The organism is Mycobacterium gordonae, from assembly GCF_002101675.1.
Taxonomy (GTDB): Bacteria; Actinomycetota; Actinomycetes; order Mycobacteriales; family Mycobacteriaceae; genus Mycobacterium; species Mycobacterium gordonae.
This window is the reverse complement of sequence record NZ_LQOY01000069.1, coordinates 1-55,590: the sequence shown is the minus strand read 5'-3', so window position 1 is coordinate 55,590 and position 55,590 is coordinate 1. Positions and strand designations below refer to the sequence as shown.

The 55,590-nt window shown below is 65.9% G+C and carries 59 protein-coding genes and 1 pseudogene; 45 read left to right on the top strand and 15 right to left on the bottom strand.

The annotated features are described in order from the left end of the window. The first annotated feature begins 45 nt into the window (after positions 1–45). Positions 46–1,086: a hypothetical protein gene (locus tag AWC08_RS10970; protein WP_142283514.1), complete on the top strand. Its 1,041-nt coding sequence runs from the start codon at positions 46–48 to the stop codon at positions 1,084–1,086. Here the strand turns inward: AWC08_RS10970 and AWC08_RS38115 are convergent. The 4 genes and pseudogenes from AWC08_RS38115 to AWC08_RS10950 all read right to left on the bottom strand — a co-directional run. Next, a pseudogene (locus tag AWC08_RS38115) lies at positions 1,083–1,250 on the bottom strand (tyrosine-type recombinase/integrase); the annotation flags it as partial. The gene AWC08_RS10970 and the pseudogene AWC08_RS38115 sit on opposite strands and share 4 nt — an antisense overlap. Before the next feature lie 113 nt (positions 1,251–1,363). Then, on the bottom strand, positions 1,364–1,684 hold the full coding sequence (locus AWC08_RS10965) for a DUF2283 domain-containing protein (protein ID WP_065136359.1): 321 nt from the start codon (positions 1,682–1,684) through the stop codon (positions 1,364–1,366). Positions 1,685–1,943: 259 nt separating this feature from the next. Next, a complete protein-coding gene (locus AWC08_RS10955) occupies positions 1,944–2,834 on the bottom strand; it encodes a DUF6941 family protein (RefSeq protein WP_142283513.1) in 891 nt (296 codons plus the stop codon). A 910-nt stretch (positions 2,835–3,744) separates the two neighbouring features. Continuing rightward, complete coding sequence (locus AWC08_RS10950; protein ID WP_232007900.1) at positions 3,745–4,560, bottom strand: TetR/AcrR family transcriptional regulator; 816 nt, start codon at positions 4,558–4,560, stop codon at positions 3,745–3,747. Positions 4,561–4,582: 22 nt separating this feature from the next. Between AWC08_RS10950 and AWC08_RS10945 the strand changes: the two genes are divergently transcribed. After that, positions 4,583–5,446 (top strand): lysophospholipid acyltransferase family protein, encoded by an 864-nt coding sequence (locus AWC08_RS10945; protein WP_065136361.1) that lies wholly within the window; start codon positions 4,583–4,585, stop codon positions 5,444–5,446. A gap of 12 nt (positions 5,447–5,458) precedes the next feature. Here the strand turns inward: AWC08_RS10945 and AWC08_RS10940 are convergent, their stop codons facing one another. Next, complete coding sequence (locus AWC08_RS10940; protein WP_083271178.1) at positions 5,459–6,736, bottom strand: PQQ-dependent sugar dehydrogenase; 1,278 nt, start codon at positions 6,734–6,736, stop codon at positions 5,459–5,461. A gap of 53 nt (positions 6,737–6,789) precedes the next feature. Between AWC08_RS10940 and AWC08_RS10935 the strand changes: the two genes are divergently transcribed. The 7 genes from AWC08_RS10935 to AWC08_RS10905 all read left to right on the top strand — a co-directional run bounded on the left by AWC08_RS10935 (position 6,790) and on the right by AWC08_RS10905 (position 12,171). Further along, entirely contained in the window at positions 6,790–7,149 is a 360-nt protein-coding gene (locus AWC08_RS10935) for a hypothetical protein (RefSeq protein ID WP_069433913.1), read from the top strand. A 91-nt stretch (positions 7,150–7,240) separates the two neighbouring features. After that, a complete protein-coding gene (locus tag AWC08_RS10930; protein WP_065136363.1) occupies positions 7,241–8,242 on the top strand; it encodes an AAA family ATPase in 1,002 nt (333 codons plus the stop codon). Between the two features lie 7 nt (positions 8,243–8,249). Continuing rightward, positions 8,250–9,116 carry a DUF58 domain-containing protein gene (locus tag AWC08_RS10925; RefSeq protein WP_069433914.1) on the top strand — a complete coding sequence of 289 codons (867 nt, stop codon included), beginning with the start codon at positions 8,250–8,252 and terminating at the stop codon, positions 9,114–9,116. After that, positions 9,106–9,579: a hypothetical protein gene (locus tag AWC08_RS10920; RefSeq protein ID WP_069433915.1), complete on the top strand. Its 474-nt coding sequence runs from the start codon at positions 9,106–9,108 to the stop codon at positions 9,577–9,579. Before AWC08_RS10925 ends, AWC08_RS10920 begins: the two co-directional genes overlap by 11 nt. Continuing rightward, the gene (locus tag AWC08_RS10915; protein ID WP_232007902.1) at positions 9,576–10,535 is read left to right on the top strand and encodes a hypothetical protein; all 960 of its coding nucleotides are present in this window, start codon (positions 9,576–9,578) and stop codon (positions 10,533–10,535) included. Before AWC08_RS10920 ends, AWC08_RS10915 begins: the two co-directional genes overlap by 4 nt. Continuing rightward, the gene (locus AWC08_RS10910) at positions 10,532–11,440 is read left to right on the top strand and encodes a vWA domain-containing protein (RefSeq protein WP_069433917.1); all 909 of its coding nucleotides are present in this window, start codon (positions 10,532–10,534) and stop codon (positions 11,438–11,440) included. The genes AWC08_RS10915 and AWC08_RS10910 overlap by 4 nt, the downstream gene beginning before the upstream one ends. After that, complete coding sequence (locus tag AWC08_RS10905) at positions 11,437–12,171, top strand: hypothetical protein (protein WP_069433918.1); 735 nt, start codon at positions 11,437–11,439, stop codon at positions 12,169–12,171. Before AWC08_RS10910 ends, AWC08_RS10905 begins: the two co-directional genes overlap by 4 nt. On the opposite strand, the gene AWC08_RS39600 is transcribed toward AWC08_RS10905, so the two are convergent. From AWC08_RS39600 to AWC08_RS10885, 4 genes are all read right to left on the bottom strand, one after another. Further along, positions 12,092–12,676: a pyridoxamine 5'-phosphate oxidase family protein gene (locus AWC08_RS39600; RefSeq protein WP_083271179.1), complete on the bottom strand. Its 585-nt coding sequence runs from the start codon at positions 12,674–12,676 to the stop codon at positions 12,092–12,094. The genes AWC08_RS10905 and AWC08_RS39600 overlap by 80 nt on opposite strands. Before the next feature lie 193 nt (positions 12,677–12,869). Continuing rightward, entirely contained in the window at positions 12,870–13,160 is a 291-nt protein-coding gene (gene ricR / locus AWC08_RS10895; RefSeq protein WP_065136401.1) for a copper-sensing transcriptional repressor RicR, read from the bottom strand. 118 nt (positions 13,161–13,278) lie between these two features. Next, positions 13,279–15,834, bottom strand: a complete 2,556-nt coding sequence (locus AWC08_RS10890; protein ID WP_069433919.1) for a heavy metal translocating P-type ATPase — start codon at positions 15,832–15,834, stop codon at positions 13,279–13,281. Next, complete coding sequence (locus tag AWC08_RS10885) at positions 15,834–16,154, bottom strand: hypothetical protein (RefSeq protein WP_069433920.1); 321 nt, start codon at positions 16,152–16,154, stop codon at positions 15,834–15,836. Before AWC08_RS10885 ends, AWC08_RS10890 begins: the two co-directional genes overlap by 1 nt. 168 nt (positions 16,155–16,322) lie before the next feature. Here AWC08_RS10885 and lpqS (AWC08_RS10880) point away from each other — a divergent pair, with 168 nt between their 5' ends. The 5 genes from lpqS (AWC08_RS10880) (at position 16,323) to AWC08_RS10860 (ending at position 21,209) form a co-directional block, all read left to right on the top strand. Further along, positions 16,323–16,769 carry a putative copper homeostasis (lipo)protein LpqS gene (gene lpqS / locus AWC08_RS10880; protein WP_142283512.1) on the top strand — a complete coding sequence of 149 codons (447 nt, stop codon included), beginning with the start codon at positions 16,323–16,325 and terminating at the stop codon, positions 16,767–16,769. A 195-nt stretch (positions 16,770–16,964) separates the two neighbouring features. Beyond that, positions 16,965–18,095, top strand: a complete 1,131-nt coding sequence (locus AWC08_RS10875) for a PPE family protein (protein ID WP_069433922.1) — start codon at positions 16,965–16,967, stop codon at positions 18,093–18,095. A gap of 82 nt (positions 18,096–18,177) precedes the next feature. Continuing rightward, complete coding sequence (gene lpqS / locus AWC08_RS38110; protein ID WP_232007903.1) at positions 18,178–18,645, top strand: putative copper homeostasis (lipo)protein LpqS; 468 nt, start codon at positions 18,178–18,180, stop codon at positions 18,643–18,645. A 100-nt stretch (positions 18,646–18,745) separates the two neighbouring features. Next, positions 18,746–19,930 (top strand): PLP-dependent cysteine synthase family protein, encoded by a 1,185-nt coding sequence (locus AWC08_RS10865; RefSeq protein WP_083271180.1) that lies wholly within the window; start codon positions 18,746–18,748, stop codon positions 19,928–19,930. Positions 19,931–19,982: 52 nt separating this feature from the next. Next, complete coding sequence (locus AWC08_RS10860; protein WP_069433932.1) at positions 19,983–21,209, top strand: MFS transporter; 1,227 nt, start codon at positions 19,983–19,985, stop codon at positions 21,207–21,209. Between the two features lie 15 nt (positions 21,210–21,224). Here AWC08_RS10860 and AWC08_RS10855 read toward each other — a convergent pair whose 3' ends face one another. Next, positions 21,225–21,848 (bottom strand): DUF305 domain-containing protein, encoded by a 624-nt coding sequence (locus tag AWC08_RS10855; protein WP_069433923.1) that lies wholly within the window; start codon positions 21,846–21,848, stop codon positions 21,225–21,227. A gap of 410 nt (positions 21,849–22,258) precedes the next feature. Between AWC08_RS10855 and AWC08_RS10850 the strand changes: the two genes are divergently transcribed. Then, positions 22,259–22,606, top strand: coding sequence for a hypothetical protein (locus AWC08_RS10850; RefSeq protein ID WP_069433924.1), 348 nt, complete (start codon positions 22,259–22,261; stop codon positions 22,604–22,606). Between the two features lie 103 nt (positions 22,607–22,709). Further along, positions 22,710–23,147, top strand: coding sequence for a DUF4189 domain-containing protein (locus tag AWC08_RS10845; protein WP_069433925.1), 438 nt, complete (start codon positions 22,710–22,712; stop codon positions 23,145–23,147). Between the two features lie 68 nt (positions 23,148–23,215). Here the strand turns inward: AWC08_RS10845 and AWC08_RS36405 are convergent, their stop codons facing one another. Beyond that, positions 23,216–23,533 carry a hypothetical protein gene (locus AWC08_RS36405; RefSeq protein ID WP_069433926.1) on the bottom strand — a complete coding sequence of 106 codons (318 nt, stop codon included), beginning with the start codon at positions 23,531–23,533 and terminating at the stop codon, positions 23,216–23,218. Positions 23,534–23,838: 305 nt separating this feature from the next. On the opposite strand from AWC08_RS36405, the gene AWC08_RS10835 reads away from it, so the two are divergent. The 13 genes from AWC08_RS10835 to AWC08_RS10775 all read left to right on the top strand — a co-directional run bounded on the left by AWC08_RS10835 (position 23,839) and on the right by AWC08_RS10775 (position 36,765). Further along, a complete protein-coding gene (locus tag AWC08_RS10835) occupies positions 23,839–24,156 on the top strand; it encodes a hypothetical protein (RefSeq protein WP_232007904.1) in 318 nt (105 codons plus the stop codon). A 179-nt stretch (positions 24,157–24,335) separates the two neighbouring features. Then, entirely contained in the window at positions 24,336–25,007 is a 672-nt protein-coding gene (locus tag AWC08_RS10830; protein WP_065136376.1) for a TetR/AcrR family transcriptional regulator, read from the top strand. Positions 25,008–25,477: 470 nt separating this feature from the next. Beyond that, positions 25,478–26,272, top strand: a complete 795-nt coding sequence (locus AWC08_RS10825) for an MlaE family ABC transporter permease (protein ID WP_065136377.1) — start codon at positions 25,478–25,480, stop codon at positions 26,270–26,272. 1 nt (position 26,273) lies between these two features. Continuing rightward, positions 26,274–27,134 (top strand): MlaE family ABC transporter permease, encoded by an 861-nt coding sequence (locus tag AWC08_RS10820; RefSeq protein ID WP_065136378.1) that lies wholly within the window; start codon positions 26,274–26,276, stop codon positions 27,132–27,134. A gap of 5 nt (positions 27,135–27,139) precedes the next feature. Beyond that, a complete protein-coding gene (locus AWC08_RS10815; protein ID WP_065136379.1) occupies positions 27,140–28,447 on the top strand; it encodes an MCE family protein in 1,308 nt (435 codons plus the stop codon). After that, entirely contained in the window at positions 28,444–29,484 is a 1,041-nt protein-coding gene (locus AWC08_RS10810) for a virulence factor Mce family protein (protein WP_065136380.1), read from the top strand. The genes AWC08_RS10815 and AWC08_RS10810 overlap by 4 nt, the downstream gene beginning before the upstream one ends. Then, the gene (locus AWC08_RS10805) at positions 29,481–30,902 is read left to right on the top strand and encodes a virulence factor Mce family protein (protein WP_082986657.1); all 1,422 of its coding nucleotides are present in this window, start codon (positions 29,481–29,483) and stop codon (positions 30,900–30,902) included. The genes AWC08_RS10810 and AWC08_RS10805 overlap by 4 nt, the downstream gene beginning before the upstream one ends. Positions 30,903–30,931: 29 nt before the next feature. Then, a complete protein-coding gene (locus tag AWC08_RS10800; protein ID WP_372511548.1) occupies positions 30,932–32,485 on the top strand; it encodes a virulence factor Mce family protein in 1,554 nt (517 codons plus the stop codon). After that, complete coding sequence (locus AWC08_RS10795) at positions 32,482–33,627, top strand: virulence factor Mce family protein (protein WP_065136382.1); 1,146 nt, start codon at positions 32,482–32,484, stop codon at positions 33,625–33,627. The genes AWC08_RS10800 and AWC08_RS10795 overlap by 4 nt, the downstream gene beginning before the upstream one ends. Further along, complete coding sequence (locus AWC08_RS10790; RefSeq protein WP_065136383.1) at positions 33,621–35,171, top strand: MCE family protein; 1,551 nt, start codon at positions 33,621–33,623, stop codon at positions 35,169–35,171. The genes AWC08_RS10795 and AWC08_RS10790 overlap by 7 nt, the downstream gene beginning before the upstream one ends. An 83-nt stretch (positions 35,172–35,254) precedes the next feature. Next, positions 35,255–35,725, top strand: a complete 471-nt coding sequence (locus AWC08_RS10785) for a type II toxin-antitoxin system prevent-host-death family antitoxin (protein ID WP_065136384.1) — start codon at positions 35,255–35,257, stop codon at positions 35,723–35,725. A gap of 149 nt (positions 35,726–35,874) precedes the next feature. Beyond that, positions 35,875–36,213 carry an MmpS family transport accessory protein gene (locus AWC08_RS10780; protein WP_065136385.1) on the top strand — a complete coding sequence of 113 codons (339 nt, stop codon included), beginning with the start codon at positions 35,875–35,877 and terminating at the stop codon, positions 36,211–36,213. A gap of 87 nt (positions 36,214–36,300) precedes the next feature. Further along, positions 36,301–36,765, top strand: a complete 465-nt coding sequence (locus tag AWC08_RS10775; protein ID WP_069434687.1) for a MarR family winged helix-turn-helix transcriptional regulator — start codon at positions 36,301–36,303, stop codon at positions 36,763–36,765. On the opposite strand, the gene AWC08_RS10770 is transcribed toward AWC08_RS10775, so the two are convergent. Next, a complete protein-coding gene (locus tag AWC08_RS10770; RefSeq protein WP_069434684.1) occupies positions 36,754–37,785 on the bottom strand; it encodes a TIGR03617 family F420-dependent LLM class oxidoreductase in 1,032 nt (343 codons plus the stop codon). The genes AWC08_RS10775 and AWC08_RS10770 overlap by 12 nt on opposite strands. A gap of 99 nt (positions 37,786–37,884) precedes the next feature. Between AWC08_RS10770 and AWC08_RS10765 the strand changes: the two genes are divergently transcribed. The 5 genes from AWC08_RS10765 (at position 37,885) to AWC08_RS10745 (ending at position 43,411) form a co-directional block, all read left to right on the top strand. Further along, the gene (locus AWC08_RS10765) at positions 37,885–39,036 is read left to right on the top strand and encodes a sulfotransferase family protein (protein ID WP_069434683.1); all 1,152 of its coding nucleotides are present in this window, start codon (positions 37,885–37,887) and stop codon (positions 39,034–39,036) included. After that, on the top strand, positions 39,026–40,366 hold the full coding sequence (locus AWC08_RS10760; RefSeq protein ID WP_069434682.1) for a hypothetical protein: 1,341 nt from the start codon (positions 39,026–39,028) through the stop codon (positions 40,364–40,366). The genes AWC08_RS10765 and AWC08_RS10760 overlap by 11 nt, the downstream gene beginning before the upstream one ends. An 81-nt stretch (positions 40,367–40,447) precedes the next feature. Then, positions 40,448–40,933, top strand: coding sequence for a hypothetical protein (locus AWC08_RS10755; protein ID WP_142283511.1), 486 nt, complete (start codon positions 40,448–40,450; stop codon positions 40,931–40,933). Between the two features lie 45 nt (positions 40,934–40,978). Then, positions 40,979–41,761, top strand: a complete 783-nt coding sequence (locus AWC08_RS10750; protein WP_065136390.1) for a hypothetical protein — start codon at positions 40,979–40,981, stop codon at positions 41,759–41,761. A 54-nt stretch (positions 41,762–41,815) separates the two neighbouring features. Beyond that, positions 41,816–43,411: an esterase-like activity of phytase family protein gene (locus AWC08_RS10745; RefSeq protein ID WP_232008043.1), complete on the top strand. Its 1,596-nt coding sequence runs from the start codon at positions 41,816–41,818 to the stop codon at positions 43,409–43,411. Between the two features lie 6 nt (positions 43,412–43,417). On the opposite strand, the gene AWC08_RS10740 is transcribed toward AWC08_RS10745, so the two are convergent. Then, on the bottom strand, positions 43,418–43,927 hold the full coding sequence (locus AWC08_RS10740) for a nitroreductase family deazaflavin-dependent oxidoreductase (RefSeq protein ID WP_232008042.1): 510 nt from the start codon (positions 43,925–43,927) through the stop codon (positions 43,418–43,420). Positions 43,928–43,966: 39 nt separating this feature from the next. On the opposite strand from AWC08_RS10740, the gene AWC08_RS10735 reads away from it, so the two are divergent. The 4 genes from AWC08_RS10735 to AWC08_RS10720 all read left to right on the top strand — a co-directional run bounded on the left by AWC08_RS10735 (position 43,967) and on the right by AWC08_RS10720 (position 46,149). Beyond that, positions 43,967–44,722, top strand: coding sequence for a dienelactone hydrolase family protein (locus AWC08_RS10735; protein ID WP_069434680.1), 756 nt, complete (start codon positions 43,967–43,969; stop codon positions 44,720–44,722). Between the two features lie 2 nt (positions 44,723–44,724). Then, positions 44,725–45,000 carry a DUF6295 family protein gene (locus AWC08_RS10730; RefSeq protein ID WP_065136393.1) on the top strand — a complete coding sequence of 92 codons (276 nt, stop codon included), beginning with the start codon at positions 44,725–44,727 and terminating at the stop codon, positions 44,998–45,000. Then, positions 44,997–45,767 (top strand): DUF427 domain-containing protein, encoded by a 771-nt coding sequence (locus tag AWC08_RS10725; RefSeq protein ID WP_065136394.1) that lies wholly within the window; start codon positions 44,997–44,999, stop codon positions 45,765–45,767. The genes AWC08_RS10730 and AWC08_RS10725 overlap by 4 nt, the downstream gene beginning before the upstream one ends. 106 nt (positions 45,768–45,873) lie before the next feature. Further along, on the top strand, positions 45,874–46,149 hold the full coding sequence (locus tag AWC08_RS10720) for a hypothetical protein (RefSeq protein ID WP_065136395.1): 276 nt from the start codon (positions 45,874–45,876) through the stop codon (positions 46,147–46,149). A 133-nt stretch (positions 46,150–46,282) separates the two neighbouring features. Here AWC08_RS10720 and AWC08_RS10715 read toward each other — a convergent pair whose 3' ends face one another. Further along, positions 46,283–48,235, bottom strand: coding sequence for a heavy metal translocating P-type ATPase (locus AWC08_RS10715; RefSeq protein ID WP_065136396.1), 1,953 nt, complete (start codon positions 48,233–48,235; stop codon positions 46,283–46,285). Between the two features lie 67 nt (positions 48,236–48,302). Here AWC08_RS10715 and AWC08_RS10710 point away from each other — a divergent pair, with 67 nt between their 5' ends. The 7 genes from AWC08_RS10710 to AWC08_RS10680 all read left to right on the top strand — a co-directional run bounded on the left by AWC08_RS10710 (position 48,303) and on the right by AWC08_RS10680 (position 55,327). Then, the gene (locus AWC08_RS10710) at positions 48,303–48,629 is read left to right on the top strand and encodes an ArsR/SmtB family transcription factor (RefSeq protein WP_065136409.1); all 327 of its coding nucleotides are present in this window, start codon (positions 48,303–48,305) and stop codon (positions 48,627–48,629) included. A 415-nt stretch (positions 48,630–49,044) separates the two neighbouring features. Continuing rightward, positions 49,045–50,214, top strand: coding sequence for a YncE family protein (locus AWC08_RS10705; RefSeq protein ID WP_232008116.1), 1,170 nt, complete (start codon positions 49,045–49,047; stop codon positions 50,212–50,214). A gap of 96 nt (positions 50,215–50,310) precedes the next feature. After that, positions 50,311–51,942 (top strand): fatty acid--CoA ligase, encoded by a 1,632-nt coding sequence (locus AWC08_RS10700; RefSeq protein ID WP_069435219.1) that lies wholly within the window; start codon positions 50,311–50,313, stop codon positions 51,940–51,942. 80 nt (positions 51,943–52,022) lie between these two features. Then, a complete protein-coding gene (locus tag AWC08_RS10695; protein ID WP_065133474.1) occupies positions 52,023–53,096 on the top strand; it encodes an NAD(P)H-dependent amine dehydrogenase family protein in 1,074 nt (357 codons plus the stop codon). Continuing rightward, entirely contained in the window at positions 53,096–53,572 is a 477-nt protein-coding gene (locus AWC08_RS10690; protein WP_065133475.1) for an SRPBCC family protein, read from the top strand. The genes AWC08_RS10695 and AWC08_RS10690 overlap by 1 nt, the downstream gene beginning before the upstream one ends. Before the next feature lie 7 nt (positions 53,573–53,579). Beyond that, positions 53,580–54,461, top strand: coding sequence for a class II glutamine amidotransferase (locus AWC08_RS10685; RefSeq protein WP_065133476.1), 882 nt, complete (start codon positions 53,580–53,582; stop codon positions 54,459–54,461). Further along, positions 54,458–55,327, top strand: a complete 870-nt coding sequence (locus AWC08_RS10680; RefSeq protein ID WP_065133477.1) for a patatin-like phospholipase family protein — start codon at positions 54,458–54,460, stop codon at positions 55,325–55,327. Before AWC08_RS10685 ends, AWC08_RS10680 begins: the two co-directional genes overlap by 4 nt. A gap of 81 nt (positions 55,328–55,408) precedes the next feature. Here AWC08_RS10680 and AWC08_RS10675 read toward each other — a convergent pair. After that, positions 55,409–55,590 (bottom strand): hypothetical protein (locus tag AWC08_RS10675; protein WP_178132176.1); only part of this gene is annotated, 182 nt, incomplete at its 5' end.

Below are 55,590 nucleotides of genomic sequence, written 5' to 3'. Positions count from 1 at the left end.
AACACACTGGTCTAGCCTGTCGGTGCTGCGTCGTACCGTTGCCGTGTGTGGGCACCGCCGCAGGGATCATCGTTCACGATCTACACGTCGCCGTCGGTCGGCATGACGATCCAAGGCATCGTCTTCTCGCTGTTCCCGGGAACCGGCATTCCACGCTGTATGGCGGCGTCTGGAGTGACGAACGGGGACGACAGGCCCGCTGAACCCGTGTTGGTCACGTCGTTCGACTTGCCAGAGCAAACCGCCGCCGAAGTAGATAAACCGGCTCAGGAAGTCCGGGACGTCGATGCCTTCCTACGTGACGCGTTGCCGCCCAGCCGAATCACCTCTGCTTGCATCGTGAACCCAAACGATCCACCCGACGTGCTCGCATTCGTCGACGGGGCCCCCTTTGGCATTGAGGCAACGCAGTTGCTTCCGCCAGAGCCAGAGCTTGATAAGGCAAATTGGATCATCGGACGATGGAAGTCATTCGAGCAGTTCAGAGACAAGGTATTGGAGCGAGATCCGCGCAGCCTGACGCAACACCGCGGTCTGCTCACAGTGATGCATTTTGGTGGACACGAGCCTGCGGCAGCTAAGCGCCTGCCGCCTAAGCGCGCCAACGTCGGGAGCGCGATAGCAGCGCTGCTGACCGCTACACCAGTCGTACGAGACGGCATGCACGCGGCTAATCCACCACCGCACCTCGAAGATTCTGAGGTTAGACAGTGGTCTTCCGACAGATCGATCTTTTTCACCTGGACCCAATTGCCGCCCTGGTACCAAAGTCCCTTCTATAACCGGATGGGCTTTGAGCTGGCGCTGGGCTACCACGCAACCGTTACACGCAGCGATCTGCGAGACGAATTGTTCAGACTTATCGACGACCATGACGGCCAAGAGACTGAAACACTGGTCGTGACCCTCAATGCGCCGGTGAGGTCCGGCCTAACGTTCCCGTCTAGCGGCCTAATCGCCAAAATGCTGTTCGAGGATGAACAGCCACTAGAGGGCTGGACACCAGCACACATCGAACGCGTAGCGCTGCACGATCAGGGCGAGAAACAGGTGAAGTGGATTCTCGGCTCAAGTCCATGGACTTAGGCGCTACTAGCCTTACGCGTCTGCAGGTTCACAACGTTTGGTGCCTGTGCTACGCCACGCCCGACCTTCGGCGCTGCCTGTTCGTCCTCATTGATGTAGTCAGCGTAGGTGGTTAGTGTCAGCACGAACGTGGAGTGGCCGAGCCACTTGGACACCTGCATGTAGCGATATCAGTGCCCGATGGCTTCTTCTTCACAGCATCAAATTAGGCCCACAGTGGGGTGATACGTTGCGACGTTTCGTTAGGGGTTCTCGGCCCTTCCCAAGACCCCCTTGGCTAGGCCGACTGAAGTTCAGGTATGTGGCTTTGGCCCGACCCGGTGTAGGACAGCGGAGCGCGGGTTGAGAGCCGGAATTGCATGAGGATCTGACGATGCTCAGGTGCCGCGAAGTGATATGCATGCTCGATCGCGTCCACGGGAATCGCAGCGTTTAGGCTCAGCAGCTCGACACCAACAACGGTGTCCGTCTCGTCGATATCGACTAGGACGTGCGGGGTCAATTCAATTGTTTCAACGATCGGTGCATCCGTGAATTGGATATATGCGGCCCTGACATTCGAGTCGACCCGTAGAGTCACCATCGCCTGCCCCTCCATGCCACGGTCTTCACTGTGAGGTCGCCGGTATGCATAAACGATGGTATCTGACCTGGCAAGATCCAGACCCTGAGGACGTGGATTCCGTTGGCGGCGTAGCCCTCGTGGCGGTCTCCGTTATCCCCGTCTCCGGGCTGGTCTTCAAAGCACGTCCGTATGGCGGATTCGACGTCTGCGCGGGTAATGCGGCGAAGTCTCATTTGCCGCTCGGCATGCTCACCGGGCGGGATGATCAGCTCGAACTCGTCTGTTGGTGCTGTCACTGCGGTGGCGCAACGATGTTGAAGGCGAGCCTGCGTTGTTCCCGTCCGTCAATGTCGATGAAGATCTCGCAGAGTCCAGGCGCGACCAGAGGGATTACAGACATGGCAGTGAACAGCACAGCGACCTTCCCGTCGTATCTGACGGGTTCGGGACCGGGAGTGAGTGTCCCGTTGATCTCGATGTTCATGGGGCCGGGCGGATTGATCCGGATCAGCAATTCGATCGATTGGGTATCTTCGGGTGCTCGTACTCTGCCGGCAATCGCCAACGAATGCTGAGCGGGTAGTCCGGGTGGCCGGACCTCGAGGTAACTCGCTCCGATCGCGGTCAACGTCCCGGATGCTTCTACCTTCGCGTATTCGGCGACGAATGCGTAGTCCAGTTCGGCCCTCGCTTGTCCGGGAACAGCCTTTTCGTCGGAGCGTGTTCGTGCGGCCAAAGCTGCTAGCAGTCGAGGCATTTCCTGTGTGTTTAACTCGGGGATGAGCCGGCGCCCTACATCACTTAGTGTGGCGATGAAGCTCTCAAGGCGGCCTCGCTCGATCACGTACGAGACTGTGTCGTCAACTAGGTCATCTTGCAGTCCTCGGTTCAGAGCTACGATCCCGACTAATCGGACATCGTTATCTTTCGCTTCGTCGCTTTCTGCGTATCGCTGCATTTCTTCCGCTGACGTGAAAGTTCTCTCGCCGACGATTGCGCTGACGGCGGCACCCCATTCGCCTCTGACGAACACCGTCTCACCGTCTAGGTGGCGTGTGTGGAGTTGGTCGTAGATGCTTCGGAACCCGTCGATGGTCGCGTAGATAAGTTCCTTGACGCGTCCGGTGGCGGCGGCTTCGTTAATTACACCTGGCGCGCTTGCCGGGTCACCGATGAGGTTCAAGGCCCGGGCGTGGTCGGCTGGCGTTAGATCCTGAGTCATCGCGCGTCGCCGCCTTCGGTGTTCATGGGGCGAATGCTACGACGCCAACCCGACATCGAGCTGTCGGTGTCACGACGATGTCACAACTCAGCGCAATCGGGGATGGACTCCAATGGACACGGGTGGACTGTATTAACAGCTAGAAGCACCTTGGTCGCTAGTACTCGTATGGACTGCGGTTGTGGGACTAAAATCCGCCAAGTGTCGGTTCGAGTCCGACTGGGGCAGGTGAAAGCCGCTCGAGCCCAGCCCGCGATCAGATCCGCGGGCCCAGCCTGGAACAGCCGGCAGCAGTCGGTCAATCTCGGTCGCCCGCGCGCGGGCGCTTCGAGAAGCCTTGCCGAGTTGCATGGCGAGTGACGTAGCGCCGCGCAGGACTCTCGCGCCTTGGGTGGTCAGATCTAGCTGGTGGTTCTGGCGATCGTCAGACGATACGGTTGGATTCAAAGGTGCAAGCCCTGCTCGATGCACTCGCCGCTGCGCTCAACCACCGCGCCGCCGCCGCCCTTGCGTCCTTGTCACCGAAGATGCAGACTTTGTCGACTTCCTCGGCCATTGGGAGCAAGGACGGTCTTTAGTCCAGGCGGGGCATGAGGCGATTTCGCCGGCTTGCTGGCGTCCGGCGCCTTATCTTTCACCGCGGTCAAGCACAGCGACGTCGGGAAGGGAATCGCACTGTGTCATACGATTTGGGCGATTCCCGCTCACTCGGGCGTGACCGGTGAATCCGTTCCCGGCCGTCGGAGAGTCTTCACACTCGTGGTCGTGCGTTCTGCCGATGGCGTTCGCATCCGGGCGGGTCAGAACACTGAAATCCGCTACTCAGACTGAACGCAGGCCCCATCGTTGGTAACGGGCGCCGTGAATCGACTCAGTCCCGCGCCTTCGGCGGGTCCATCAGCTCGAGCGCGGCGGCCTGGCCGTCACGAAGAAAGCCGATGATGTCGGTCGCGCTAGCGCGGATCTCCTTCTGATTGGCCCGTTCCGGTCCAAGAAGGGCCGTGACCGCCGCGCTCAGCACGCCCATCGGATCGTCAGGCGGCGCGGGCGCCACAGCGGGACCGATCATCGAAAACGCGATACCGGTGATCAGGGCGTGCAGGGCAAAGGCCTGGTTCGACGTTTCCCAGTCGTCGCGTGCCAACCGGTTGCGGCGCCAGATGGGGAGCACGGCGTTAACCACAGAGCTCGGCCCGAGCGCGTCATGCAGGGCCACCGTGCGGGGGTGGTCGGTCAGGATTCCGAGGAGCTGTTGGTCGTGGCGCTGCAGCGCGGCCAGCAGGGGCTGACTGGTCGCAATCTGCAGCATCGTCGGGCAGAAACGGGATGGACGGGCCAGGTCCGGATCCGCTTCGAGTTGGTGAATCAAGTCGTTCAACAGACCCAGGAAACCTCGGCCGATCAGTCCTATGAGCAGGTCTTCCTTCGTCGGCCAGTACAGGTAGACGGTTCCCTTCCCGACATGGGCACGCTCGGCGACATCGGCGACCGAGAAGCCCCTGGCGCCGCGGCCGATCAGCAGTTCGCCGGCCGCCGCGAGCAGCCTGGCCGCCTTCGCCGAGTGCTGCTCGGGCAGGCCGTCCAGGGATGTGCTCACCAGGGTGACTATAGCGTCGCGCACCAGGCTGACTGACCAAACGACCAATTTGGTCAGTTTGTCGGGTAGAGTTGCGGTGCCGGTGTCCACCTGTGAAACGAAAGAGCTTGGGATGCAAAAGTTCACCGCCACTGCCGATTTCGCGCCTCACAGCAACGAGTCGCGCCGGGTACAAGCCCTGCGAAAGGCGATCTTCGCCATCGCCGACGGACTCAACCCGGTGGTGGATCTGTGTCGTATCCACGTCGACGGACTGGACAACCTACCCGCCGACGGACGATTCCTCCTCGTCGGCAATCACACGTCATCCGGATTGCCCGAAATCGTCTTGATCCCCTACTTCGTGCACCGCCGGCTCGGAGTGCGGGTGCGAGGTCTCGCCACCCGATCACTGGGCGACGTGGGAGGTCTGGCCCGAGATGTGCTGCAGGCGGCCGGGGCCGTTGTCGGTGATCAGGACACCGCTGCCGAACTGATGCGCCAAGACGCGACGCTGCTCGTCTTCCCGGGTGGTGGCCGGGACATGCTGAAGTTCAAGGGCGAGGAGTACCAGTTGCGCTGGGAAGGTCGCAGCGGATTCGCGCGCCTTGCCATCGCTCACGATTATCGGATCGTTCCGGTCGCACTGGTCGGCGGTGACGACGTGTATCTCAGCCTTGTTCAACGCGGCAGCGGTTGGGAGCGGATGACCCGGACCATCGGCGAACGGATACACGGCGTCACCGGAGTGGGCATACCGCTGGCGCGCGGACTGGGTCCCACCATAATTCCCCGACCCCAGCGGATGTACCTGCGCTTTGGACAGCCGATAGACACCCACCGGCCTCAGGGCGTGCATCCCGGCGAATGGGAAACCGATGTGAAGCAACGCGCGCAAACCGCGCTCGAAACCGCGCTCGCCGACTTGCAATCCCTGAGGGCTGGTGACCCGTTCCGGCACCTGAACCCTCTTCGCTGGACGAGAGCAGTCAGCTGAGATCACGAGCGGCTACCGCCCCGGCGGCGCCACTCGGTAGACCGCACCCGCCTCGTCGTCGGTGATGTACACCGCGCCATCCGGCCCGACCACCGCGGCGACCGGACGGCCCCACCGGGAGCCGTCATCGGCCTGGAAGCCGCCGACAAGAGTCTGCTGATCGCCGAGCGCGCCGCCCCGCCACGCGAAGAACGACACCTCGGGTGCGCGCGGCGGCTTCCGGTTCCACGAACCGTGGATGCCGACCAGGGCACCATCGGCGTAGGGCTGGGGCAGCGCGCCGGTCGTGAACGACAGTCCCAGGGGTGCCGAGTGGGCGCCCATGCTCTGCTCGACGCGCGGCAGCGCCGCGCAGTCCAACGCAGATCCGTCCTTGTTGGTCGTCATGTCCCGAATGAACGGCATATCGGCGGGACCTCCGTCGGGATTGCAGAAGGGCCATCCCAAGTCGCGTCCGGGCGTGAGACGGGCCAGCGCCTCGGGCGGATGGTCGTTGACGTAGTCGACGTCGACCTCGCCCCCGGGATCGGGTGTGTTGTCGCGGTTGTTGACCGCGGTCCACACCGACCCGTCCGGCGCGACGGCCAGGCCGGTTCCGTTGCGCACGCCCGTCGTGTACGGCGCTGCCGGACCGCCGCCGGGCGGAATCCTCATAATCGTGGCCCTGGGCGGTGTCGCCGTGCGGTCCTGCGGCGAGATATTGGCCGTCGAACCGATTGAGAAGTAGACCGCACCGTCGGGCCCGACGGCCACGCTCTTCAGTGCATGCGCGTAGGCGCCGTGCAGATCGGGGCTGCGCGCGTCGGGAAGGCCGGCCGCGATGGTCCGGCGGTTGACCGCCCGTCCCTCGACGTAGTCGTACTCGTCGATCTGGTCGCTCTCGGCGACGTACAGCTTCGATCCCGCAAAGGCCATACCGTGCGGTTGGTCGAGCCCTTCAACCAGCGTCGACTGGCCGACTGGTGTCACCTTGACGATCTGCCCGCCGGCCGGGACGGAGACCAGAAGCGCGTCATCGGGGGTCCATATCGCCAAGCGCGCCTTCGGGATTCGCGCCCACACCGACATCGTCCAGCCCGCGGGGATCAGCGCCTGACGCGGTCGGTCGAACGGTGCCGCCGCCAGGTCGGCGGGGACGCGGACGGCGGCGGGCACCAGCCTGCCTGGCGCCGCTGCCTCTGGAGCCGACCCCCGCGGTGATTCGGCCGAGCAACCCGCCAGCAGCAGGATGCCGACCAGTGCGGCGGCCACTATGTCACGCGGAGGGAGGATTCGCACGCCATGACGCATACCCGGCCCAACAGCGGTCAACGCGACCTTGTGCACGGTGAGACACTCATCTAATGGCCGACAGTGCTGCGGAGCGCGGCCGCATCGCCGAACGACGAATCCAGGAGTTGGCGGCGCAACTGCGTGACCTGACGAGTGGGGGACACTCGTCCGCGGAGTCCGTCGAGGCGGCTCGCGCGCATGCAAAGGAATCGCTGCAACGTTCGGTGGACGCTCATCGTGCGGCCGCGCGGCGGCACCTGCAAGCAGCTTCGGTGCACGAGGAAGCTGCCTCGGTTCACGAGCGGGTGGCCGCAGAAGGAATCGGCGACGTCGAGGAGCATGCCCGTGCGGCCGCTCGCCACCGTGCGGCCGCTGACGCTGACCGGCGGGCGGCGCTGCAGGATGACGCCGACGCCGACGCCGAGGAGTAGCGCGCGAAGGCGCCCGAGATACGCTCCGGAACATGCACAGCCAGCAGGGACGACGTGTGGAAACTCAATGCCCGGGTAACCCAGCGGCCATATGACTACCGCACGAACACAACCGGACCAGCGCGAGCTTGACGAAATCCGGCGGATCGTCGACGCCATCTCCAAGGCGTTCGCCGCCAAGATCGTCGGGCAGCGGGAACTGCGGGAATCGCTGCTGATCGGGCTGCTCGCCGGCGGCCATGTCCTGCTGGAAAGCGTGCCTGGCCTGGCCAAGACCACCGCCGCCAAGGTGCTCGCCGAGTCGATCCACGGCCGCTTCCAGCGCATCCAGTGCACGCCTGACCTGCTGCCCAGCGACATCATCGGCACTCAGATCTTCGACTCGGCGACCAACTCGTTCGTCACCCAACTCGGTCCCGTGCACGCCAACATCGTGCTGCTCGACGAGATCAACCGGTCCAGCGCCAAGACGCAAAGCGCGATGTTGGAGGCCATGGAGGAACGCCAGACCACGATCGCCGGGCACGTGCACACCCTCGCCGATCCGTTCCTGGTTATCGCCACCCAGAATCCTGTCGATCAGGAAGGCACCTATCCGCTGTCGGAGGCGCAGACCGACCGGTTCCTGCTGAAGGAAATCGTGCGATACCCCTCCCCGGAGGAAGAGGTCGAGGTGATGGCGCGGATCGACGCCGGGGTCTACGACACCCGGCAGCCCACCGCGCCCGTCGTCAGCCTCGACGACGTGCTGCGTCTGCAGGAAGTGGTGCGCCATGTCTACATGGATCGGGCGCTGATGCTCTATGCGAGCCAACTGGTCGACGTGACGCGCCACCCCGGCGGCACGCTCCCTAAACAGGTCGCGCGGCTGGTGGAGTACGGCGCCAGCCCGCGCGCCACGATCGCGTTCTGCAAGGCGGCGCGCGCCCAGGCGGTGTTGTCCGGGCGGGCGCACGTGCTGCCGGAGGACATCGCAAAGCTCGCGCACCGGGTGCTGCGGCACCGGCTCATCCTCGGCTTCGAGGCGGCCAGCGCCAACGTCACTGCCGAGACCGTGATCGACGCCGCGCTGCGCGCCGTCCGGGTGCCCTGAGTTCGCCTTGGGCAAGCACCTCAACCGGGCCAAAGCCCACTTCGGCACCGACACCCGCGGGCTGCTCGAAGGCGGCCGCTACGCGCTTTCGCACACGCGCAGCATGGAATTCGATGACCTGCGCCCGTATGTTCCCGGAGACGACGTCCGCGACATCGACTGGAAGGCCTCCGCCCGATCCGGCAGCGTGCTCATCAAACGGTTCGTCTCGGAGAAGCACCACAAGATCTTGCTCGTCGCAGACGCCGGCCGCAACATGTCCGCACTGGCGCCCAGCGGGGAGTACAAGCGCGACGTCGCCGCACACGTCATGGGCGCGGTCGGGTTGATCGGCCTGCGGCGCTCCGACCAGATCGGCATGGTCTTCGGCGACAGCCGCGGCTGCGTGAACGTCCCCCAGCGGCGCGGCGAAACGCACGTCGAGGGACTGCTGCACCGCTGGTACCAGCACACCATGACCGCCCCCGGGGCCAGCGACATCGCCGCCCAACTCGATTACGTCGCAACGCATTACCGCCACACCATGCTGATCGTCGTGGTCTCCGACGAACCCGAGGTCAGCGAAGAACTTCACGGAGTACTTGCCCGGCTGGCCGGGCGCCACGACCTGCTGTGGGCGATGGTTTCCGACATGCCCGCGGTAGGGCCAGACAACACCGACGGATACGACGTCGCCACCGGCCGCTTCGTCCTGAACGGGGCCGACCTCGGTCCGCGGGTCGTCACCGCCTATCGCCGCGCCGAGCAGGCCCGCCGCGACCGGCTCGCCAAATTCCTGACCCGTCGGGCGATCCCGCATGCGATCATCGCCGGCAGTGACGACATCCGCCGCGAACTCGTCGGCCTGACCGAGGCGGCCGGCCGTGCCGGATGACCTGCTGCACCACGTGTTCGGTCCGCAGCCCTACTCGCCGGCGTGGCTGGTGTGGGCCGTGGTCTTGCTGCTGGCCGTCATTGGTTGGTACGCGGGCGTTTTCGTGTGGACGCTGCCGTCGTACAGGCTGCGCCGCATCCCCGTAGTGCGGCGGGTGCATGCCCGGGTGATCCGCGACCGCTTCACCCGGCGCGTGCAGCGCCTCGAAGGACGACACCGCGCCGGGCAGTTGTCGACGCCGCAGGCCTGTGCGGCGATCAGCCGGACGGTGCGCAGCTTCCTGGACCAAGCGACCGGTACGAAGGCGCAGTACCTGCATGTCGGCGCTCTGGGTGACGCGCAACTGGCCCCGGCCGCGCCGTTGCTGACCCTGCTCGACGACGGTCAGTTCAACGCCGAGACGCGCGTTGAGGTCGGCGACGTCAGTCCCATGGCGCAGGAATTGATCCGCTCGTGGACGTGAGGTGGTGGCCCGTAGCGGCCGTCGGATCGGGCTGCTTCGTCGTTGCCGTGTTACTGGCCGCGGTGCTGCCCATGACCGCCGCCCGCCGGCGGCTGCGTCCGCTGGCCAACATCGCACGCCTGACCCGGTTGCCCGAATACGCCAAAGTGGCTCGGCTGCGCACACTCTCGACGATCGTGACCCTGGTGGTGCTGACGATCATGTTCGGCGCCGCCAGCTGGACGGCCGCGCGGCCGACCGCGGCCTACGAAGAATTCGATGCAACACCCCCCGAGGACATCATGCTCTGCGTCGGGCAGCCATTGCCGGACCGTGCGACCGTCGAACTGCTCGACTACTTTGCGCAACAGGCCGGCTCGTCGCCACAGACCCAACGCATCGGCCTGACGTCGGTCAACCGCCGGCTGGTGCCGCTGACGCGCGACCACCAGTACGCCGTGTCCCGATTCGGCGAGTACGCCGGTGCGCCCAGGTTGCAATCGGCGTCGTTCGCACCGGCGGTGCCGTACACGGACTACGCAACCAGCGTGGAAGATGTTCTCGCTCTGTGTATTTCAGGGTTCCCTCACTTCGAGGAGCGCGGCACGCACCGCCGCTCGGTGATCTACCTGGGGCCGTCGGATCTTCGCGTGCCCGGGGAGCAGCGTGCCGCTCTGTTCACCGGCAGCGCGGTGCGGGACTTGGCCGAGCGCGCCGGGGCCCAACTCAATGTGATCGACACGGCGACGTCACCGAAGAGCGGTTCCTTGCTCGCCCTCACCGAGCAGACCGGCGGCCGGTATCTGGTGCCGGAATCCGTCACGGGCGCCCTCGATGACATCCGGGCGCACAACCGGGCGACGCGCAACGGTCCGATGGCGAAAGCGGACGCCGCGGATGCGCCGGTGGTGCCCCTGGCGATTGCATTGTTCTCGGCGACGGTGCTTTCGGTGGCGCTGATGGGACTGCGCCGATGACATTCCAACCGGTACTGCCCTGGCCGATACTCGCCGTCGTCGCCGGCGCGCTGGTCCTTGCGCGCCTGGTCGCGCTGCGCCAGGTCCTCCTGTCGGCAGGCCGTCGGCGGGCCCGCTCGGTGCTGCGCTGGGCCGGCGTGACCGTTGCGGTGCTGCTGGTGACCGCAGCCTCGACCCGGCCCGCACTGAGCGACGTCAAGACCCGCGGGGGAACGACGGCGGCTGCGGGTGCGAATCTGAACGTCTTTCTGGTCGTGGACCGCTCGGTGGACTCCGGTGTGATGCCCGGGATGCGCGACGATATCGCGGCGGTGATCAAGCAATACCCGGCGGCGCGGTACGCGTTGATCGACTTCGCCTCCCGGGCCACCCTGGATTGGCCCTTGTCCGAAGATGTTTGGAGCCTGCGACCCACCATCGCCGCGCTGGATACCTACCGCCGCGGTCCGAACGGGGGACTCGACGTCGACGTCGCCGCCGCGAGCAACGTCCTGCGATACCAGCTCATGCAGGCCGCCCAACAGTACCCCGGTACCCGAAACGCCGTGCTGTACTTCGGTTCCGGCGCCCCCGGATCGCGGGCGCCGCAGGGCGACTTCAACAGCGGGTCGGTTGACGGCGGGGCGGTGCTGGGCTACGGCGGCGCCGACTCGATCGACGAAGCTCAATTGCGGAAGGTGGCAGGACAGCTCGTCGTGCCGTACCAGCACCGAGAACCCGGTCAGCCCTGGCAACCGGATCTGCCGGACCGGCCGAGTAATGCCGGTACCCGCGCGGAGGCCGCTGATCTGCGCGAGCTGTACTGGCTGCCTGCGCTGCTTGCGGCGGGGCTGCTGATCGCCGAGATCTATCTCTCGGTCCGCGAATTCCGCCGCGGCCGTCTCAGCCGGCGGGACCTGGCGTGACGCGGCGACCGGCACGGCTGCGGCTGCGACGGCGGCTGCTGATCTACTCGGCTCCGCTGAGCCTGGTCCTGCTGCTGGCGGCGGTCAAGCTGATATCCGTTGTCGTGGCCGGAAATTCGGCGTCATCCGCCTTCGCGCACGGCGACGGGAACACTGTGCGCGAGGATGCGGCGGTGCTTGGCGTGGCGAACGTGATCGAGCCGGCGAAGGCGCCGTTTGCCGCGGGCGCCGCCGCCGTGCTCGACGGCCGGCTCGAGGAGGCGGACGCGGATTTCGCCGCCGCGCTGGCCCGCACCGGCGACGCAGACTCGTGCCCGGTGCGGGTCAACCTCGAGTTGGTCCGCGAAACCCAGGGCGACCGCGCCGCGGCGGCCGGCGACCGGTCTCGGGCGGACGAACGTTATGCCAGTGCCCTGACGGTCATCGGTGACGCGCCGCGGGCCTGCTTCGCCGACAACCACGATCCGGACACCCAGCGGCAGCGGATCCGCCGCGACGCCGCGAACCGATTGACCGACAAGCGGAATGCATTGAACGCGGGTCCGCCGGCGGCCCCTCCGGCCGCGCCACCCCCGCCTCCGCCGCCACCGGTAGCGCTCCCGTTGCCGGTCGCCGTATCACCCGACGGGCGGGAAATCCCGCCGCGCCGGCTCAACCCGACCGAGGGCGATCCACTGGACAAGTTGCAGCAGGTGCTGCAGGACGCAGCGGGCGCAGCGCCGCCGGGCTAGCCGCGTCGAGCCTGCGCTGGCGGCTTTTCGATCTGCGCTGAGGGCGATGTTGTGCGAGTGCTTGCCGCCACCAGCGCAGTCCCGATGACGAAGGCACCCCGTAGGTGAAGATGACAGGATCGGGCCGGATCCGGATGAAGCACAGGTCGCCGCCGTGCGAGACGATGCGTCGCTCGGTCGACAGGACTCGGCGCCCGAACCACGAAGAACCGAAGGCCCGGAGCGCGTCTTCGTCCGCACCGTCCACCACCTCCGCCGTGCCTTGACTGCGCGGCCCGGGGCGGGAACAAGGGGCCCAGACGCGGGCGAGTGGAACGACGAAGGCCACAGTCGCACGCGCCCGAATGTCGCTCACTTTGCGCGTGGTGGTTCGGGTGGTGACGTAAAAGCAAACGGGATCGCCGGGTTTCGACATGGCGTAGACCACCTCTGTCGCATGCGGGCGGCCATCTTCGCCCAATGTCGCCAGAGTCGCATACTTACGGCGGGCTAACGCCCGCGCCAAGGCGTCGAAACTTTCCCCGGCTGCGGCTCACATCGGTCAGTCGTTGCAGGTGCAATCGCGGTGGCCGCACTGGCACCCTGCCGCGTGAACACAAGCGGAAGAGCCGCACGCGCAGCCGGTGGACTTACATTGGCATGATTGGGTATTGGTCATACCTCGAGAATACCCCCGTAGGGTATATGCGGCAACACGGTCAGGACCGAACGAGTCGCGCGATGGCGGCGGAGGCTTCGGCGAGCTTCGCGTCCGCCTCCTCACCGCCCTGTGCGATGGCGCTGCTCACACAATGGTCGAGGTGCTCGTCGAGCAGATTCAGCGCCACGGCCCGTAGGGCGCTGCTCACGGCGCTGATCTGGGTGAGGATGTCGATGCAGTACTTGTCGTCGTCGATCATCTTGGCGATGCCGCGGACCTGGCCCTCGATACGGCGCAAACGCTTGGCGTGGCTGTCTTTGTGCGCTGCGTACCCGTGCGTGTTTGCCATGTAGTCTCCAAGGTTCGTCGGGCCGGTTGGCCGCGTTGCATGACACGCGGCTCCGATGCCGGATCCGACCATTCTAACTACCCCGCCCGGGTACCCGATCCGCTTTGGGCGTTGCCCGTCAGCAGTGGTGAGCGCTCAACTGCTGTTGAGCGGCATGGGTTTCCACCTGCGGATCGATCGTCGACGGTTCCGCCGGAGGCAGCGGCTCGTTCCGATAGCCCCGCAGTCGGTTGGCATTGCCGACAACAGACAGCGATGACAGCGCCATGGCGGCGGCGGCGATCATCGGCGACAGCCGCATCCCCAGCAGGGGGTACAACAGGCCCGCCGCCAGGGGTATGCCGATGGCGTTGTAGATGAGGGCGAAGAACAAGTTCTGCCGGATGTTGTGCATGGTGGTGCGGGACAGCCGGATTGCGGCGACAACTCCGGCCAGGGAACCGGAGATCAAGGTGATGTCCGCGGCTTCGATGGCAACGTCGGTGCCGGTTCCGATCGCCAGGCCGACGTCAGCCTGGGCCAGGGCCGGCGCATCGTTGATGCCGTCGCCTACCATGCCTACCCTGCGACCCTCGGACTGCAGGCGGCGGATCTCGTCGGCCTTGTGTTCGGGCAACACTTCGGCCAGTACCCGCTCAACTCCCACCTGTCGTGCGATGGCGCCCGCGGTCCGGGCGTTGTCGCCGGTGATCATCACCACCTGCAGGCCGAGCTTGCGCAAGGCGGTGATGGCCGCGGCCGAATCGTCCTTGACGACATCGGCGACGGCGATCACGCCGGCCGGCTGGCCGTCGACCGCGGCCAGTATCGGAGTCTTGCCGGCCGCTGCGAGGCTTGCACTGATCTGCTCGAGTTCGGTTGTCGCTATCTCGTTTTCGGCGAGCAACGTCGGGGTTCCGACCAGAACGACGTGGTTGTCGATGGTCGCCCGGACGCCCTTGCCGGTGATCGAGATGAACTCTGTTGGCCTAGGGTTCGCCAGGCCGCGATCTCGGGCCCCCGCGATGACCGCACCGGCGATCGGGTGTTCGCTGTCAGCTTCGGCGGCCGCGACCAGCGCGAGCAGTTCGTTCTCTCCCAGTATCCCCAGCGCCTCGACGTCGGTGAGCGCCGGCTTGCCCGCGGTGATAGTTCCGGTCTTATCCAAGACGACGGTGTCGAGCTTGTGCGCGGTCTCGAGCGCCTGCGCCGACCGGATCAGGATGCCGGCGCGGGCGCCTTTGCCGGTGCCGACCATGATCGACAGCGGGGTCGCCAGGCCCAGGGCGCACGGGCAGGCGATGATCAGCACTGCCACCGACGCGACCAGCGCCTGCGTCAATGCCGGCGGCGGGCCGGCGACGAACCAGACCGCGAAAGTGCCTATGGCTATTGCCATCACGACGGGCACGAAGTAGGCCGAGATCGCGTCGGCCAGCCGCTGGATCGGAGCCCGGGACGCCTGCGCCTGCTGCACCATGCGGATGATCTGGGCAAGCATGGTGTCAGCGCCCACCTTTGCGGCGCGCGCCCGCAACGAGCCGGTGGTGTTGACGGTCGCGCCGATCACAGTGTCGCCGGCGTGTTTGGTGACCGGCATCGACTCACCGGTCACCATGGATTCGTCGACGGCCGACTGCCCCGACGTCACGGTGGCGTCGACCGGGATCTTCTCACCCGGGCGGATGAGGATCTCGTCGCCGACCACGACCTGTTCGAGCGGGATCTCGATCTCAGCTCCGTCGCGCACGACGCGCGCAGTGCGCGCCTGTAGGCCGAGCAGGGCCCGAATCGCTTCGCCCGTACCGGCTTTCGCGCGGGCTTCCAGCAGCCGGCCCAGCATGATGAGGGTGAGGATCACCCCGACGGCTTCGTAATACACGTCGCGAACCTCGGGTGGCAAGGCCGTCGAGGCGACGGTGACGAGCAGGCTGTAGCCATACGCCGCGCCCGTACCCAGCGTGATCAGGCTGTTCATGTCGGCGCTGCGGTGGGCCAGCGCCAGCCAGCCGGTCCGGTGGATCGGCCAGCCGACGTAGAACATCACCGGGGTGATCAACGCCAACTGCAGCCAGTGGTTGAGCAATACCATCGGCACCCAGCGGGCACCCAGCGGATGGGCCATCACCGCGTACAGCACGGGTGCGGTGAGCACCGCGCCGATAGCGACGCGCCGCGTCAGGTCGGCGATCTCGGCCCGGCGCTCCCGCGACTGGGCGGCTTCGGTGTCGGCGGCCGCGGTCTCGGTGAGGCCGCCGGGACTCGCGTGAGCCGTTGCCGCCCCGCGATCGTCGGGCTCCGGGGAAGCCATACCCGGCTCGCCGGGGGTCACCACCAGCGTGCCGTGAATCATGTTCATGCTGCAGGAGAATCCGAACGATCCCGCGTCTTGCGGGGTAAAGGTGACGGTGGTCATCTGATGCGCAGGCAATGCGGCCGACAGGTGAAGGTCCGGAAACACCACCACCGAGCTGCAATCCCCGGTTTCCTGACGGTCGAATGACATCTCCACCGGAATGCCTTGTCGCACTTGGACAATGCTCGGACTGTAACCGCCGCGGACGCTGATCCGCACCCGCTGCAGCCCGTCACTGACCGCGCTGGCGTGCGCGCGGCGCGGTGCGAAGAAGTACCACGCCAGCACCACGATCGCCAGCGCCGCACCGGCCAGTACGGCAACGTCGATGTTCGACATCAGGAACTCCTCGTCACTAGGGCGCTCATCCGAGCCTGATAGGTGGCGGCATCGATGTGTCCGGACATCCGTTCGTGAGCGATCACCGCCTCGGCGATCAACGCCCAACACCGGCGGGGCGGACCCGCGGCCCCACCCGGCGAGTCACCGGATTGCGGAACGGCGGCGATCAGCGTGCCGACCGTGTGACGCCGCCGCAGCTCACGCCGCACATCGGTAGCGGCAATCACAACAAGGATCAACAGTTCCGCGGCGCCGATCGCGACCGCGACCCAGTGGCCACTGGCCACCTGCCCATATCCGGAAGTCACGGTGCTCACCTCGCTCGCCCTGATTCCCCGGCCGATCGACCGACGCGCTAACACCATCCCGCCTTTATACCCCCGAGGGGTAGGGGCCAAGGTCACCTGCACGTCAACAAATGTCGCCGAAGGCCGATGCCGCCTAACCGTTAAGAAAGGCTGCGGCTTGCTGTACCCTCTGGGGGTATGGGTCCTATCCGAACGTGGTCGGATGTCCGACATCTCGGGGCCTATCAGCCTGCCCGGTTGCTGTTCTTCGCCGTGATGGCGGCCGCCGCGGCGCTGCTGGCGGTGATCGGCCACTGCGTTCCGTTGCGCTCCGCATCTCAGCCGTCCCATTCCGCGGTGCCACTGCTGTCGTCGGTGAGCGTGCAGACCGCGGGCACCGCACATCAGCCGCTGCTGATCGACGGCAAGTCGATATGCAAGTCGTCCAAGCTCTTGGCGACCGCCGCGCTTCCCAAGTGGCCCGTTACCTCCCTGATACTGCTCGGCGTCGCTCTGTTGGGGCTATTCGTCACGGGTCGGCTGGCGAAGCTGGTGGGACCGGCCGGACGCGGGCCGCCGGGTGCGCCTGCTGCTGTCGGATCCGGTCGAGACCTCCTGACCCTGTTCTGTCTCGCTCGACGCTGATCGGCCGTTTTCCGGCCGTGGTGGGATGCCGCGGCGGCCGGTGAATCTGGCCCACGTTCAATGTCCGCGCGCTCCGCGTCGCGGCCCCACGAAGCGACGACCGCATGATGCGCATGGCGGCTACCGGTGCCCTGAACCCGCTTTCCGCGCACCGCAGAGCCCCCGCAGTCACGGTCGCCCGTGAAGGGAACTCTCATGGACTTCGGGAATCTTCCACCGGAGGTCAACTCCGCTCGAATGTATAGCGGCCCCGGCTCCGCGCCGATGCTGGCCGCCGCGACCGCTTGGCAACATCTAGCGGCTGAGTTGAGTTCAGCCGCAACCTGTTACGCGTCCGTCATCTCTCGATTGGGCGCCTTGTCATGGTATGGCCCGGCGTCAGCGGCGATGGCTGCGGCGGCTGCGCCGTACGTGGCGTGGATGACCACGACCGCCGCCCAAGCCGAGCAGGCGGGCGATCAGGCCCGGGCCGCCGCCGGGTGCTACGCGGCGGCGTTTGCGGCAACGGTGCCGCCACCGGTCATCGCGGCCAACCGCAGCCTGCTGATAGCACTCGTCGCCACCAACGTCTTCGGCCAGAACGCCCCGGCAATCGCGGCCGCCGAGGCCCAGTACGCCGAGATGTGGGCCCAGGATGCCGCGGCGATGTACGGCTACGCCGGAGCTTCTGCTGCCGCGTCAAGGCTGGCACCGTTCACCTCACCGCAGCAGACCGTCAACCTGTCGGGGTTAGCCCAGCAGAGCGCCGTTGTGGCGAAAACGGCCGAAAATTCCGCCGTGACGGACGTCCAGGCGGTGCTCGGTCAGCTGACCTCGGCACTGCCGACGGCGTTGCAGCAACTCGCCTCGCCGCTGATGTCAGGGTCCGCGCTGAGTTCGGTGACTCCGCTGCTGTCGGTGACAAGCTCAACCGCCTGGATTGCCAGTGCGGGTCTATCCTCCGCGGAAAAACTCAAGGGTCTGATTCCGGCGGCCGCCGCCGCACTGGCGCCGGCGATCGCCGGCGGGACTTCCGGGGCACTCGGACCGGGCCTGACGGGGTTGGCAGGCGGCGGCGCGGCAGTGTCGGCCGGTGTCGGCCGGGCGGGCCTGGTCGGGGCGTTGTCGGTGCCGCAGAATTGGACGACCGCCATTCCGGCCCGGGCAGCGACTGCGTTGGCGGGCACCAGCCCGGGCGCTGCGGTGGCTGCCACCGACGGGCCGGGAAGCATGTTGGGCGGGTTGCCGCTCGCGGGTTCTACCGGACGCGGCGTGGCCGGCATTGTGCCTGACCCGCGATTTCTGGAACGACCGGCGATGGTTCCGCGCTGGCCGGCCATCGGATAACAGAATGAGACCGCGTCTTGCGACCAAACCGCAACCGCCGCGTGGTTGTAGCGGCCCGATTGCAGGAGTACCCTATGGGGGTATGAGGTTCTCACGGGCGGCCGGCGAGGTCATGGCGCCCGTGTCGATGTCAAGCCGAAAAGGCTGGGTCTTCGGTAAGCAGCCGCGTTGGCGTACTTGGACCGCCGCGGTCGTCGTGGTGCTACTCGCTCTCCTATTCGGGCACTCCGCCATGCTGCATTCCGAGACACACGCACCGCACCCGCCGCATGCTCTGCTGTCCTCGCTGGGTGGCGAAGCCTCGGTGAACACCAACCATGCGCACCTGCTCAACGGCGCATCCGGACACTGTCACAACGAATTCGCGATCGCGGTTCTACCGCGTTCGTCGACCACCCTGGTTCCGTTCGGTGTCGCGGCAGCGGTTGTCGCGATCACCACGATGCTGGCCAGTCTGGTCGCCCCAGCGGGTCGGGGTCCGCCGAGGACGCTCGCCTCTGCGCTTGCGGGGCAGGATATCTCGACGCGTTTCTGCGTAGCTCGTCGCTGATCGTTCAGCGTCTGGTCGTGGTGCAGCGGCACCGCGACCCGATGACAGCTGACCGATATTCGAGGCCACCCAGGGTGGCCACCGGCGAAAGCGACGATCAATGAACAATCTTCTGTCCTTGGAAAACTGCGAGCGTTTCGAGCTGTCGAGTGATTCCGCCGAGCGTCACCACTCCTGGCGCTCGATTGCGGGGCGGCGCACGGCGTCCCATTTGTACTCCGAGAGGTGTGCTCCGTCGGCCGCCACTAATCGCCAGGCGCGGGCTTTGGTGGGCAACACCCAGGTGTTACGGGTCGGGGCCCCGTTCGGTACCGACGACCGCGGTTTCTGGGCCAAACTGGAGGGCAACAACCCCGGCGGCATCAAGGACCGCCCCGCTCTGCACATGGTCGAATGCGCACGAGCGCGCGGAGACTTGCTGCCGGGCGCTCGGATTGTCGAATCAACAAGCGGTACCTTGGGTTTGGGACTGGCTCTGGCTGGGCAGGTGTACGGCCACCCGGTCACCCTGGTGACCGACCCCGGCATGGAGCCGATCGTGCAGCGCATGCTTGCGGCGTACGGGGTGGACGTCGATCTGGTCACCGAGCCACATCCATCCGGGGGATGGCAACAGGCTCGTAAGGACCGGGTGGCCGAACTGATGGCCGCCGATCCGCGGGCCTGGAACCCCGATCAGTACAACAACCCCGACAACGTCGACGCGTACCGGCCGCTGGCTTACGAACTCGTCGACCAGTTGGGCAAGATCGACGTCCTGGTGTGCTCGGTGGGAACCGGTGGTCATTCGGCGGGGGTAGCCCGGGTGCTGCGCCGATTCAACCCGGACCTCAAGTTGATCGGGGTGGACACCGTCGGCTCGACGATCTTCGGGCAACCGGCGGCGGCAAAGCGGTTGATGCGGGGGCTGGGCTCGAGCATTTACCCGCGCAATGTCGACTACCCCGCTTTCGCGGAAGTGCATTGGGTGGCTCCGGCCGAGGCGGTGTGGGCCGCTCGCGCGCTGGCCAGCACCTACTACTCCAGTGGCGGGTGGAGTGTGGGCGCGGTAGCGCTGGTCGCTGGGTGGGCCGCCCGCACTCACCCTGCTGGAACGTGCGTCGCCGCGATCTTCCCAGACGGGCCCTTGCGTTACTTCGACACCATCTACAACGACGACTACTGCCGCCAGCACGATCTGCTGGATGTGGCGCCGCCGACCGAACCGGCGGTGATTGCCAAGCCGTCGGACCGGGTGGTGCAGTCGTGGACGCGGTGCGCCGCGGTGACCGATCCCACCCGGTGATGCGGTAGTGGAGTTCATCGCGCAGTTCCGCAGCTTCGACTGGCCCAGTCGGATGCTGATGATCAACCAGTTCGGGATCAATGTCGGCTTCTACATGCTGATGCCGTATCTGGCCGACTATCTCGCCGGACCTCTCGGGATGGCGGCGTGGGCGGTCGGTTTGGTCCTGGGAGTTCGGAACTTTTCCCAGCAGGGCATGTTCATCGTCGGGGGAACCCTTGCCGACCGCCTCGGCTACAAGCCGCTGATTGTGGTCGGTTGTCTGCTGCGTACCGGTGGATTCGGGTTGCTGGTCGTGGCCCACTCTCTTCCCGCGGTACTGGTGGCGTCAGCGGCCACCGGTTTCGCCGGCGCATTGTTCAATCCGGCGGTGCGCGCTTATCTGGCCGCCGAGGCCGGTGAACGCAGAGTCGAGGCGTTCGCCGTGTTCAATGTGTTCTACCAAGCGGGCATCCTGCTCGGCCCGCTGGTCGGCATCATGTTGCTCGCCATTGATTTTCGGGTCACGGCAGCCGCCGCCGCGGCGGTTTTCGCGATACTCACCGCAGCGCAACTCTTCGCACTGCCTCCGCACCGCGCCGATCCCGCACCCGCGGAAGTTTCCATTCTCGACGACTGGCGATCGGTGGTCAGCAATCGGTCTTTCCTGCTCTTCGCGGCGGCGATGATCGGCTCTTACGTGTTGTCTTTCCAGGTGTACCTCGCCTTGCCAATGCAGGCGGCGATCCTGTCACCGCGTCATCAATCCTCATTGGTGGCAGCGATTTTCGTCCTTTCAGCTCTTGTCGCCGTCGCCGGGCAGATGCGCATCACCAATTGGTTCGCCGCGCAGTGGGGACCCGGGCGCAGCTTGGCGGTCGGGTTGACCGTTCTGGCAGCGGCATTCGTTCCACTGACACTGGTGCCCGATTCCGGCCGCTTCGGGACGGTTGCAGCCGTCGCCGCGCTCCTGGGGTCAGCGGTCATGCTCGCCATCGGTTCGGCGGCCGTGTTTCCTTTCGAAATGGACACCGTCATGAGATTGGCCGGAGGTCGCCTGCTGGCCACGCATTACGGCTTCTACAACACCGTCATCGGCGTCGGAATTCTGCTCGGGAACCTGGCTACCGGCGCGATTATGGGTGCGGCACGGCAGGCCGGCATGGGCGCGCTGGTGTGGGCGGGACTGACTCTGGTGGGCATCTTTGCTGCTCTGGGTCTGCACCGTCTCGACGCCGGCGATCTGCTGCGGCCCCAGAGCGCGACGGCGACCCCCGAAGACGAGCCGGTGGCGCGCTGACGCAGTCTTCCGCTGCTACAGCGAACTCACAATGGCCTGCATGGTGTTGATCTCCTGCTGCTGGCTGTCGACGATCGAGTGGGCCATCGCGATGGCGGGGGAGTACTGGCCTAGCTTGATCTCGTTCTGCGCCATGGCAATTGCCCCCTGATGGTGCTGCACCATCTGCGTGAGGAAAAGCCTGCTGGCGGCAGCGCCCTGCGCGTCCCTGAGCGCTTCCATGTCCCGCTCGGGCATCATTCCGGGCATTCCGGGCATGTCGCTGTGAGGGGGCATTCCCGGCATCGACGCGATCGTCGGTTGGCCCCACTGGCTCAGCCAGTTCTGCATCTCCTGGATCTCAGGTCCCTGAGCGTCCTTGATCCGGGTGGCCAAGTCCATCACCCGCGGATCGATGCCCTGTTTGCCGAGCACGATGTCACTCATCTCGATTGCTTGCTGGTGGTGAGGAATCATCTGTTGGGCGAACGTGACGTCCTGGGCGTTGTGCGCTTGCGGGTTCGCCGCCGAACTCGAGGCGGCCGATGACCCGGCCGCGGTGGTGCTGCCGGCCTGATGGTTCGCGTTGCTACACGAGGTCAATGCCAATAACGCGGCAACCGCGGCCGCGGCGGTCGTCAATGTCTTTCCCCTGCTCACCCTGGTGTCCCTTCGACGAATCCTCGCACAATACCCGGTATAGGTATAATCTATACCACAGCGCCGGGTTCATGAAATTGACTTTGTCAGACGCCTACCCCGCTTTCTCGGGTCCAAACGGTCGGCGGGCGAGCATCTTTCGAATACGACGGCGTAGTACGCTGGTTCGGCGGTGTCTTGACCCCGATTGCGCGGCAACTCACGTGAGAGAGACCACTTGAATCAGTCCAGGCCCACCCGTGATCCCGTTGCCCCCGAGTACCTGCACATCATTTGCATCAAACACTGTTCAGGAACCCAGAAAGCCATCGATATGTCGTCGCTGAGGGAAGCGTGAATAGGCAAGGCCGCCGGATTTAGTGACTTTGGTCCCTACCCCCCAAGGGTATACCGTGGCAAAATTGCTCAGCATGACGCAAACACCTGAGTCCAGCGAGCCGCCGGTGGTCGCGGCGCAGCCCTCCTCTTCGGATCAGTACGGTCGCCCCAGCCGGGTGGATCAGATCTGGTCCGTGGTGGCGATTGCCGCCGGTGCTCTCTTCATCGTGTCCGTGATCTTCTTCTGGGGGTTTTTCCTGGGCCGGGCCACGGACGGCCCCAACGGCGGTCACCGGTCGTCCGGCGGGGGCATGGGCGAGAGCAGTTGTCCGATGATGGGATCCGGCGGCGGTATGCGGCCCGGCATGATGGGCCCGGGGACCTCGACGGAGCCGCATCAATCGACAACGCCGGCACCACAACCGGCGCCACACCCCTAACCCGCCGGACCTGCTGGGGCCTACCTCGACGCACCAGCGGAGTCGCCTCACGCTTGGCCGGAGAGGGTTCCGGCCGATTAAACCCTCGGGAAAGGGGTTGGAAATGAACAAGAAACGCCGGCGGCAAGTCGGGTTTGCCGCCGCCAGCCTGGGCGCGACAGCGGGTCTGATGATCTTGGTGCTTCCGCTGGTTCCTCAGGTAAGCGCCACGCTCGACAATGCGGCGATGACCGAGATGGGCATGGCGAATGAAATGCCGGTGCCGCACGTAATGCGTTACGGCGCAATCGCGTACTCGCCGGGCAGCGGCTCCTGGGGCGCAGCGCGGGGCTACCAGGTCAAGTCACAAGCTGAACGAGTCGCATTGGCACAGTGCGGCGAACAGGACTGCAGGGTAATCATCAGCTTCAATCTGTGCGGCGCGGTGGCCTCTGACGGTGCGAATTATCAAGGTGGTACCGGACTTTCACGGCAAGCGGCCGAGCAGGATGCGTTGAACAGGCTCGGTGGCGGCAGGGTCGTCAACTCGGTCTGCAACTGAGTGACGAGGTACTGACCGGCCTCCGATGCAAGGAGGCGTAGTTTGACCGACGCGCCGGTCGGCGGTACTCAATCCGACGATCGGCCGGACTTCTCGGAGGCTTCCCCGTCCTCGTCGTCCTCGTCTTCCTCGTCGTCGTCGTCGTCTTCGTCGTCTTCGTCGTCTTCGTCGTCCTCGTCGTCGTCGTCTTCGTCGTCTTCGCTGGCGGAGTTTTCCGAAGCCTCGACCCTGTCCGCGTACTTGTTCAATAGTCCGGCCAAAGCGCGGGCTTCATCGGGCGTCAACCAATCGTCGAACAGCCGTTCGTCGTCGTCGGAGATGCGCTCGAGGTGAACCGCGTTGTTCTCGGCGCCGACATCCCAGCGACCGCCCTCTTGACGTCCCATTGACAAGCCCCTTCCGTGTGCTGGCTGATGCGACCCTGACGCTGCTGCGCCAGTGCCTGGTTACCCAAATCTTCGCCGGCGCAAAGACGGCGGCCGGGCCGGAGGCTCGGCCGCCTGATGCCTGGCCTGAACCGGTGGGGGAACAGCCGCACCCGGGCTCCAGAAGGCAACCAATGGCCCCTTGACGGGGGCATTAATGCCCTGTTAGCAGTCCGTTTGCAGAGGTAATGTCCCAAATACCGCCAAGTCGGGATAAATGGAGCGCCCGAACCGGGCGGGGACAACCTCGCTAAGGGAGCACACGAATGTTGAACAGCGTACCGATGCACAAGAACGGGGTCTCACAGCGGCGCGCGCAGGACGCGGATCTACTCAAGAAGTCCGGCGCGCACAAACTTGTGGTCGCAGACCGCGACGGCAATTGCCTGGCGTTCGTTCTGGCCTGGGACGGCTTCGACTACGACCCTGAGACCGACACCTATGTGTGCATCGCCGACAGCGACGGCAGAGAACTCCTGACCATGTACACCGCCGGCGAAATCAAGTCAGCTCCCGGCGCCAACATGTTCGTCGTCACCGCGCCGGACACAACCAACCGCAGTAGGCCGTTGCAAGCTCTGTAATCCGAAGAGGGGGTTCCGAGCCGGAACCGTCTTGAGCGATTCTGCGCGGCGATGCCCCAGGCTGGCCGCGCGCCTGCTATCGCATCGAGCAATTTCGGCACGGATGTCGTTGGGGGATGTTCACACGGCGATGGTTATGATAGACCGTTCGTACGGTTAGTCTACGCCGAAGGTCTTCAATGCCCAGATCACCTGGCAGACGCAGCGAGATTCTCGACGCGTTTGTCCGCTACGTCGCCGAACGTGGTTATGAGAGAACCAATATCGGCGATATCGCCGACGAACTCGGGATGTCCAAGGGCACCATCGTCCACCACTTCGGGACCAAAGCACAGATGCTGCGGGAGCTCACCGAAGCACACCTGGCCAGTCAGCTCGATGTGCTGCAGATGGTGTGGGATCGGGTTGCCGCCCCGCACGAGCGCATTGCTGCAATCATTTTCACGTCCGCGCTGCTGCAGGTGATGGCCCGTGACGCCACGGTCGCAAGCCAGCGCGAGGTGGTGCAGCTCGCGGATGACCCGGCAATGCAGCAGGTCCGCAAATTGCGCCATCAACTGCAGGCGCTCACCATCGACGAGATCCGCAACGGAGTTGATTGCGGCGTATTCCGAAGTGTGGACGTCGATCTCGCGGCACTGCAGCTGTGGGGATCGCTCGAATGGATGTGGGTGTGGTTCGACCCCAATGACTCCCGGACCCCCGAACGGGTAGGCGCGGCTTTTGTCGACGTGTTCCTCGGCGGGTTGTTGCTCGACCGACTGGGGCTCAACAAGTGGGCCAGCCCCGCAGCAGACGTCGTCTCGGTGGTGCGCGAGTGCCTCAGTGTGGTCACCGGCGCTCGGAACTGATCGGTATAGACACCGAAAATCTCGAACCGGCTGAGGATTTGGTCCGCGGGCGACGGCTTTCGAGCTGATTGACTGTACGTATAGTTTGCCGCGTGGCGTTGCTGCGGCCCCGCGCTCAACAGTGCGGCCAAGCGCAGCGGCATAGATGCGCAAATGCCCAGCTCAGCGGGCGCAAGAGCGGTGAGTGACGCCCAGCGACCCCGCCCGTCATTATCTGGCACCTCAGCAGTCGCCGCGGATCTGTTGACTGCACGTACGGTCTAGTGCCATAGTTGCCGCGTGGCGCATACGCGGGCGGCATGGGGCCGAAGGGTGGGGACCGGAACTGCCGGTCACCTGGAGCACGTTGGGCGCCTAAATGGCGTTCCCGACGAGGCGCTTTGGCGGCGGGACGCTCGAATAAGTCGGCGCACCAACAATTCTCGTCGCCGCCATGTCAGCGCACTCGACACCGTGGGGAGTTCGGGCCGATGACCGCCTCGCACACCGTCGCCGGTCGCGTCGGCCGCAGGATCCGGCCGGGTACCGAGGTCGCCGGCGGGTTCTTCCGGATGTGTGTGCTCACCGCGAAGGCCTTGAAGCGGCCGTTCGAATGGCGCGAATTCATCTGGATCGGCTGGTTTCTGATGCGGGTGTCGCTGCTTCCGACCATCGCCGTGTCGATCCCCGAAACCGTGCTGCTCATCTTCACGCTGAACGTCTTGCTGGCCGAGTTCGGCGCGGCGGACGTCTCCGGGGCGGGCGCCGGGATCGGCGCGGTCACCCAGCTGGGCCCGATCGTGACCGTGCTGGTGGTCGCCGGCGCCGGGGGCACCGCGATCTGTGCCGACCTGGGCGCCCGGACCATCCGCGAGGAGATCGATGCGCTCGAGGTGCTCGGCATCGATCCGATCCACCGGCTGGTGCTGCCCCGCGTCGTCGCCTCGACGATGGTCGCCGTGCTGCTCAACGGACTGGTGATCGCCGTCGGACTGGGTGGTGGATACCTGTTCAGCGTGTACCTGCAGAACGTCTCGAGCGGTGCCTACCTCTCCACCCTGACCGCCCTTACCGGCCTGCCCGAAGTGGTGATCGCCAATATCAAGGCCGCCACTTTCGGGCTGATCGCCGGCCTCGTCGGGTGTTATCGCGGGCTGATCGTCCGAGGCGGGTCCAAGGGTCTGGGCACTGCCGTCAACGAGACCGTGGTGCTGTGCTTCATCGCGCTGTTCGCCGTCAACGCGGCACTGACCACGATCGGCGTCAGATTCGGGACGGGACGCTGATATGGCTACTGCCACAACCCATCTCAGAGTCCCACGAGCAAACCTCGGTCGCTACGGGGAAGTCCCGGCCAAGCTGTTGCTGGAGCTCGGTCAGATGGTTTGGTTCGCGGTGACCGCGGTCGCCCAGATCCCGTTCGCACTGCGCCGCTACCCCAAAGAGCTCGTGCGGATGGTCGCCCAGATGGGGATGGGTACGGGCGCGATGGCCGTGGCCGGTGGCACGGCCGCCATCGTCGGGTTCATCACCCTGTCCGCGGGTTCGCTGGTCGCGATCCAGGGCTACGCGTCACTGGGGAATATCGGTGTCGAGGCCTTCACCGGCTTCCTGGCAGCCATGGTCAATGTCCGGTTCGTAGCGCCGGTGGCCGCCGGGCAGGCGCTGGCGGCCACCGTTGGCGCCGGCGCCACCGCCGAACTGGGCGCCATGCGCATCAGTGAAGAGATCGACGCGCTGGAAGTGATGAGTGTCAGGTCGGTCGCCTACCTCGCGTCCACCCGGGTGGTGGCGGGTCTCATCGTCATCGTCCCCCTCTACGCGTTGGGGATCACCATGGCCTTCGTCTCCACACAGGTCACCACGGTGTTCTTGTACGGACAATCCGCCGGCACCTACAACCACTACTTCCACACCTTCCTGCGCCTCAACGACGTCGGCTGGTCGTTCGCCGAGGTGATCCTCGTCGCGGTGGTCGTCATGACCACCCACTCCTACTACGGCTACACCGCACACGGCGGTCCGGTCGGTGTCGGCGAGGCGGTCGGCCGGTCAATGCGGTTGTCGCTGATCACCATCGTGGTGGTGGTCGTGCTGACCGCAATGGCGGTCTACGGCAAGAACCCCAACTTCAACCTCACTGTGTAGGCGACATGACAGCCCCGGTGAAGGAGAACCCCCCGCGCATCCCGCCCTACAAAACGGCGGCGGTGCTGTTCCTGGTCGTCTCCTCGATCGTGCTGGGATTCGTCTGGTTTCAGTTCCGGGGCAAGCTGACGCCGAAGACGCCCTTGACGCTGGTGGCCCCTCGGGCCGGCCTGGTGATGGACCCGGGATCCAAGGTCACCTACAACGGGGTGGAAATCGGCCGTGTCACCAACATTTCGGAGATCCAACGCGACGGCGTGCCGGTGGCCAAGTTCTCTATGGAAGTCAAACCGGAGTACATCAGGCTGATTCCGGCCAATGTGGAGGCCAAGATCAAGGCCACCACCGTCTTCGGCAATAAGTATGTCTCGCTGAGCTCTCCGAAAAATCCTGTTCCGCAGCGTATTTCATCGGAACACGAGATCGATGCGAGGTCGGTGACGACCGAGTTCAATACGCTGTTCGAGACCCTCACCGCGATTGCGGAGAAGGTCGACCCGGTCAAGCTGAACCTCACGCTGTCCGCGGCAGCGCAGGCCCTGGCCGGGTTGGGCGACAAACTCGGGCAGTCGATTGTCAACGTCAACGCCGTCCTTGATGACATCAACCCTCGAATGCCGCAGGTGCGCCACGATATTCAGCAGCTCGCCGCCCTGGCCGACACCTACAACAACGCCGCGCCGGATCTGTTGGACGCCCTCGATCACGCGGTAGTCACGGCCCGCACGCTGCACGGGCAGGAAGCAGAATTGGATTCCGCGCTGCTCGCTGCCGCCGGCATGGGCAACACCGGTGCAGACATCTTCGAGCGCGGCGGGCCTTACCTGCAACGTGGCATCTCCGATCTGCTCCCCACCGCCCAGCTGTTCGACACCTACAGTCCCGAAATATTCTGCACGATAAGGAATTATCGCGACGCCGAGCCAGCAGCCTATGCAACCACGGGTGGCGGTAACGGGTACGGGCTGAAAACCATGACCGAATTGACGTCCGGGCTGGGCGGCATCCTGACGCTGCCCGGGCTGACCGGCACAGTGCTCACCCAAGGCCTCCTCCAAGTGGCCGGGTTGGTCGGCGGAGCACCGAATCCCTACACCTATCCGGAGAATCTTCCGCGGGTGAACGCCCGTGGTGGACCGGGTGGCGCGCCGGGCTGCTGGCAGCCGATCAACCATGACTTCTGGCCGGCGCCGAGCCTGGTGGTCGACACCGGCGCAAGTCTCGCACCGTACAACCACGTGGACACCGGTTCGCCATACGCACTCGAGTACGTGTGGGGCCGCCAAGTCGGGGACAACACGATCAACCCATGAAAATCACCGGTAGCGCAATCAAACTCGGCATCGTCTCGCTGGTGCTCTTCTTGATCGTCGTCTCGATCGTCGTGGTGTTCGCGCAGATGCGTTTCACCAGCACCAACACCTATTCCGCGGAGTTCGCCAATGGCAGCGGCCTGAAGGACGGCCAGTTCGTGCGCGCCTCCGGAGTGGAGATCGGCAAGGTCAAAGCCGTCAACCTGATCGATGGTGGCAACCGGGTGCGGGTTGACTTCGCCGTCGACCGCTCGATCCAGCTGTACCAGTCGACCACTGCGCAGATCCGCTATCTCGACCTGCTCGGAAATCGCTTCGTCGAGCTCAAACGAGGCATGGGTGACGGCGCAGACCAGATACTGCCCGCAGGCGGGCTGATCCCGCTCTCCCGCACTTCACCGGCCCTGGACCTCGACGCGTTGATCGGTGGATTCAAGCCGCTGTTCAAGGCGCTGGAACCGGAGAAGGTCAACACCATCGCCTCGGCCATTGTCACCGTCTTCCAGGGTCAGGGCGGAACCATCAACGACATCCTCGATCAGACGGCGCAGCTGACCGCGCACATCGCTGAACGCGACCAGGCGATCGGTGAGGTGGTCAAGAACTTGAACATCGTCCTGGACACCACGGTCAGGCATCGCCAGGAGTTCGACGAAACGGTGGACAACTTCGAAAGGTTGATCACCGGTCTGCAGAACCATGCCGATTCGCTGGCCGCTGGCCTGGCCAACATCAGCAACGCCGCCGGAACGGTGTCGGAGTTACTGGCGGACAACCGCGCGCTTTTGCACAAGGAGATCAACTACCTGCAGGCCTTCCAGCAGCCGCTCATCGATCAGCGCGAACAACTCAGCGACCTCATCCACAAGACCCCCACCGCGCTCAACCTGATCGGACGCAGCATCGGTCTCTACGGCGACTGGGTGAACTTCTACGTCTGCGACCTCTCGATCCGGTGGAACGGATTGCAGGGCGGCGGGCCGGTTCGCACGGTCCGGATCTGGCAGCAGCCCACGGGCAGGTGCACGCCCCAATGAGGACACTGACGGAATTCAACCGCAACCGCGTCGGGCTGATGGGCATCGTGGTGCTGGTGCTCGTCGTGCTCGTCGGCCAGAGTTTCACCAGCGTCCCGATGATGTTCGCAGCCCCGGCCTATTTCGGGCAGTTCACCGAATCGGGTCAGTTGAACAAGAACGACAAGGTGCGCATCACCGGTGTCAATGTCGGCAAAGTGGAGAGCATCGACGTCGAGGGCGACCACGTGCTGATCAAATTCTCCATCGGCGCCAACACCATCGGCACCGAGAGCCGGCTGGCGATCAAGACCGACACCATCCTGGGTAAGAAGGTGCTCGAGATCGAGCCGCGAGGAACGAAAGTTCTGCGGCCCGGGGGTGTGCTCCCGCTGGGCCAGAGCACCACGCCTTACCAGCTTTACGACGCGAACTTCGACATCGTCAGGGCTGCAACGGGATGGAACATCGACACCGTCAAACAGTCGCTGAATGTGCTGTCTGAGACCATCGACCAGACCTACCCGCACATCAGTGCCGCCCTCGACGGCGTGGCCAGGTTCTCCGACACCATCGGCAAGCGCGATGACGAGATCAAACATCTGCTCGCGCAGGCCAACAAGGTAGCCAGCGTGCTCGGTGACCGCAGCGAACAGATCAACCGGTTGCTGGTCAACGCCAAGGCGCTGCTGGTCGCGTTCAACGAACGCGGACGGGCCATCGACGCTCTGCTGCAAAACATTTCGGGCGTCGCACAGCAGATAAAGGGATTCATCAACGACAACCCGAACTTGAATGCGGCACTGGAGCAGTTGCACACCCTCACCGATGTGCTGGTGCAGCGTAAAGACGACCTGGCTCAAACCCTCACCTTCGTCAGCTCATTCGCGGCATCGCTGGGGGAGTCCGTCGCGTCGGGACCGTACTTCAAGATCGTGCTGTCCAACCTGCTCCCGTACTGGATGCTGCAGCCGTTCGTCGATGCCGCGTTCAAGAAGCGCGGTCTGGATCCCGAAGAGTTCTGGCGCAGCACCGGCCTGCCCGCCTTCCGGTTCCCCGACCCCAACGGCACCCGGTTCCCCAACGGTGCGCCGCCGCCCGCACCGCCGGTGTTGGAAGGCACCCCCGAGCATCCGGGGCCGGCCGTCCCGCCGGGATCGCCATGTTCGTACACCCCAGCGGCCGACGCGCTGCCGCGCCCGTGGAATCCGTTGCCCTGCGCGGGGGTTGACGTGGGACCGTTCGGCGGCAGTTTCCCGGCCCCGCTCGACGTGCAGACTTCGCCGCCGAACCCGAACGGGCTGCCTCCGACACCGGGGATTCCGATCGCCGGGCGGCCCGGCGAGGCGCCGCCGGACGTGCCGGGCACTCCGGTGCCGTTGCCGCCCAACGCGCCGCCCGGCGCGCGCACCGAAGGCACCACGGGAGGCCAGAGTTGAGCATCAATTTCGCTGCACACCGGCCGCGGTTGCGCAACGTCGTCGCGTCAGTGGCCGTGATCGTGGGACTGCTCGCCGCTTTCGTCGGCTGGCAGCTCTACCAGAAGGTGAGCAACAACACCGTCGTCGCTTACCTGCCCGCGGCGATCGCCCTGTACTCCGGCGACAAGGTCCAGATCATGGGCGTGCGTGTGGGTTCCATCGACTCCATCGAGCCGGCCGGCGACAAGATGAAGGTGACGTTCCACTACGCCAACAAGTACAAGGTGCCCGCCAACGCGTCCGCGGTCATCGTGAACCCAACACTGGTGGCGTCGCGCAGCATTCAGCTGGAGCCGCCCTACCGCGGCGGTCCGGTCATGACCGATAACGCGGTGATTCCCATCGAGCGCACACAGGTGCCGACCGAATGGGATGAACTGCGCTCGAGCGTCGCCAACATCATCGACAAGCTGGGTCCGACCCCCGAGCAGCCCAAGGGCCCGTTCGGTGACCTGATCGAATCCTTCGCCGATGGCCTGGCCGGCAAGGGCAAGCAGTTCAACACCACGCTGGACAGCTTGTCCCGGGCGCTCACCGCCCTGAACGAAGGCCGTGGTGACTTCTTCGCGGTGGTGCGCAGTCTGGCGCGGTTCGTCAACGCCCTGCACAAGGACGACAAGCAGTTCGTCGCGCTGAACACCAACCTGGCCCAATTCACCGACAAGCTCACCAGTTCCGACCGCGCGCTCGCCGACGCGATCCAGCAGTTCGACGGGCTGCTCGCCACGCTGCGCCCGTTCCTCACCGAGAACCGTGAGGTGCTGGCCCAAGACATCAACAACCTGTCCACCCTGACCACCACGCTGGTTCAACCCGAGCCGCTCAACGGCTTGGAAACCGCGCTGCACGTGCTGCCGACGCTGGAAACCAACCTCAGCCAGATCTACCACCCGTCCCACGGCGCGGTCATGTCAATTCCGGCCATCCCGAACTTCGCCAACCCGATGCAATTCATGTGCAGCATGATTCAGGCCGGCAGCCGGCTGGGCTATCAGGACTCGGCCGAACTGTGCGCGCAGTACCTAGCGCCGGTGCTCGATGCGATAAAGTTCAACTACCTGCCCTTCGGCCTCAACCTGTTCAGCACGGCCGAGACGCTGCCGAAGCAGGTCGCCTACTCCGAGCCGCGGCTGCAGCCGCCGAACGGGTACAAAGACACCACGGTGCCCGGGATCTGGGTTCCCGACACCCCGTTGTCGCACCGCAACACCCAGCCGGGCTGGGTGGTCGCGCCGGGCATGCAGGGCGCTCAGGTAGGGCCGATCACAGCGGGACTGCTGACCCCGGAGTCGCTGGCCGAACTGATGGGCGGCACCGACATCGCGCCCCCGCAGTCCGGGCTGCAGACTCCACCGGGCCCGCCGAACGCCTACGACGAGTACCCGGTATTGCCGCCGATCGGTCTGCAGGCGCCGCAGGTGCCGATCCCGCCGCCGCCACCGGGGCCAGGAGTGATCCCGGGGCCGGTCGCGCCGACGCCGGCGGCTCCCGGACCGCCGTTACCCGCTGAGGCGGCCGTGGCGACGGGGGCGGGCTCATGACGGCACGTCTCCGGCAGACCCTGGCGCTGCTCCTCGCCGCGCTGGCACTGACGTCGTGCGCGAATTGGCGTGGCGTGGCGAATATTCCGATGCCAGGCGGCCCCGGCAGCGGGCCGGGTTCCTACACCGTCTACGTGCAGATGGCCGACACGCTGGCGCTCAACACCAACAGCCGGATCCGGGTCGCCGATGTGTTCGTCGGCACGGTTCGCTCTATCCAACTGAAGAACTGGGTGGCAACCCTGACGCTTCGACTGGACAAGGGCATCAAATTGCCCAGGAACGCCACCGCGAAGATCGGCCAGACGAGCCTGCTGGGCTCACAGCACATCGAACTGGCCGCGCCACCGAATCCGTCTCCCGAACCGCTGCGCCCGGGAGACACCATCCCGCTGAAGAATTCGTCGACTTATCCGACGACCGAGCAGACGCTGGCGAGTCTGGCCATGATCTTGCGCGGGGGCGGAGTGCCGAACGTCGAAGTGTTGCAGAACGAGGTCTACGACATCTTGCACGGCCGGGCCAACGAACTCAGGGCCTTCCTGGGCAAGCTAGACACTTTCACCGCCCGACTCAACGAGCAACGCGACGACATCACCCGGGCGATTGACTCCAGCGACCGGCTGTTGGCCTACGTCGGTCATCGCGCGGACGTCCTGGACCGGGTACTCACCGAATTCCCGCCGCTACTCAAGCATTTCGCGGACAAGCAGCACCTGCTGATCAATGCGGTCGACTCGGTGGGACGGCTCGGCGAGGTTGCCAACCAGTACCTGTCTCCGTCGCGGGGCGATCTGCACCAGGACCTGGTGGCGCTGCAGTGTCCGCTGCGGGAATTCGGCCGTGCCGCACCGTATCTCATTCAGGCGCTGAAGCTGATGCTGGTCCGGCCGTTCGACGTCGACTCCGTGCCCAAGGCATTCCGCGGCGACTACTACAACCTGTCGCTCACCCTCGACCTCACCATGAGCGCCGTCGACAACGCGGTCCTCACCGGGACGGGCTTCTCCGGAGCGCTGCGCGCACTTGAGCAATCCTGGGGCCGTGACCCGGAAACGATGATCCCCGACGTCCGGTACACGCCGAACCCCAATGACGCTCCCGGCGGCCCGCTGGTCGAAAGGGCGGACCGGCAATGCTGACCCGCTTCATCTGGCGCCAGATATTCCTGTTCACCTTGTTGAGTTTGGTTACCGCAGTTGCGTTGGGCTGGTACTACTTACGGATTCCCACCGCGGCAGGCATCGGTCAGTACACGCTGAACGCCACCCTGCCCACATCCGGTGGTCTGTACAGGACTTCCAATGTGACCTATCGCGGGGAAACCATCGGCACGGTCACCTCCGTCGAGCCCACCGAGAACGGCGCGTTGGTGCGGATGAGTATCGCCGACCGCTTCAAGATCCCGGTCGACGCGTCGGCGAACGTGCGTTCCATGTCGGCGGTCGGCGAGCAGTATCTAGACCTGGTGTCGTCGGGCAATCCGGCTAGGTACTTTTCGCCGGGACAGACCATCACCAAAGGCACCGTACCCTCTGAGATCGGGCCGGCGCTGGACGCCGCCAACCGCGGGCTGGCCGCGCTGCCCGCCGGCAAGATCCCGGCGATACTCGACGAAACAGCGCAGGCCGTGGGTGGATTGGGCCCTGCGCTGCAACGACTCGTCGATGCGACCCAAGCGATCGCCGGTGACCTCAAAGCCAACATTTCCGAGATCGATGACATCATCCAGAACTCCGGACCCGTTATCGACAGCCAGGTCGAGTCGGGCGACGCGATCGGGCGCTGGTCTCACAACCTGGACACCCTGGCCGCGCAGGCGGCGGAAAACGACCCGCACGTGCGAAGCATCCTGAACCAGGCAACGCCGACCACCGATCTGGTCAACGCGGTGTTCAACGACGTTCGCGAGTCACTGCCGCAGACCCTGGCGAATCTCGAGATCGTGCTGGAAATGCTCAAGCGTTACCACAAGGGTGTCGAGCAGCTGCTGGTCGCCTACCCGCAGGGCGCGTCCGAGGGTCAGACGGTGACGTCTGCGTTTCCCGGCTTCGCCTCGCTCGGTACGCATTTGACGATCAACCAGCCGCCGCCCTGTCTGACGGGTTTCCTGCCCGCTCCGCAGTGGCGGTCGCCGGCGGACACCAGCCTGGCGCCGATGCCGTCCGGAACGTATTGCAAAATCCCGCAGGAAACGCCGGCCAACGCAGTGCGCGGAGCGCGGAACCTGCCGTGTGTCGACGTGCCGGGTAAACGGGCAGCTACGCCACGGGAATGCCGTGACTCCAAACCCTATGAGCCGGCCGGCACCAACCCGTGGTACGGCGACCCGAATCAGATCCTGACCTGCCCGGCGGCAGCGGCCCGCTGCGACCAACCGGTGAAGCCGGGTCAGGTGATACCCGCACCCTCGATCAACAACGGCATGAACCCCGCTCCCGCGGACCGGGTGCCGGGCACACCGCCGCCGGTCAGCGACCCGCTGTCACGTCCGGGCTCGGGCTCCGTGGTGTGCAACGGACAGCAGCCAAATCCCTGCGTCTACACCGGCAACGAACCACCGGTGGCCGTCTACAGCCCGCAGCGCGGTGAACTCGTCGGGCCCGACGGAGTCAGATACGCCGTCGAGAACTCCACGCGTACCGGGGATGACGGATGGCGGGACATGCTGTCGCCGCACAACTGATTGACACTGACCGCACGTACAGTCATATAATGGTCGGGTGACCATCGGCCGCTTCGGTCGAGCGCGGTGAGAAACGGAGCGAAATGCCGGAAGTCATTGGCCTGGGCCAACTCCGGAGCGACGCCTGCACGTACCTTGAGCGGGTTGCCGCCGGCGAGACACTCGACGTCGTACGGCGGAGCAAGGTGGTGGCGCAGATCCAGCCGGTCGGCGACTGGCGGGTCGCGCCCATCCCGGCGCGTTCGGCCGAACCCGTCGAACCGGGATGGGTCGGCCTGGACGAGCTACGGACGCGCGCCGGGCGGTGCTTCGACCGGGTTGCGGCCGGGGAGACGATTTATGTGGTCCGCGCCGGGCGGATCCTGGCGCGGATAGTGGCGGCCGGCAATTCGGCTCCGGTATCGGGTGGCGGGCCGGCGGATACGGGCCGGCCGATCGAACTCGACGAATTGCGAAACCGTGCGGGCCGCTACATCGATCGGGTGGCGGCGGGGCAGACCATCGAGGTCAGCCGCGGTGGCAAGGTCGTCGCGCGCATAGTCTCGGTTGCTTGACGGCTTCGCATGCCGGCCTGCCGGTTGCGAGGTTTGAATTTGCGCCACGCCGGGTAGTGGTGACCCATCGATAAGGGAAACGCCAGCTCGTAACGTTCGCGGTCGGTGACATATGGCGATCAACACCCGTGCCGATCATTGGGGGTCTAATGAAGCGTGTCACCCGAGCCACTCTCTCCGCGCTGACGTTCGCCGCACTGTCCGGACTGGCCGCGCCGCCGGCCTCTGCCGACTCGAGCACCGTGATCTTCGAGGCGCTGGGGACGGGCACTGCCACGACGATCGACACCGACCCCGCGATCGATCGCGTGTACAACGCGCCGTTGCCGTGGAGCCGGACGATCCAGGCCGGTCCCGACGTCACGCTGTTCCAGGTGGTGGTCGTCGGGTCGGGCACGACGAGCCCCGGCTGCCGCATCACCGTCGGCGGTCATGTGGTGGCCGAGCAGCCTGTCGGCGGTTCGGCGCACTGCATCTACTCTCGCTAGCGCCGCGCTGGTCTGTTCCCCAAAACCCGGCCACCGCAGCCCTGTTCGATACCGCAAAGCTTGACTATGTCAAGTAAAGTGGCCGATGTGACCACGGCACGCAAACGCGACACGCTCGATTCGATCAGCGCCACGATGTCGCGAATCATGCGCCTCAGTGGCAGCCGGTCGATGTTCAAGCGCCAAGCCGCTGCCGCCGCGGTGGAGCTGTCGCAGCCGTCGTACATGCTGCTGCGCGTGCTGGCTGACGAGGGCGCCCTGCCGATGGGGCAGCTGGCCCGGCTGGCGCACATGGATCTCGGCATGGCCGCGCGCCGGGTGCAGAGCCTCCAGGACGACGGGATGGTTGCCAGGCAGCCCGACTCAGGGGATGCGCGCAAGACCGTGGTGGAGGCGACCGCGGCGGGCAATCGGGCGGCTGCCGCGCTGCAGGAAGTGCGGCGCGAACACCTGCAACGGGCGCTGGCGCAGTGGTCGGCGGACGACCTGCGCCAATTCGACCGGCTGCTGGCCCGATTTCTCGCCGACACCACGGTGACCTCAATCGACTGAATGCGGGCCCTGGCGTACTTCCCGGATGCAGCGGGCCAGCGGTTCGTCGGCCGTGCCGGTGGGCGGTGGCAGCACCAGGCCATCGGCGATGCCGCCGTATCTGTCCCAAAGGAGTTGGGGGAGTTGATCATAGCGACCGCGAACCACGAGGGTGTCCAGGACGGCGTCGTCGAGGACGGCGGGCAACTCATCCCAGCGCTGGTCACGGGTGAGGGCGCGCAACCGATGCGGCAACGACGTCCAGCCGCGCCTCTTCAATGCCCCGGCGTACGCCGGCGTCGACAGCAGAAAGGCCAGCATGCGGCGTTGCCGTTCCCACTCGCCCCGCACCTCGTCATCGGTGCGGCCGGTGGCGATGGCGGTGGACACGACGAGTAGTGGCGAGCGCAGGCGGCCGGCCGCAGCGGCACCGCGCAACAAGCCCGGCTTGACGACATCACGCAGATACTCCGGATCGGAATTGGTGGAATGCGTGACCACGCCATGCGCCAGTCGGCCGGCCAGCTCGCACATGCCGGCATTCACCGCGCCCAGCCAGACCGGAGGTGGCGCGATGTCGCTGGGGCCCGGGTTGAAGTAGGGCTGCAGCCGGGTCACCCGGTAGCTGTCACCGGTGTAGTGGACCGGGCCCCCGCTGCCGAAGGCGGCGAACAACGCGCGCAACGCCTCGAGGTATTCCCGCATCCGCGCTTGTGGCTCCGACCACGGCATACCGAACCGGTCTTCGATGTTCTGCCTGATCTGGCTGCCGAGCCCAAGTTCGAATCGCCCACCCGACAGCAGCGCCAGATCCCATGCGGCATAGGCGGTCAGCGTGGGACTACGCACGAATGCCAACGTGACGGCGGTGCGGATTTTCAACCGGGTGGTGTGCTCGGCGGCCAGCGCGGCGACCGTCAGTGAGTCGTGGATGGTCTCGGCGATGTGGACGCCGTCGAAACCCAGCCGTTCGACCCGGCGGACGTACGCGCCGACCTCGGACAGCGGCAGCTCGGGAGCCATCGCGGCGAGTACCTGCATAGCAGTACCTTAACCCGCAAGCATTCGACCAGTTATTTGACAATGTCAAATACCGCGGCATACGCTGCCGGCTAAAGACGATGCGGGTGAGGGAATTTCATGCACGGGTCGCGCTTCTACTTCGACTGGTCCAACTTCGCCACCATGCTGCGGTTGCTCCGCGACGATCCCGCGACGCCGCGCAAGCGGTACCTGGCGTTCCTGATCGGCATCCCGATGGTAGCGGCGTTCCATGCGATCTGCTTTGCGCTCGACCCGCTGCTCTTTCCGTCGCTGCGGCGCACCGAAGTTCGCGCACCTACGTTCAGCGTGGGACACGCCCGCAGTGGCACCACGTATCTGCACCGGTTGATGGCCGCCGACCCGCAGTTCAGTTATGCGTTGATGTACGAGCTGTTCTTTCCGTCGCTGTTGCAAAAGCGGCTGTTGCGTCTGCTGCTGCGCATCGATGCCAGGATCGGCCGACCGCTGCGCCGCCGGCTCGACGCCGCCGAAGAGAAGATGTTCGCCGAGACCGACGACATGCATAAGACCGGCTTCTTCGTGCCCGAGGAGGACGACTTCTTCCTCACCTGGTCGCTGAGCTCCGGGTTCTGGATCGTGATGTTCCCCTACATGGGTGAGCTGGATTTCTATCACGTGGACCGCTGCCCCGCGCGCAAACGCCGCCGACTCATGACGTTCTACCGCGAGTGTGTGCGCCGGCAACTGGCATTGAACGGCGGCGGCATCCACCTGAGCAAGAACCCGACCTTCTGCGGCCGGGTGGAGGCCTTGATCGAGACCTTCCCCGATGCCAGATTCATTGTGCCGATGCGTAATCCGTACGAGACGATTCCCAGCCTGCTGAAGATGTTGCAGACCGAGTGGCGACTGCGTGGCCGCGATGAACGACTGATCGGCCAGTCGCTGCGGGTGCTCGCCGAGCAGTCGATCCACTCCTACACACACCCGCTGGAGGTGCTGGCCAGACATCCGGAAGTGCGCTCGGCCATGGTGGACTACCGCGAACTGGTGGCGGCTCCCGACGCCACCATGCGGCGGGTGTACGACGAATTGGGACTGCCCCTCGGTTCGCAAGCGGCAGCCGAATTCGAGGCCGCCGGCCGGCGGCACGGCCATGAGACGGCACACCGTTACAGTCTCGCCGAGTTCGGGCTGGACGCGGCAGCCATCAGGACGGCTCTGGCGCCGATGTTCGACCAATTCGGCTGGGACGTAGAGGAAAAAGGTAGGGCACATGTCAATTGAGCAGACCCGGGAGACGCTGCGTGCGGCCTGGACGGACATGATCGACACGATCAACCGGGCCCGCGACTACGTCGATTCACCGGCATTGCATGCGCCGCCGCCGACGGAGCAAGGGCTGGCCGAGGGGCATCGTTACCTGCTCGGGTTCCTGTTCAGCTCGATCGAGAGGGCTTGTCTGGAGGATCCGGAGTTCCCCTACTTCCGGCGCGCGATCCAACCGCAGGACAAGGCCACGATTGACAACGCCGACGCGTTGTACCTCTCGGCACGCATCGACGGCGCCCGGAGCTACCGGATAACCGGACGCGTCGCCGACCACCGGCACTGGCGCGGCGCTGCGCGGGCCCCGGGGCCGGTGGCGCCGCAATACGTCGTCTTCGAAGCGCACAGCGTCTATGCCGGCGACACCGGCAACCTGATGGAACTGGCGCCGGGCGGGCGGGTGGTCACCGGACTGCTAGACAGTACCGACCTTGCCGTCGACCCAGACGGATGCTTCGAAATACTTTGCGCACCAGCACGTCCCGTAGGTCATACCGGCAATTTCGTGGCCACCGTCAAGGACGGCGCGGACACCGCCCAATACCTGATCGTGCGGTCGCTGTTCGGTGACTGGGCCAACGAGGTGTCACCTGAGTTGCGCATTGTGCCGATCGGCCGGGTTGGAGGGCACCCGGCGCTCGTTGACTCCGACACGACGGCTGCCGCGGTCCGGCGCGTCGGTGAACTCGTCGAGCACCAGATGCGGTTCTGGAACGAGTTTTACGACATCGTCCTGGAGTCCAACGGCGACAAGAACGGCGACGGTGTCACATTCATGCCGCATAACGCGCTCAACGAGCCCGCCGCAGCCAATCTCGCTTCCGGTGGCGGGCAGAGCACCAATGTCTACTCCGGCGGTGTCTTCGAGCTCGACGAGGACGAGGCCCTTCTGGTGGAGGTCAACGTTCCGGTCGAACCGGCCTATCTGGGTTTTCACCTGTCCAACGTCTGGGGCGAGTCACTGGATTACGCCAACCACGTCAGCAGCCTCAACGGGTTCCAGGCCGTGATCGGTCCCGACGGGGTACGCCGCTACGTGATCGCGCACCGCGATCCGGGGGTGCCGAACTGGCTCGACACCGTGGGCCACCGCACCGGATTCCTCACCGTGCGCTGGACCTACCCCAAGCCGCCGGAGCGGATGCCGACCGCGGCCGTGCGCAGGATCGCGCTGGCCGACGTGCGGGACCTGTTGCCGCCGGGCACCGCCACGGTGAATTCCGAGCAGCGCGCCGAGCAGATCAAAATACGGCAGGAGCACGTGGCGCGCCGGTACCGGCAGTACTGAATACGCGCAACCGTAGGTCAGCATGCGAAAAACCTGCTGAAATGGACGGGTAGCTGCATCCATGCGACTCGGGACGTCCTCATGTACAACTACCCGCCTCCGGGATACCCGCCTCCGCCGTACGGATACTCGGCGCCGACTCCACGAAAGCCGCTGTGGCCGTGGGTGCTCGGCGGCGCTGCCCTACTTGTCGTCCTGATGCTCGGGGTCGTCGTCGTAGTAGTGGTGATGAAGTCGTCGACCGGGGAGAAGCGCCGGGCGGTCACCATGACATATCAGGTCGAGGGCACGGCCAGAACGGCGCGCGTGTCGTATAAGGGGCCCACCGACAGCGACGAAAACCAGGACGTTTCGCTGCCCTGGTCCGCAGACGTGGTCGTCGGGGGAACCGTCGTGATGGCGGGGGTGACGGTGACGACTCTTGAACCGGGGGCCACCGTTGAGTGTCGGGTACTGGCCAACGGTAGGCAGGTGGCGCACAATGGCCCGTCGCCGATGATCGTCAGCTGTCTAGGTGAGACAGGGAATCCGTGGCCGACGCCGACCAGGAGCAGGTACCGCAACTGATCCGGTGCGCATGACGCCGGCGGCCCAGCCATAGACTGACCCCTTGTGGGCATGCTTTTCGGCTTTGCGCCGTGGATCGTCTATTGGGTCCTGGTCGGTAACGTTCCATTCGCCACGGCCGTGTCGGTCGCGCTGCTGATGGCCGTTGCGGTGTTCGCGGTGGGGCGGACCACCGGAAAGGCCGGGCACGCACTCGAAATTGGTGCTGTCGCAACGTTTATGGTGTTGGCCGTGCTGACCTTTGCGCTCAGCGACGAGTTCATGGCGCGCTGGATTCAGCCGCTGAGCAACCTGGGGATATTCCTGGTGGCGCTGGTCGGCGTGCTGGTCGGCAGACCGTTCGTGCGCGACTTCGCCGCCGCCGAGCAACCCCCCGACGTCGTCAAGACCGAATTGTTCGGGCGGGTCACCACGATGTTGACCTGGATCTGGGTCGCCGCCTTTGCCGGGATGACCATCTCGTCGGCCATCCCGGCGATCGTGGAGCGTAACGCCACCATCCTGGACACCAAGACCCCGCTGTCGTTCATTTGCTACTGGGTCATCCCGTTCTCGCTGCTCGGCGCGGCGGCCCTGGCGTCGCGTTTCCTGCCGGAGCGGATGCTGGCGGGCATCGACGACGTCGCGCGGGAGACCTCCTTCGTGGCCTACGACGAGGCCACCATTGACGAGCTGTACTACCTGGCTCAGGAACACGCCAACCGGGAAGTCGGACCGGGCAAGGAGGCCTACAACGTGAAGGTGGGTGGCATGGGCACCCCGCTGACCGGCGACGAGTCGCGAAAGTCGTGGCCGTCGACGTACCGGGTGAGAGACAAGAAGCATTAGCGGCGCTCGGCCGGTGTACACCGGCGTGTCAACTCGGCTTGCTAAGTAATGCGGATGGCATACATAACACGAACTGTCGCCTTGTTCGCCACGGTGCTGGTCACGGTCGCGGGCTGCGCATCCAGCGCCACGCCGTCATCGCCGACGGCCTCGGGCAAGGCCGAGTTCAGCGCATCGGCCGGCAAACCACTCACCATCACCCCGAACCGCATGTTGGCCGCCACCGGCGGTCTCACGCCGGTGGCCTTCGGCAAGCCCGCACACGGCAAGATCGGCTACGGACCCCACGGGGCGGTGGTCTACACCCCCGATGCCGGCTTCAAGGGCAACGACGAGTTGCCCGTCACCGTCAGTCGTGCCGTCAAGCTCTATTCCGAGGACCAACTGCCCCTGGCCACCATCGGCGGCGTCGACATCCAGGCCAGTGCGCACGGATCGGGCATCGCCCCGGTGCCCGGCAGCAGCGACGAGATCTACGGGCTCACCGACCGCGGGCCCAATGTCGAAGGACGCACACCGAACGAAGTTGTTTTCCCGGTGCCCGAATACCACCCGCACATCGCCAAGCTCAAACTTGCCGGCGGCGTAGCGACGGTGGAACGGACCGTCATGTTGCAGGGGCCGGATGGTCATCCGCTGGAGGGCTTGCTCGACCCGCGCGCGAGTATCGGTGAGTCGACAATCGACCTCAACGGCGCGCCACTGCCGCCGGCGGATTACGGCGTGGACCCGGAGGGACTCGTCGCGACGCTGGACGGCAACTTCTGGGTGTCCGACGAGTACGGCCCCTACATCATCCATTTCGACGCCAACGGCAAAGAGCTGGAACGTCTTTCGCCCTACGACGACACCCTGCCCCGGGAACTTTCGCTGCGCACCCCGAACCGCGGCTTGGAGGGGGTGACGATCACGCCGGACGGCAACACGCTGATCGCCGTCATGCAGTCGGCGCTGCAGACACCGGGATTGCCGGGCCCGGCCAAGTCGGTCCCTATCACCCGCATCGTGACCATCAACCTGGTCAACCGCAGCATCATGCATGAGTACGTGTATCCGCTGGCCAACCCGCAGGAGTCGAAGGTCGGCATATCGGAGATCACGGCGCTCAGCGCCACCACCTTCCTGGTCGACGAGCGCAACAGCAAGAATCCGCCGGACGGCAACGCGAAGATCTACCTGGCCGACATCGCCGCGGCCACCGACGTCGGGCCGAACTCGACGGTGCCCGGCGCCAGCTATGACGCCGCGGCCGGCGGCCTGCTGGTCAACAAGATGCCGATCGAGAATCTGGTGGGCGTCAGTACCGACGCCGAGGCGTTGGCCAAACTCAAGGCTGCTGGAATCACCGCAGCCACCAAGACTTTGCAACTGGATGTGTCGGCGCTGCTGCGCACGCTGTCACCCAAGGGGGACTTTTTCGGGCACGACAAGATCGAGGGCCTCGCCACCCGCGACGGCGGGAAGACGCTGATGCTGGCCAACGACAGCGACTTCGGTCTGAGCGGGCTGTCGTCGGACACCCCTCCGTTTCGGCTCAAGCCGAAGATGCTGCCGAACGGGACTCAGGACAGCGGTGAGATCCTGGTGGTCGACACCGATCAACTGCCCGCCAAGACCGAGAAGGTGACCGTCGCCATCAAAGTCGGCTGAGCGCACCTAGTCGATCGGCCGCAGCAGGAAAATCCTGATCTCACGGGGCGCGCAATTGGTGCGATAGGCCTCGAAGCCCGCGTAGTAGTCGACCGCGTTCGCCCAGGCCGCGTCCCGAGCTGCACCGGTGAGCAGCTCGGCCCGGTATTGCCTTGGGGGACCGACGAATTCGACGGTGCACTCCGGGTGTGCCAGCAGATTCGCGCTCCAGGCGGGGTGGGTGGGCCGCCCGTAATTGGATCCGATCGCCAGCAGACCACCGGAGTTTTCGAACAGCGCCAACGGGTGGGTGCGCGGCTGTCCGGACTTGGCCCCGGTACTGGTCACCAGCCCGACCTTGTCGATCCCGGCCGAACTCAACCGGCCCTTGGTGCGGGGAATCACCGCCTTGTCGAGCCGCGGAGCCACGTGCAACATGAACTGGTAACCCAGCCCGCTCATGGCGAAGCGCTCGAACAGTGCCTCGCCGAGCCGCAAGCGCCGCCCGCGCATCGGGCTTTCCCGCCGAAGTGCCACGGCTTCAGAGCGTACTCGCGGGAGTGGCAAGCTGACACCGTGAACGCTTACAGTCCAGATGCAATCCAGGCAGAAACGGTCACCATCACCGGTCACGACGGCGACCAGATCGAGGCCTACCGGGCAATGCCGCTCGCCGAGGGACCGCGCGGCGCGGTGGTGTGGATTCACCACATGCCCGGATACGACCGCGAGACAAAGGAATTCGTGCGGCGCCTGGCGGTCTGCGGTTATCACACGCTGGCACCGAACCTGTATTCCCGCGAAGCCCCGGGCGCGGCGCCCGACGACGCCGCCGCGGCGGCCCGCGCGGCCGGCGGGGTGCCCGACGAGCGGTTGGTGGGCGACGTCGCCGGGGCCGTCGAGCAGCTGCGGTTGCTGCCCGGGGCCAACGGAAGATTCGGCGTCATCGGGCACTGCTCGGGTGGCCGGCACGCCTACCTTGCGGCCTGCTCGTTGCCGTTCGACGCGGTCGTGAACTGCTACGGCGCGTTCATCGTCGAGGACGCTCCAGAAGGAATGCCCAAGACGATGCGGCCCATCCTCGGTCTGGCGGCGAACCTCAGCTGCCCGATGCTGGGCCTGTTCGGCGCCGAGGACCGGTTCCCCGCGCCGGACGGAGTGGCCACGCTGGACGCCGAGCTCACCCGGCTGGGAAAGCCGCACGAGTTCCACTCCTATCCCGGTGCGGGACACAGTTTCTTCTCGGTGGACCGCCCGGCCTACCGCCCCGAGGCGGCGGTGGACGGCTGGCGCCGCATCGACGCGTTCTTCGCCACTCACTTGAAAGGCTAGTTATGTGCACGTATCTCACCGAACACGTTCGGATCGACGGCAGCGCCAAGGGCGCGACGGGATGGTTCGGTGCGAGCCGCGCGACCGTCTACGTCGACCACCCTGTGCATGCGCCCTACGGACACACCGTCAACATCGACGTCATCAATCCGGACCTGGGGCCGTCGGCTCGGGTCGCGCTGGAACTCACCGAGGAGAGCGCACTGGCCCTGGCCGACGCGATACGTGCGGCCATCGCGCATGCGCCGGCGGGCCTGGCGTCCCAGGACCAGTCATGAGCGCCGATCACGGTTTCCCCCAAATGGCCGCGGCGCGAGGGCGAATCGAGCCCGCACCGCGCCGGGTACGCGGCTACCTCGGTTCCGAGCTGGTGTTCGACACCACCGCGGCCCGCTACGTGTGGGAATTCCCCTATTACCCGGCGTATTACATCCCCCTGGCCGACGTGCGCGCCGAGTTCCTCAGCGACGAGAACCATTCGCAGCGGGTCCAGCTCGGCCCGTCGCGGCTGTACTCGCTGGTCGGTGCCGGCCAGACCCACCCGTCCGCGGCGCGGGTGTTCGACGCCGAAAGTGACAGCCCGGTGGCAGGTTTGGTGCGATTCGACTGGGACCCGTTGCGCTGGCTGGAAGAGGACGAACAGATCTACGGTCACCCGCGCAATCCCTACTCTCGGGTCGACGCCCTGCGCTCGCACCGGCACGTCCGCGTCGAGTTGGACGGCGTCCTGCTCGCCGACACCCGTTCGCCGGTTCTGCTCTTCGAAACCGGTTTACCCACAAGGTATTACATCGACCCCGCGGATGTCGCATTCGAGCATCTGGAACCCACGTCCACTCAGTCACTGTGCCCCTACAAAGGGGTGACGTCCGGTTACTGGTCGGTGCGGGTGGGCGAGACGCTGCATCCGGATCTGGCCTGGACCTATCACTACCCGCTGCCTGCCGTGGCCCCGATCGCCGGGTTGGTGGCGTTCTACAACGAGAAGCTCGACATCGTCGTTGACGGCGCGGCCCTGTCCCGGCCGCGTACACAGTTCAGCTGAGGCCTTGCGAAAAGGAGGATGTTCTGGCGCTACCTCAAGGCCCAGATCTGGCTGTTGTTGTGCGGCGGGGTGGTCAGGCCGGTCCAACATCACCTCGCGCAAGCTCGTGGTCCTGGTCGACCCCAGCACCGGAGAGCATCAAATCGACTGGGAGTGGAGCAGTCTGGCCAACGGGCTGGCGCCGGCACACTTCTCGTTGCCCGGTGACGAAACCACCTACGACTTGTCGGGGCAGGCCGAGCCGCTGATGGAGATCTTCCGGATTCTGCGAGCCCACGGCGTCCCCCTCGGCCAGAGGCTCGACGCGAGGTCCAATGCGGCGGCGAGCCAACAGCTTCAGGCCGTGGTGCGTCGCGCCGTCGCCTCACCGACGGCCGAGTAGGCCCAGCCTTCGGTGACGCAGCGGCTCGCGGAGCTCGATGAGCTGCGGGCCGCCGGCACGGTCACCACGGCAGAGTACGACGCGCCGCGCCGGCAGATCCTGTCGGAGATATAACCGATCGGTGGCGTGCGTTCTACTGATTGCGCCCGGGCCAGGCGCGCTCACGTAGCAGTCGCAGGCCGTTGAGGCCGACGAGGACCGTCGACCCCTCGTGCCCTGCCACTCCCAAAGGTAGGGGAAGGTGACCCAACAGGTCCCAGCCGACCAGGACCGCGATGAAGGTGGCCGCGATGACCAGGTTGGCGGCGACCACGCGGCGGGCCCGGCGGGCCAGCGCGACGATGGCCGGCAGTGCGGCCAGGTCGTCGCGGGTGATCACCACGTCCGACGTCTCCAGGGCAAGGTCGGATCCGCAACGGCCCATGGCGACCGCCACGTGGGCGGCGGCCATCGCCGGCGCGTCGTTGACACCGTCACCGACGAACAGGACCCTGGCCCCGTCCGCCTCCAGGCCGCGCACGACGCCGACTTTTTCCTCGGGCAGCAGGCCGGCCCGGACATCGCTGATCCCCACCTCGCCCGCGAGCCGGCCGGCGGCCCGTGGGTTGTCTCCCGTCACCATCAACGGTGTTGTCCCCGTGAGGGATTCGAGGTTGCTGACGGCGCCGGGGGCCTCGTCGCGCCGGTGATCGGTCAGGCCCAGCACCCCGGCGCGCGTACCGTCGACGAGCACGATCACCGCGGTGTGGCCAGACTGCTCGAATTCGCCGACCGTCCCGTCGCCGGGCTCGCCGAGCAACGCCGGGCTACCCACCTCGACCGTCTGGTCCCCGACACGTGCGCGGACGCCCCGGCCGGGCGTGGACGAGAACTCGGCGGCCGGCGCTACGGCTACGCCCGCCCGCCGGGCGGCGGCGACGATCGCACGCCCCAACGGGTGTTCGGAGGGGTTCTCCGCCGAAGCGGCCAGCGACAGCAGCGCCGTCTCGGTGAAACCGGCGTCGGAATGGATCCGGGTGAGCCGCGGTGTGCCGGCGGTCAGGGTGCCGGTCTTGTCGAACGCGACGTGGGTGACGCCCGCGAGTTTCTCCAGGACCACAGCGGACTTGACCAGCACCCCGTGCCGCCCGGCGTTGGCGATCGACGCCAGCAGCGGCGGCATGGTGGACAGCACCAGCGCGCAGGGCGAGGCCACGATCATGAACGTCATCGCACGCAGCAGGGCCGATCGCAGATCGCCGCCCGCCAGCACCGGAATGACCAGCAGCGCAACGGTCGCGGTCACCATCAGCACCGAGTAGCGCTGCTCGACTTTTTCGATGAACAGCTGAGTGCGGGCCTTGCTGGCGCTGGCCTCGGTGACCATCGCGGCGATGCGGCTGATGACGGTGTCGGCGCTGGGGCGGAGCACTTGGATTCGCAGCGTGCCCGTGCCGTTGACGGTGCCGGCGAAAACCTCGTCCCCGGGCGCCTTGTCGGCCGGCAGGGGTTCCCCGGTGATGGTGGCCTGATCGACCTCGCTGGCGCCCTCCAGCACCACGCCGTCACCGCCGATGCGCTCGCCCGGGCGGATGAGCAACACATCACCGACGGCCAACAGCGCGGTGTCCACCACTTCTTCGACGTCGTAGTCGCGCAGCCGGACGGTGGTTTCGGGGGCCAGGCCGAGCAGTCCGCGTACCGAGTCTTCGGTGCGCCGGGTCGCCACGGCCTCCAGCGCCCCCGAGGTGGCGAAGATGACAATCAGCAGGGCCCCGTCGAATACCTGACCGATCGCGGCGGCGCCGATGGCCGCGAGGACCATCAGCAGGTCGACGTCCAGCATTCGGTTCCGCAGTGCCTGTAGGCCGGCCAGGCCCGGTTGCCACCCGCCGGCTGCGTAGCAGGCCAAGTACAGGCCCCAGTACAGGAAATCGGGAACGCCGGCGAGCTGGCCGATCAGTCCCAACGCGAAAAATGCGCTCGCCACCAGAGCCCACCGAACTTCGGGGAGCTCCGAATAGGCCGCCGGGACCCTGCGGGCCGAGGTGCCGGCGGTATCGCGAACAACGGCTGCGGACACGCCCCACACTATAGCTGCGTACATGTGAATATATGCAACTGCGCTTGCAGCTGGATGCATGATTGCACAGGTCAGCGGTATGCTCGTGGTCGTGCACACGTCGATTGCCGGCTTCTCCATGCCCTCCGAGGAGCAGGTGTCGCGTGCCGCGGAGACCTTCCGCATGCTCAGTGACCCCACCCGGGTGAAGGTGCTGTGGGCGCTGCTCCAAGGTGAGACGTCGGTGGCCTGCCTGGCCGAGTTGGCGCAGGTGGCCCCCACGGTCGTCAGCCAGCACCTGGCGAAATTGCGCCTTGCCGGGTTGGTGAAGACTCGCCGCGAAGGAACCTTCGTCTATTACTCGCCGGCCGATCAGGACATTCTGCGTGTGCTCAGGCAGGCCCTCGGCGACACGCACGCCACCCACTCAAGCGGATAGCGTGTGGCCGAATTGGCGTCGACACGCTGAGGCGGCCGGTGTGATATTTGCCTCGTCGCGGCGCCAAAAATAAGAAATTCTTATTTGAGCGATACGCTGACTATGGCAGAATCGGTTAACCGTAGCCGCATAACTGCAGTTCAAACGCGGGATATGGTTTGCCGTGGGGTATATGGGGAGCCAATTGAGTTGGCGATCCTGAGCGTATACTGAGGCGTTCGCGTGATGTGGGTAACACCCGCGAAATTGAATTCCTATTAACCGGAATTCGGTCGCTAGAATGGCCGTTAATCATGTTGAAGCAGCCCTTTTGGTGCTGTTATGCGCTTTATCGGATGCCAGCGTCGCACATAGGCGCGCGCTGCCTGGCATCACATCCGGAGAGTTGACGACCAGAGCAAAGGCGGTGCCCAGCGTGAGCTTCGAAAGCAAGACGAACGGCCGGGATTCGGCGGCCCTCGAGTTCGGTGAATTCGGTGCGAGCCCAGTGGCCATCCAGATCCCGGTGCGCAAGGGGCCCATCAGCGACATCGCCGTCAGCCCGAACGGCAAGCGATTGCTGGTGAGCAACTACGGCAGCGACAGCGTCTCGGTGATCGACCTGCAAACCTGCCGGGTGGTGGACGCCATCGGCGGCCTCGACGAACCGTTCGCGATCGCCCTGGATGACGCCGAACATGCTTTCGTGAGCACCGTCGCCCCGGCGTCCGACGCGATCGAGGTCATCGACCTGGCCACCAACACCGTCGTTGCCTCGCATCGGGTCGCGCTCAGCGTCAGCGACCTGGCCGTGAGCGCGGACGGCAAGCACGTCTATGTCAGCCGCAACGGTGCGCGGGCGGCCGATGTGGCGGCACTGGAGATCGCCACCGGGCGGGTGCAGGTCGTCGACATCGCGGCCAGCGCCGGCACCACCACGGAAACCCTGCGGGTCAGTCCCGATGGGGGCCGGTTGTACGTCGGCGTCAACGGACCCGACGGGGGCCAGGTCGTCGTTATCGACACCGGCCTGACTTCAGAAGAGCCCGCTGGACGCGCCCGTTGGCGGCGCAAGGGCGCCAAGAACACCAAGACCGCCAAGTCGGCACGGCCGCACACCACCCCGTCGGTGATCGGCACCATCGAGATCGGCCTGGCCGTCCGCGATGTGGCCGTGAGCCCCGATGGCGGTCTGGTGTACGTGGCCAGCAGCGGTCCCGAGGCTGCCGTGATCGATGTCGTCGACACGCGCACCAACAAGATCACCGGAACCCGCAAGATCGCGGAGGTCACCGGCCTGGTCACCCGCCTCACCCTCAGCGGTGACGGCGACCGCGCATACCTGGTCAGCAACGACAGCGTCACCATGCTGTGCACGCTGACCCAGGATGTGGTCGACACGATCGCTGTGGCGGGTCAGCCGTCCTGCGTGGTCGAAAGCGGCGACGGCGAATACCTGTACATCGCCGACTATTCCGGTGCCGTCACCGTGCTACCGGTCGCGGTGAACGCCGAGACGCGTATCGAGCAGGCGGCACTGGAAAGCAGGCGCTCTGTTGACCTGCTCGTGCCCGACTTGCTGCAGTACGACGCGGCGCTGGTCTGACTGGCCCGGCGTTCGTTATCCCGCGGCGCGGCGATAGCATTCGGCCACGGGAAACGACAGGCTCTGCTGCGCCGAAACGCGTGAGGCGGTACATCGATGTACAGCACGATGCAGGAATTTCCGCTGACGATCAGCGCGATCATGCGGCACGGCTGCGGCGTGCACGGATTGCGCGAGGTCATCACCGCCACCGGTGACGGCTACCGCAGCATCACGTATCGCGAATTGGGTGAACAGGCTGCGCAACTCGCCAACGCGCTGCGCCGGCTCGGTGTCACCGGCGATCAGCGGGTCGCCACCTTCATGTGGAACAACGCCGAACATCTGGCGACCTACCTGGCGGTCCCGTCGATGGGCGCGGTGCTGCACACCCTCAACATCCGGCTGTTCCCGCACCAGATCGCCTACGTGGCCAATGAAGCCGAGGATCAGGTGGTGTTGGTCGACGTCTCGCTGGCCAAACTGCTCGGCCCGGTACTGCCCGAACTCGAGACCGTCCACACCGTGGTCGCGGTCGGCGATGGCGACATCGCGCCGCTGGGCGAGGCCGGCAAGACGGTGGTGCGCTACCACGAGCTGATCGAAGGCGAGCCGGCTGAATTCGACTGGCCGGCCATCGAGGAGAGCTCCGCGGCCGCCATGTGCTACACCAGCGGCACCACTGGAAACCCGAAAGGTGTTGTCTACAGCCATCGTTCGAGCTTCCTGCACTCCATGGCGGCCTGCACCGTCAACGGTATCGGGGTCGGCTCCAGCGATCGGGTGCTGCCGATCGTGCCGATGTTCCACGCCAACGCCTGGGGGCTGCCGTACGCCGCTTTGATGGCCGGTGCGGATCTGGTGCTGCCCGACCGTCACCTGGACGCCCGGTCGCTGGTCGACATGGTGGAGAAGCTGCGTCCGACGCGGGCCGGCGCGGTGCCGACCATCTGGAACGACGTCATGCACTTCCTGGAAAAGAACCCGGGTCACGACATGTCGTCGCTGAAAATGGTGGCGTGCGGGGGCTCGGCGGTGCCGGAATCACTGATGCGCACCTTCGAGGACAAACACGGCGTCCAGATCCGGCAGCTGTGGGGGATGACGGAGACCTCACCCCTGGCCACCATGGCCTGGCCGCCGCCAGGCACACCGGACGAGGACCACTGGGCATTCCGGGTGACGCAGGGCCAGCCGGTATGCGGTGTGGAGACCCGCATCGTCGACGACGACGGCAAGGTGTTGCCCAACGACGGTAAAGCCGTGGGCGAGGTGGAGGTCCGCGGTCCGTGGATCACCGGCGCGTACTACAAGGGCCACGACGAATCCAAGTTCGACTCTGGGTGGCTGCGCACCGGCGACGTGGGCCGCATCGACCGACAGGGTTTCATCACGCTGACCGACCGTGCCAAGGACGTGATCAAGTCAGGTGGGGAATGGATTTCGTCGGTGGAGCTGGAGAACTGCCTGATCGGCCATCCCGACGTGGTCGAGGCCGCCGTTGTCGGGGTGCCCGACGAGCGCTGGGACGAACGGCCGCTGGCCGTCGTCGTCGCCCGGGAGGGTGCTGACGTCGAGCCGTCCGAGCTGCGAAAGTTTCTCAGCGACAAGGTGGTTCGATGGTGGCTGCCCGAGCGGTGGGCGTTTGCCGACGAGGTTCCCCGCACCAGCGTCGGTAAGTACGACAAGAAGACCATCCGGTCCCGCTACAACGACGGGGACTACGACGTCGTCGAGGCGCACGACTAGGCGCGAGCAGACGCTAAAACCCCCGTTTGCGGGCCGAAAAAGGGGCCTTAGCGTCTGCTCGCCAGGGAAAGGGGACCACCATGAGTCTGCGGGTGGTGCAGTGGGCAACCGGATCGGTCGGGGTGGCCGCCATCAAAGGGGTGCTCGAGCATCCCGAACTCGAACTCGCCGGCTGCTGGGTCCATTCGGAGGCCAAGAGCGGTAAGGACGTCGGCGAGATCATCGGCGGCCCGGCGCTGGGGGTGACCGCCACCAACAACATCGACGACATCCTTCGGCTCGACGCCGATGCGGTGATCTACGCGCCGTTGCTGCCCAGCGTCGACGAAGTCGCGGCGCTGCTGCGCTCCGGCAAGAACGTCGTCACCCCGCTGGGCTGGTTCTACCCGACCGAAAAGGAGGGCGCGCCACTGGAAGTCGCCGCGCAGGCCGGCAACACGACGCTGCACGGCGCCGGCATCGGGCCCGGAGCGGCCACCGAGATGTTCCCGCTGTTGCTCTCGGTGATGTCTACCGGCGTGACTTTCGTTCGCGCCGAGGAGTTTTCCGATCTGCGCAGCTACGGGGCGCCGGACGTGCTGCGCTACGTGATGGGATTCGGCGGCAGCCCGGACAGCGCGCTGACCGGGCCGATGCAGAAGCTGCTCAACGGTGGCTTCTTCCAGTCGGTGCGGTTGTGCGTCGATAAGCTGGGCTTCGCCGCCGACCCCGAGATCCGTCCGTCGCAGGAGGTGGCCGTCGCGACTGCGCCGATCGACTCGCCCATCGGGGTGATCGAGCCCGGGCAGGTCGCCGGACGCCGCTTCCACTGGGAGGCGCTCGTGGATGAGAACCCGGTCGTCCAGCTCACCGTGAACTGGTTGATGGGTGAGGAAAACTTGGATCCTGCATGGTCTTTCGGGCCGGCGGGGGAGCGTTACGAGATCGAGGTGCGGGGTCACCCCGACACCTTTGTCACCATCAAAGGCTGGCAGCCTGAAAGCGTGCAAGCCGGGCTGGTGAGCAACCCCGGTATCGTCGCGACGGCGGCGCACTGTGTCAACGCGGTGCCGGCCACCTGCGCCGCCCCGGCGGGCATCCAGAGTTTCTTCGATCTGCCGCTCATCACCGGCCGGGCCGCACCCAAACTGTCACGCGAAGGTAAAGGGGTCTGATGTCAAACTCGGTGGTAGTTCAGCAGTCGCGCGCGATACCGATCTCGGTCCAGGACGCTTTCGCCGGGACGATGGCGATATCGCTGCCGGTCATCTGCTCGCAGTGGTACGGAATCATCCCGCCAATCAAGGAGGTGCGCGACCAGGTGGGCGACTGGGACGCCGCCGGTCAGACGCGGACCATCCTGATGGTCGGCGGGGGCCGGGTGCGCGAGCGGCTGACCAGTGTCGACCCGCCGCGGTCGTTCGGCTACACGCTCTCTGACATCAGTGGACCGCTGGCCGCGCTGGTGCGTTCGGTGGACGGTGTGTGGTCGTTTGCGCCGGCCGGCACCGGTACCCGGGTGAGCTGGCAGTGGACGCTGCATCCGAAGTCGTCGGCCTCGGCGCCCTTGCTGCCGGTGTTCGCCAGGATGTGGAAGGGCTACGCGCGGGTGGTGCTCGAGAAGCTGTCCGCGCAGCTGGTGACCGACTGAGATTGCCATGTGTCGACTCTTCGGCTTGCATGCCGGGACGGAAGTCGTGACCGCGACGTTCTGGTTGCTGGAAGCCCCCGACAGCCTTGCCCGGCAGAGCCGCAAGAACCCCGACGGCACCGGCTTGGGAGTGTTCGACGAACGAGGCCGGCCGCAGCTGCACAAGGAGCCGATAGCCGCCTGGCAGGATGCGACGTTCGCCACCGAGGCGCACCAGCTCGACGGCACGACCTTCATCGCCCATGTCCGTTATGCGACGACGGGGTCGCTCGACGTGCGAAACACCCACCCGTTCCTGCAGGACGGCCGAATCTTCGCGCACAACGGGATGATTGAGGGTCTGGACGTGGTCGAAGACCGGCTTCGTGAACTCGGCACTCTCGAATTGGTGCAGGGCCAGACCGATTCCGAGCGGGTGTTCGCGTTGATCACCGCCGCGGTCCGCGCCCACGACGGCGATGTGTCGGCCGGTGTCGTCGAAGCCGTCACGTGGCTCGCCGACAATGTGCCCGTCTACGCCGTCAACATCCTGCTGTGCATGGGTACGCAGATGTGGGCACTGCGGTACCCGGACACCCATCAGTTGTTCATGTTGGACCGTATTGTCGACGGGGTACCAGATTTCGACATGAGCACCAGCAGGATTCACGCGCAGAGCCAGACGCTGACCGAAAGATCCTCGGTGGTGTTCGCGACCGAGCCGATGGACGACGACCCCCGGTGGTGCTTACTCGACCCCGGTGAGTTGGTCTACGTCGACGCGGCTCTTGATATCAGCCGCAGCGTGGTGCTGCCCGACCCGCCGCGGCAGCTGGTGCGCCGGGATGATTTGAGCCAGCCGGTCTTCAACGCGCAACATGCCCTGCCCGGAACCCGGCACCCGGCATGACGTTGCGACGAGCGTTGGTGCTGGCCGGCGGTGGCGTGGCCGGAATCGCCTGGGAGACAGGAATTCTGCGCGGCATCGCCGATGAGTCTGCGGCGGCCGCCCGGGTGCTGGTGGAATCGGACGTCCTGGTCGGCACATCGGCCGGCTCCACGGTCGCGGCCCAGATCAGCAGCGGCTGCTCGCTGGCGGAGCTCTTCGATCGGCAGGTCGCCGAGACGTCGGCCGAGATGGACCCGGGTGTCGACATCGACGCGATCACCGAGTTGTTCCTGGACGCGCTGCGCGAACCGCGCAGTCCCGGATCGGACAGGACCAGGGTGCGTCTGCAGCGCATCGGGGCGGTGGCGCTGGCGACCGACACCGTTCCGGAAAGCGTCAGGCGGGCGGTGATCGCCGCACGCCTGCCGTCTGACGAGTGGCCGGACCGTACCGTGCGAATCGTCGCAATCGACACGCAGACAGGCGAATTGGTGGTCTTTGACCGCAATTCCGGGGTCGGGCTGGTCGATGCGGTGGCTGCCAGTTGCGCCGTACCCGGGGCGTGGCCGCCGGTGACGATCGGCGGGCGGCGTTACATGGACGGCGGCGTGAACAGTGCGGTCAACGTCGGCGTCGCCGACGACTGTGGCATGGCCGTGGTCCTAGTGCCCGCGGGCGCCGATACTCCGTCGCCGTTCGGCCCCGGGCCCGCCGGTGAGATCGCGACATTCGCCGGTGAAACCTTCAGCGTCTTCGCCGACGAGCAATCACTCGCGGCGTTCGGCGCCAATCCGCTGGATCCGCGCTGCCGGATCGGTTCGGCGCAGGCGGGCCGCGCGCAGGGCCGTCGGGAAGCCGAAGCCGTCGCGCGCTTCCTCGGCGTCTGATCAGCTGCCCAGTGCGCCGACTCAGGCGTCGGTGCCGATCCGCCATTTGCTGATCGCCCCTACCAACGGCCGTGGCGGCGTTTAGCCGCTGCTGCCGGCTTGGCCCGCGATGCCGTCGGCACCGTCACCTCCGGCCGTGCCGTCAGTGCCGGCGACACCGGCGGTGCCGGTACCAGCCTGGCCGCCGGTGCCGGCGGCGCCGGCCGCCCCTCCAGCGCCAGCCGCGCCACCTGCGCCACCCGCACCCAGAGCGCCGCCGGCAC

What these genes read in the sequence shown, in the direction of transcription:
- AWC08_RS10820 (WP_065136378.1), top strand. Translation starts at nt 26,274, where the DNA reads ATGGCTACTGCCACAACCCATCTCAGAGTCCCACGAGCAAACCTCGGT.
- AWC08_RS10835 (WP_232007904.1), top strand. Translation starts at nt 23,839, where the DNA reads ATGTTGAACAGCGTACCGATGCACAAGAACGGGGTCTCACAGCGGCGC.
- AWC08_RS10715 (WP_065136396.1), bottom strand. Translation starts at nt 48,235, where the DNA reads ATGTACGCAGCTATAGTGTGGGGCGTGTCCGCAGCCGTTGTTCGCGAT.
- AWC08_RS10785 (WP_065136384.1), top strand. Translation starts at nt 35,255, where the DNA reads ATGCCGGAAGTCATTGGCCTGGGCCAACTCCGGAGCGACGCCTGCACG.
- AWC08_RS10845 (WP_069433925.1), top strand. Translation starts at nt 22,710, where the DNA reads ATGAACAAGAAACGCCGGCGGCAAGTCGGGTTTGCCGCCGCCAGCCTG.
- lpqS (WP_142283512.1), top strand. Translation starts at nt 16,323, where the DNA reads ATGGGTCCTATCCGAACGTGGTCGGATGTCCGACATCTCGGGGCCTAT.
- AWC08_RS10700 (WP_069435219.1), top strand. Translation starts at nt 50,311, where the DNA reads ATGTACAGCACGATGCAGGAATTTCCGCTGACGATCAGCGCGATCATG.
- AWC08_RS10780 (WP_065136385.1), top strand. Translation starts at nt 35,875, where the DNA reads ATGAAGCGTGTCACCCGAGCCACTCTCTCCGCGCTGACGTTCGCCGCA.
- AWC08_RS10805 (WP_082986657.1), top strand. Translation starts at nt 29,481, where the DNA reads ATGAGGACACTGACGGAATTCAACCGCAACCGCGTCGGGCTGATGGGC.
- AWC08_RS10680 (WP_065133477.1), top strand. Translation starts at nt 54,458, where the DNA reads ATGACGTTGCGACGAGCGTTGGTGCTGGCCGGCGGTGGCGTGGCCGGA.
- AWC08_RS10825 (WP_065136377.1), top strand. Translation starts at nt 25,478, where the DNA reads ATGACCGCCTCGCACACCGTCGCCGGTCGCGTCGGCCGCAGGATCCGG.
- AWC08_RS10770 (WP_069434684.1), bottom strand. Translation starts at nt 37,785, where the DNA reads ATGCAGGTACTCGCCGCGATGGCTCCCGAGCTGCCGCTGTCCGAGGTC.
- AWC08_RS10965 (WP_065136359.1), bottom strand. Translation starts at nt 1,684, where the DNA reads ATGGAGGGGCAGGCGATGGTGACTCTACGGGTCGACTCGAATGTCAGG.
- AWC08_RS10790 (WP_065136383.1), top strand. Translation starts at nt 33,621, where the DNA reads ATGCTGACCCGCTTCATCTGGCGCCAGATATTCCTGTTCACCTTGTTG.
- AWC08_RS10935 (WP_069433913.1), top strand. Translation starts at nt 6,790, where the DNA reads ATGGCCGACAGTGCTGCGGAGCGCGGCCGCATCGCCGAACGACGAATC.
- AWC08_RS10730 (WP_065136393.1), top strand. Translation starts at nt 44,725, where the DNA reads ATGTGCACGTATCTCACCGAACACGTTCGGATCGACGGCAGCGCCAAG.
- AWC08_RS10945 (WP_065136361.1), top strand. Translation starts at nt 4,583, where the DNA reads ATGCAAAAGTTCACCGCCACTGCCGATTTCGCGCCTCACAGCAACGAG.
- AWC08_RS10795 (WP_065136382.1), top strand. Translation starts at nt 32,482, where the DNA reads ATGACGGCACGTCTCCGGCAGACCCTGGCGCTGCTCCTCGCCGCGCTG.
- AWC08_RS10725 (WP_065136394.1), top strand. Translation starts at nt 44,997, where the DNA reads ATGAGCGCCGATCACGGTTTCCCCCAAATGGCCGCGGCGCGAGGGCGA.
- AWC08_RS10690 (WP_065133475.1), top strand. Translation starts at nt 53,096, where the DNA reads ATGTCAAACTCGGTGGTAGTTCAGCAGTCGCGCGCGATACCGATCTCG.
- AWC08_RS10685 (WP_065133476.1), top strand. Translation starts at nt 53,580, where the DNA reads ATGTGTCGACTCTTCGGCTTGCATGCCGGGACGGAAGTCGTGACCGCG.
- AWC08_RS10940 (WP_083271178.1), bottom strand. Translation starts at nt 6,736, where the DNA reads ATGCGTCATGGCGTGCGAATCCTCCCTCCGCGTGACATAGTGGCCGCC.
- lpqS (WP_232007903.1), top strand. Translation starts at nt 18,178, where the DNA reads ATGAGGTTCTCACGGGCGGCCGGCGAGGTCATGGCGCCCGTGTCGATG.
- AWC08_RS10815 (WP_065136379.1), top strand. Translation starts at nt 27,140, where the DNA reads ATGACAGCCCCGGTGAAGGAGAACCCCCCGCGCATCCCGCCCTACAAA.
- AWC08_RS10765 (WP_069434683.1), top strand. Translation starts at nt 37,885, where the DNA reads ATGCACGGGTCGCGCTTCTACTTCGACTGGTCCAACTTCGCCACCATG.
- AWC08_RS10850 (WP_069433924.1), top strand. Translation starts at nt 22,259, where the DNA reads ATGACGCAAACACCTGAGTCCAGCGAGCCGCCGGTGGTCGCGGCGCAG.
- AWC08_RS10875 (WP_069433922.1), top strand. Translation starts at nt 16,965, where the DNA reads ATGGACTTCGGGAATCTTCCACCGGAGGTCAACTCCGCTCGAATGTAT.
- AWC08_RS10860 (WP_069433932.1), top strand. Translation starts at nt 19,983, where the DNA reads ATGCTGATGATCAACCAGTTCGGGATCAATGTCGGCTTCTACATGCTG.
- AWC08_RS10930 (WP_065136363.1), top strand. Translation starts at nt 7,241, where the DNA reads ATGACTACCGCACGAACACAACCGGACCAGCGCGAGCTTGACGAAATC.
- AWC08_RS10910 (WP_069433917.1), top strand. Translation starts at nt 10,532, where the DNA reads ATGACATTCCAACCGGTACTGCCCTGGCCGATACTCGCCGTCGTCGCC.
- AWC08_RS10810 (WP_065136380.1), top strand. Translation starts at nt 28,444, where the DNA reads ATGAAAATCACCGGTAGCGCAATCAAACTCGGCATCGTCTCGCTGGTG.
- AWC08_RS10755 (WP_142283511.1), top strand. Translation starts at nt 40,448, where the DNA reads ATGTACAACTACCCGCCTCCGGGATACCCGCCTCCGCCGTACGGATAC.
- AWC08_RS10745 (WP_232008043.1), top strand. Translation starts at nt 41,816, where the DNA reads ATGGCATACATAACACGAACTGTCGCCTTGTTCGCCACGGTGCTGGTC.
- AWC08_RS36405 (WP_069433926.1), bottom strand. Translation starts at nt 23,533, where the DNA reads ATGGGACGTCAAGAGGGCGGTCGCTGGGATGTCGGCGCCGAGAACAAC.
- AWC08_RS10890 (WP_069433919.1), bottom strand. Translation starts at nt 15,834, where the DNA reads ATGTCGAACATCGACGTTGCCGTACTGGCCGGTGCGGCGCTGGCGATC.
- ricR (WP_065136401.1), bottom strand. Translation starts at nt 13,160, where the DNA reads ATGGCAAACACGCACGGGTACGCAGCGCACAAAGACAGCCACGCCAAG.
- AWC08_RS10830 (WP_065136376.1), top strand. Translation starts at nt 24,336, where the DNA reads ATGCCCAGATCACCTGGCAGACGCAGCGAGATTCTCGACGCGTTTGTC.
- AWC08_RS10865 (WP_083271180.1), top strand. Translation starts at nt 18,746, where the DNA reads ATGAACAATCTTCTGTCCTTGGAAAACTGCGAGCGTTTCGAGCTGTCG.
- AWC08_RS10760 (WP_069434682.1), top strand. Translation starts at nt 39,026, where the DNA reads ATGTCAATTGAGCAGACCCGGGAGACGCTGCGTGCGGCCTGGACGGAC.
- AWC08_RS10695 (WP_065133474.1), top strand. Translation starts at nt 52,023, where the DNA reads ATGAGTCTGCGGGTGGTGCAGTGGGCAACCGGATCGGTCGGGGTGGCC.